This is a genomic window from Actinopolymorpha sp. B9G3 (genome assembly GCF_040120725.1).
In the GTDB taxonomy this organism is placed as follows: domain Bacteria; phylum Actinomycetota; class Actinomycetes; order Propionibacteriales; family Actinopolymorphaceae; genus Thermasporomyces.
Window position 1 is genome coordinate 1 of record NZ_JBEEAB010000021.1, and the last position, 57,671, is coordinate 57,671.

Genomic DNA, 57,671 nt, shown 5'->3' on the forward strand with positions numbered 1-57,671 from the left:
AACGCCTACTCGCGCTCAACACCGCCATCTGGCACAACTGGATCATCGGCGCACCCGTAAAACGCTCCCTAATCGCCTACGACCACTGATCGCTGACCTGATCAAAATTTCCGATCAACGATCTAGGGGGTGTCCCCTGGATCTTGGCCGGGCTCGCGACCCTGATCCACGGGACACCCCCTAGTCGGCCGGGTTCCGCCCCCGTCGTGCTCGCGCGCCCTCGGGGGAATCCGAGCCGGGGCCCCACAGGACCGCGGATGGTCAGCGCTTGACCTTGAACGACGCCACCAAATGATCGCCGCCGTACCCGGGTCAATCTTCTTGAGTATTGACAGAATAGTGGTCCGCTCGTCAGACTCCAGCCATGCCAGAGCCGTCCTCGAGTGTGCTGCGCCTGCTCCGCGAGAGTCATGAGGAGCGACTGCTCGCGGCGCTCCGCGTCCATGGCGCGCTGAGCCGGGCAGAGCTCGGACGGCGTACCGGACTGTCCCGCGCCACGTTGTACGCGATCATCCAGCACCTGATCGCCACCGACCGGGTGGTCGAGCTTCCGGCCGTGGCTTCGCCGTCCCGCGGTCGGGGGCGGCCGGCCACGTTGGTGACGCTGAACCCGTCGGGTGGTCTGGCGCTCGGGCTCGACCTCGGCCACCGGCGCATCCACGCGGCTGTCGCCAACGTCGCCCACGAGGTGGTCGGCGCGGCGAGTGAGCGCTGCGGTGAACGGACTCCGTGGGCCACCCGGCTCGAGATCGCCCTCGGCCTGGTCGACCAGCTCGCCGAGGAGGCGCACATCTCGCTCGCGGCCCTCGACGGTGTCGGCGCCGGGGTGATCGGCCCGGTGTCCGAGCCAGCCGATGCGAAGCATCGGCGCAGTCGGGTCGAGCTGGTGCGGGACGGGCTGGCCGACAGGTACGGCGTGCCCGTCCTCATCGACAACAACACCCGCCTCGCCGCACTTGCCGAGTCCATCTGGGGCAGTGGTGCCGGCGTCCCGAACGTCCTCTACGTACGCCTGTCCTACGGAGTCGGCGGCGGCTTGGTGCTGGGCGGCCACCTCCACTCGGGCGCGGCCGGCGGCGCGGGCGAGTTCGGTCACGTCAGCGTCGATCCGGACGGACCCCCCTGTCACTGCGGCGGCCGCGGTTGCCTCGAGCGGTACGTCTCGATCGCGGCGATCCTCGAGCAGTGCGACGCACGACGACTCGACCACGTACTCGACCGGCTGCGTTCGGGAGACCGGCGGACGCGTGAGGTCATCACCGCGGCGGGCATCCGCCTCGGCAGGGTCATCGCAGCCGCGTGCAACGTCGTCAACCCCGAGGTCGTCGTCGTGGGCGGAGAACTCGCCGCCGCCGGCGACCTGCTGCTCGACCCGGCGCGGGAAGCACTCCACGCCTATGCCCACCGTCAGGTACGCCAGGGCCTCCAGCTCCATGGTGCGGAGCTGGGCGACGAGGCGGCCGCCCGCGGCGGCATCGCCCTGGTCCTGCGCAAGTCAGCCCTGCTGGCCGGATATCCCCCTGCGACGGCCGCTCCTGTGACCCGTGACGCAGACAGAGACGGTTGGGGCACGCTGGCCGTCGACCTCCACCGGGAGTAGGGAGACGATGTGACCGGAGGATCACGATCCAACGTCCTGCTGCTCATGACCGACCAGCACCGGCTCGACACACTGGGCTGCTACGGCAACGACGTCTGCGAGACGCCGGCGCTCGACGGGCTCGCGGCGTCCGGGACGCGGTTCGAGCACTGCTACACGCCGACCGCGATCTGTACGCCCGCGCGGGCCACCCTGCTCACCGGCGTCCTGCCGTTCCGGCACACGCTTCTTGCCAACTACGAACGCAATGTCGGCTATCGCGAGGAACTCGGCGGCCGGTTCCCTCCGTTCTCGGAGGCACTGGCGGACGCCGGCTACCGGCTCGGCCATGTCGGCAAGTGGCATGTCGGTAAGGAGAACGGGCCGCGGGAGTTCGGTTTCGACGGCGAGCACTACCCAGGCTGGGGGAATCCGGTCCGCCATCCGGACTACCTGCGGTATCTCGCCGACCGCGGCCTGCCGGAGTTCCGGCTGCGCTCGGAGGTGCGCGGCTCGTTCCCCAACGGGCAGCCCGGCAACCTTCTCGCCGGGGTGCTCGAGCAGCCGGTCGAGGCGACATTCGAGTACTTCCTCGCCGAGCGGACGATCGAACGGCTCCGAAGCTACGCCGGGCACCGCCGCACCGACGGCAGGCCGTTCTTCCTTGCCTGTCACTGGTTCGGGCCACACCTGCCGTACTGCCTGCCGGAGTCGTACTACCACCGCTACGACCCGGCGGCGGTCGAACTGCCGGCCTCGATGGCGGAGACGTTCGACGGGAAGCCACGGGTCCAGCGGCACTACTCCGCGCACTGGACGTTCGACAGTTTCTCCCCCGACGACTGGCGGCAGCTGATCGCGGCGTACTGGGGCTACGTCAGCCTCATCGACAGCCAGGTCGGGCGGATCCTGCGGGCGCTGGAGGAGTTGGGCCTGACCGACGACACCGCCGTGCTCTTCACCGCCGACCACGGCGAGTTCACCGGATCGCATCGCCTGCACGACAAGGGCCCGGCGATGTACGACGACATCTACCGCATCCCGCTACTCGCCCGGGTGCCCGGCAGTGCTGCATCCGCGGCCGGCGCCGCGTGGCCGGGAGGCCGCGTCGACGACTCGTTCGTCACCCTCGCCGACCTCACGCCGACGTTCCTCGACCTGGCGGGACTACCGGCACCCGCATACTTCGACGGCGCCAGCCTGCTCCCCCTCCTCCGCGAGGGGCGTCGCCCCGATCGGGCGGATCACGTGGTCGCGGAGTTCCATGGCCACCACTTCCCTTATCCGCAACGGATGATTCGCACCCGTACGCACAAGCTCGTGGTCAGTCCCGCCGACGACAACGAGCTGTACGACCTCACCGCCGACCCGCACGAGCTGCGCAACCGCTACCACGACCAGGCGTTCGCGGACGTACGCCGCGAGTTGCTCGGCACGCTCTACCGCGTCCTGCGCGAGCGGGGCGACAACTTCTACCACTGGATGACGTCGATGTACGACGTGGGCGAGAAGACCTACGACGCCGCGCTCAGCCACGTCGACGACCACGCAGGAAAGGGTTCTGAGTGAACCACGTCGAGGCGAGGATCGAGATCGACCGCGACCGCGAGATCGGCCGGATCGAGGAGAACATCTACGGCCACTTCCTGGAGTCCAGCTTCTTCGGCAACATCGAAGGCGGCGTCTTCGACGAGGGTTCTCCGCACTCCTATGCGGGCGACGGACCGCGGGCGGGGCTGCGCCGCGACGTCATCGAGGCCTGCCAGGACCTGGGGCTGACGGTGGTGCGCTGGCCGGGCGGGAACGTCGCCTCGCCGTACCACTGGGAGGACGGCATCGGCCCGCGCGGCGACCGCCCACGCAGGCTCGAACTCGCCTGGGGCTCGGAGGAGACCAACCGGTTCGGCACCGACGAGTTCCTGGCCTGGTGCGCCGAAGTCGGCACCCAGCCGTACCTCGTGCACAGTTGCCGCGACGTCGACGAGGCGGTCCGGTGGGTGGAGTACACCAACCACACCGGTGACACGGACTACACCAGGCGCCGGGCCGCGGGTGGGCATCCTGATGCCTACGGCGTGCGCTACTGGGGACTCGGCAATGAGGTCTACGGTCAGTGGCAGATGGGCCACCGGTCGCCCGAGGAGTACGCCGCCGCGGCCCGCGACCACGCCCAGTTCATGCGCAAGGTGGACCCGTCGATCCGCCTCGTCGCGGTCGGCACTCCCAGTGAGCGCTGGACCCGCCCGGTGCTGGAGCGGGTCGGCAGTCTCGTCGACTACGTCTCCCTGCACCTCTACGGTGCCTCCACGCACCTCTACACCGCCGACAGTGGTGACGACGACTACGACGCGGTGGTCGCCCAGCCGCTCTACTTCGAACGCCAGATCCACGAGTACGCCCACCTCGTCGCGAACCTTGCCGCGGCGGCCGGGGTGGAGCGGCCACTCGCACTGGCTCTGGACGAGTGGAACATCCGCCACCTCGAACCCGTCGACTGGCCCGAGCCCCAGCCCTCCCCCGACGGTGTCGTCGTCAGCCGCGACACCGAGCGGGTGAACGGTCGGCCTGCTCGGCTCCGCGTCAACCGGTGGAGTCCGCGCACTCTCGCCGACGCGCTGTTCTATGCGGGCGTCTTCCATGCTCTGCACCGCGCGAGTGGCCTCACCGTGCCGCCGACCATGGCCAACACGGTCAACCTGGTCAACGCCAACGGGCTGCTCGCCGTACGACCGGGCGGTGTCGTACGGTCCGCGTCGTACCACGTGTGGAACCTCTACCAGAACCACACCGGCACCATCGCCATCCACGCGGACGTGTACGGACCGGCGCGCACCGGTGCCGTCCGTCAGGGCGACAGCCGCGACGGCAGCGGGGGCTTCGCGACCCGGCCTGGGTCGGTGCCGATGCTCGACGCCTCCGCCACCCTCACCGACGACCGCCGCCTTCGCCTCGCCGTCATCAACCGGTCGCGCACCGACGGCATTCGTACCCGGATCATCCTCGACGGACGGGCGGCATTACCTCCCGGCACCGTCCACGACCTCGGAGCGGATGAATCCGACACCATGGCCACCAACACTCTCGACAGTCCGAACCGCATCCGACTCAGTGACCGCGGGCACGTCACACTCGACGGCGGGACCTACACCTTCCCGCCCCACTCCGTCACCCTGCTGTCCTTCACCTGAGGCGAACCGCGCGGTCGGACCAGGCTCGTCGAAACCGTAAGCCCCTTTGACGACAGGCTGCGTACCCGGGAGTCTGTGCCGGTGGACGAGATACGGGAACGCGCGGTGACACTCGACGATGGCGCCCAACTGTGGACGATGAGTTCCGGACCCACCAGCGGATCGCCTGTCGTCCTGTGCCATGGCGGGCCGGGCCTGTGGGACGACCTCAGCTCGATTGCCACCATGCTGGATTCGACCCATCGCGTCCATCGGTACGACCAGCGGGGCTGTGGCCGATCGACCGGACCTGATGACTACCGGGTAGACCGGGCACTCGCCGACCTCGATGGGCTGCGCCGACACTGGGGCTATGACCGGTGGACGGTCTTCGGCCACTCGTGGGGAGCGACCCTCGCCCTCGCGTACGCATGGACCTACCCCGAACACGCGCAGGCCGTGATCTACTGCAGCGGGGTCGGACCAGGGACGGAGTGGCGGGAGCCGTACTACGCAGAGTCCGCCAGGCGGCTCACGCCCCGGCAGCAGGAGCGGCGGGATGAGCTGGAACAGCAGGAGGAGCGGAGCTGGGACGAGGAAGTCGAGTACCGCATGCTGTGCTGGCTACCGGGCTATGCCGATCCTTCGAGGGCTGAAGCCTGGGCAAGGGAGGCTGCCGCCGTCCCATTCGACATCAACTGGCGGGCCAACCGAGGCCTTTGGACCGACCGACCTGACGAGATCACACTCGCCACGAAGGTGACCGCTCCGACTCTGATCATCCATGGTGAGCAGGACCCGCGTCCACTGGCCAACGTCCGAAGACTTCTCGACCTGCTGCCGAGCGCCACGCTTGCTGCCATCCCCAAGGCAGGACACTCCCCGTGGCTCGAGGACCCCGCAGCCGTATCGGCCCGACTACGCGCCTTCCTTTCCGCGCACGGATAGCGTGCCACCTGCGCGAGGGAACCATAAAGGACCAGACCCGCAACCTCGTCGGCGTCCTGGCCCCAGGCCACCGCGCGACCGATCATCTCCTCATGAGAGGCATTCATGTCCGCCGAGCCTAGGCCTTACCCCCTCGAGGATCGCGGCCACAGATCCTCGGGCCAGGTCTCAGTGGCTGCCGGTGAGCTCACCGGAGAGCTTGTCGTGGATCTTGGCGCTCTGTCGGTTCAGGCCGACAATCTCAACGGTCTTGCCGCGCTGTTCGTACTTTGTCGTCACCGCGTCCAGGGCCGCGACTGAGGAGGCGTCCCAGATGTGGGCGTCGGTGAGGTCGATGACGATGCTGTCGGGATCGTTCGCGTAGTCGAACTGGTACACGAGGTCGTTGCTGGACGCGAAGAACAGCTCGCCGGTGACGCAGTACACGACTCCGTTCCCGTCGGGGTCGGTGACGGCGGTGACGTTGACCAGGTGGGCGACGCGGCGGGCGAAGATGACCAGGCCGGTGAACGACCCGACCACGACGCCGATCGCGAGGTTGTGGGTGGCAACCACCGCGGCGACGGTGACCACCATGACGGTGATCTCGCCGGCCGGCATCCGTTTGAGGGTCTTGGGAGCGATGGAGTGCCAGTCGAACGTGCTGAACGCCACCAACACCATCACCGCGACCAAAGCGGCCATCGGGATGTCGGACACGACCGGCCCGCACACGATGCACAGGACCATCAGGAACAGTCCCGCCAGGAAGGTGGACAGGCGGGTGCGGGCACCGTTCTTCACGTTGATCATGGTCTGGCCGATCATCGCGCAGCCACCCATGCCGCCGAAGAAGCCCGTCACAAGGTTGGCGACACCTTGGCCGATGGACTCACGGGTCTTGTTCGAGTGGGTGTCGGTGATGTCGTCGACGAGCTTCGCCGTCATGAGTGACTCCATCAGACCCACCAGCGCCAACGCGAGCGCGTACGGGGCGATGGTCACCAGGGTCTCGGCCGTGAACGGTACGTCTGGCAGGCCCGGCACGGGCAGGAAGCTGGGTAACGCGCCCTTGTCTCCGACGGTGGGGACCGCGATGCCGGCAGCGAGGGTGATCGCGGTCAGGATGATGATGGAGACCAGGGGCGCCGGGACCGCCCGGGTGATTCTTGGGAAGGCCACGATCAGGGCCAGTCCGCCGATGACAAGCGGGTACACCGCCCACGGCACGTCCAACAGTTCGGGCACCTGGGCGAGGAAGATCAAGATGGCGAGCGCGTTGACGAAGCCGACCATGACCGACCGCGGTACGAACCGCATCAGCCTGGCCACGCCGAGGGCACCGAGGATCACCTGCAGGAGGCCGCCGAGGATCACGGCAGCCACCAGGTAGCCCAGGCCGTGTTCACGGTTGAGTGGAGCGATGACCAGTGCGACCGCACCCGTCGCCGCCGAGATCATCGCCGGACGCCCACCCACCAGGGCGATCGTGACTGCCATGGTGAACGACGCGAACAGGCCGACACGGGGGTCGACGCCGGCGATGATCGAGAACGAGATCGCCTCCGGGATCAGCGCGAGCGCAACGACCAGCCCGGACAACACCTCGGTGCGGAAGACCTTCGGCGAGAGCCAGGAGGGGCGAAAACCGCGCAGCCGTGAGGGCGACAGCAGGAAACTCGGCACGATGGGAACCCGTCAAGCTCGGGCGCGTCGGTGACTCAGCACGCGCGAAGGAAACAGTGGTCGTGTACATGGCCGGCCGCTGACTGTTTCGAGGGCGCGCCGGGCTGGTCCATTCCGGCGAACCGAAGTCCGGCTCACCAGGGAGAACTCAGGGCGGGCAGGAAGCGCGACGGGACATCAGGGCACGACGATGCCAAACTCCTGACGTCTGCGACCGTGCCGGAGGCTTCATCGGCCCGGCGGTGAACTCAACTGGGCGCCGGTACCGGGTTGCCACCGTCCTTCGCCCAAGCTTGCCTTACATCCTATCGTCCGGCCCGGGCGCGGCCTCCAGGGCGGGCGTTCGTTCGCGGCGTCCGTGCGGCTTGTTCCGGTCGCCGGAGGCTGAAACACTGTCGGCGAGATGCGCGAGCGAGACGTCGGGGCGCATCCACTGGGCAGGATGCCGGCCAGCGTCCAGTCTGCGGACCAGATAGTCGAGGAAACGTCAGAGGAAACGATGCTACTGAGTGACCTGCTATCTGATCTGGACTGGTCTCTGGTCTCCGGTAATGCGCAGCAGCCGATTACAGATATCACTGCTCATTCGGATGATGTGAAAGATGGAAGTCTCTTCGTCTGTCTCAAGGGCGGGCGCGTCGATGGGCACTCCTACATCCCGGAGTGTGGCCTGCGTGGCGCCAAAGCGTTCCTCGTCGAGGACATCCATGCCGCTGCGATGGCGGCGCCCGGCTCGACGGTTGTGCAAGTGCCGAGCACTCGGGCTGCCGCAGGACGAGTGGCGAGCCGGTTCTTCCGGCAGCCCACCAGGGACATGACGGTCATAGCCGTTACCGGAACTGATGGAAAATCCTCGGTGACCAACATGGTCGGTGGAGCCCTTACGAGGCTCGGCCGGCCCACGGGAACGGTCGGCACTACCGGTGTATCGCTCGACGGCAGCCCGGTCGCCCATCCCAGATCTACCCCCACGACGCCAGAGGCGATTGACCTGCAGAGGATCTTCGCTGGTCTGCGAGAACGCGGGGCGACAAGTGTTGTTCTGGAGGCCTCGTCGATCGCGTTGGCTGCCGAGAGGCTTGCCGGATCGAGAGTAGACATCGGCGTCCTCACCAATCTCACGAGTGATCACCTGGACGCGCACGGGTCGATGGAAGGGTATCGTCAAGCGAAACTCAGACTGTTCGAGATGTGCGCTCGTGCCATAGTGAACGGCGATGACAACTTCTCGAACGTCATTAGTCGGGAGACCCGTGGCCCTGTTCTGACGTACGGAATTGAAGGGCGAGCCCACGCGTTCATGGCCAGCGATATTCAGGTCGATGGAACAGGCGCGACGTTCGTCATATCCCATGGCGGGCACAATGTGCGAGCGGCGTCCGAGACTCCAGGGATCTTCGCGGTGTACAACTGTCTGGCTGCTACGGCGGTCTGCGTCGAATTGGGCTACGGACTTGCGGAGGCTGTGGAAGCCACGTCGCAGTCGAGTTCGGTGCCTGGGAGATTCCAGGTCCTACGGTCAACAGACGGACTGAGAGTCATCGTCGACTACGCGCACACCGCAGTTGGCCTCCGGAGTCTCCTCAAGACTGTGAGGGCGCTCTCGAAGGGGCGAGTTATCACAGTCTTCGGATGTGGTGGCGATAGGGATAAGACGAAGCGAGAGCCGATGGGGATTGTCGCCGGATCTGGTTCCGACGTTTGCGTTCTTACCAGCGACAACCCGAGAAGCGAAGATCCTGAGGACATCATGAGGCAGGTGGAGGGTGGCCTGAAGCAGACAGCCTGTCGATATGTGAAGCTCTCCAACCGTGAGGACGCCATTCAGTGGGCAATCGACGAGGCGCTCCGTCATGACGTGGTAGTGGTCGCCGGCAAAGGGGACGAGAAGTACCAGATCGTGGGGGACGAGGTGGTCGAGTTCAGCGATGCAGCGGCAGTTGATCGTTGCCTGGCAAGGTCTCGGGGCACCTGCGATCGGTGATGCCTGCCGGTCACCAGTGAGTGAGTTCATGCGCGAATACGACCCAGTGGACACCGACGGTATACGTGTTCGGCGGTGTGGACGGTCCACGAAATTCGGTTGGGCGGGGCAGACGCGTCTCCTACCGTGGTCGAAATGATCAGCGACCGTGGGCGTGGACCTACCGAGCCGGAGGTGCGATGTGCGACGGGACTTTGGTGATGGACTGGTCCTTCGCTGGTCCACGGCGAGGGACACCGAGGACATCGCCGAGTTGAACAGCCTGGTGTTCCGGGGCAGCGAGGACGACGAACCAAACCTTGGCCTGGCGAACACTGTGCGACGGCACATGCGAGGTGACTACCCATTCATGGGGCCCGAGGATGTCGTCGTCGTCGAGGACACCCGCAAGGAGGGCAACCGGATCGTCGCCAGTGCCTTCTACCTGCAGGAGGACTGGGAGTTCGAGGGGATCGTTGTTCCGGTGGCCCGTCCGGACATCGTGGCGACCGAGCCGGGTTACCGGAACAGAGGCTTGATTCGCACTGCCCTCGATGTCATGCACGAGCGGTCCGCGCGTGAAGGTAGGCCGGTGCAGGCGATTACGGGCATCCCGTTCTTCTATCGCCAGTTCGGCTACGAGTATGCGGTCGACGAGCGTGGTCGGGTCACGGTCGCACTTGGACTGCTGCCCGACGAGCCGTCAGGAAGCGGTGAGCAGTACCGGCTGCGGCAAGCGCGGGACGAGGACATCCCTTCCATTGCCGCATGCCACCGGCGCCAGCAGTCCACGTACCTGGTATCGCGTCGCCTACCTGACTCGTTCTGGAAGTACCACATCGACGCGGAGCACGAGAAAGGGCCAGCATGGAGTGATGCTCGCGTGCGGGTCATCGAAAGGGCCGATGGTGACTTCTGTGGCTTCGTCTTCACGCCTTATCGTCGGTCGGCAGATGTCTTCCTGACCTCCATGATCGGATCCACGCCAGGGACCAACCTTTATGACCTGGCCCCCGCGCTGCTGCGTGAACTCAAGCGCCTGGGTGAAGAGGAACCTACGAAGGGCGGGCCGGACAGGCCGCTGCAGCGGCTCATCCTCGAACTGGGTCGGGACCATCCTCTCTACGACGCCCTCCGGCCGGAGTGGCTGCCACACCGCGAGCCGCCCGCCGCCTGGTACGTACGGGTGCCTGACCTGCCAGGCTTCCTGCGCCTGATCGCGCCGATCCTCGAAAGACGGCTCGTGAACTCGACGTTCACGGGCTACAGCGGCGAGCTCACCCTCGACTTCTACCGCGCTGGCCTGCGGATGTGCTTCGAGAACGGCAAGCTGACGAATGTCCAGGACTGCCGGTTCCGAACGTACGAGGCGATGGGCGGCTTTCCGCCGCTGATCTTCCTACGCCTGGTGTTCGGACACAGCTCGCTACGCGAGCTGCGCGCCCCGTATCCCGACATCTGGGTGAACAGTGAGGCCGAGGCGCTACTGGAGGCCCTCTTCCCCAAGCGCAGGTCCCGCCTGGTCGACTAAAGGTGTCCCGTGGATCTTTGCCAGGCTCGCGACATCCCGCATCCCGCCTGGCTGCCGTCGGCCACGGCGCCGGGTATGACGCGGGGCGACAGGCCGTATCGCTATCGTCAACGGTTCAAGAGCGCTGTGGGACCAGCTGCTGGAAAGCGGCGTGACGGAGGGTAACCGTTGTGGCTGAGGAGATGTCGGCGATCGGCAGGAACGTCGGCAGGTATGACGGATGAAAGCGATCCTCTTCGGTGGTGTCGTATCGCTCGTCCTGTCCCTCGCGCTGACTCCCTTGGTGGCCCGGTTCTTCGTACGGAAGGGCCTCGGCCAACCCATCCACGACGACATGCCGATGCACCAGGTCAAGCAGGGGATCCCCACCATGGGTGGGACGGCGGTCATCGCCGCCGCCGTCATCGGGTACCTGGTTGCACACCTTGTCGCCGGCGCCGGGCCGTCGGCGTCTGGCATGCTCGTCCTGCTCCTGCTGGTCGGCCTCGGTGCGGTCGGCTTCCTCGACGACTACCTGAAGGTCACTCGCGAACGGAACCTCGGCCTACGCGGCCGCACGAAGCTGGTCGGCCAAACCCTGGTAGCCGTCGTGTTCGCCATCCTCGCCATCCAGCTTCCCGACGCCGACGGGCTCACCCCCGCGTCGACCTTCGTCTCCTTCATGCGCGACCTCCCCGGCCTGCAACTCGGAGCCGTGATCTTCGTCTTGTGGGCACTGTTCATGGTGTCCGCCACGTCTAACGGCGTGAACCTGATCGACGGCATGGACGGACTCGCCGCGGGCACCTGCGTCCCCGTCTTCGCCGGCTACACGATCGTCTGCGTCTGGCAGTTCAACCAGTCATGCGCGGCAGCCGACGTGCCCGGCTGCTACCAGGTACGCGACCCGTACGACCTCGCGATCATCGCGTTCTCCTTGGCCGCCGCCTGCGGCGGATTCCTGTGGTGGAACGCCAACCCGGCCCGGATCATCATGGGCGACACCGGTGCGCTCGGGCTCGGCGGCGCCATCGCCGGCCTCGCCATCACGACCCGGACCGAACTGCTGCTCATCGTCATCGGCGGACTGTACGTCGCGGCCAACGCCTCGGTGATCCTGCAGCGTGGTTACTTCAAGTTGACCAGACGCCTCACCGGCACCCCCCGCCGGATCTTCCTGAATTCCCCCATTCAGCACCACTACGAGCACAAGGGCTGGCCAGAGATCACCATCGTGATCCGCTTCTGGATCATCTGCGGCATCCTCGTCGCCTCGGGACTCGGCATGTTCTACGCCGAGTGGCTCACCCATTCCTGATCTCGTCTGGTCGCGCCGTGTCGGGACGGAGGACGAGAGTGGGCTCTGCGGCAGCCCTGCTGACGCTGCTCAGTGCGGCTTCGGCGCTCCTGGGCTTCGGACGCGACGTGGTCATCGCGGCGGTGTTCGGTGCCGGAGCTGTGCTCGACGCCTACCTGGTGAGTCAGGGGTTGATGAACCTCATCCTGGGCCTGGTCGCAGGCGCGATGGCCAAGGCGCTGGTTCCGGTGGTCGCGCGTGCGACGGCCACCGAGGAGACCGCACAGCGTGCCAACCACAGTGCGACGGTTGTCCTCTCGGTCACCGTGCTGGTCCTGGGTGTGGCGTCAGTGATGCTGTGGCTGCTCACCCGTCCGGTGGTCAGAGTGCTGGCGCCGGGGTTCGATGCCGCGCAGTCCGAGCTGGCGGTGACGTCGACCCGGATCATCCTGGTCGCCGTCGTCTTCGTCGCCGGCACGAACCTGCTCGCTGCGGTCGCCCAGGCGCGCCGACGGTTCTTCTGGGCGGGTGTGCAGGGGGTGCCGTTCAACCTGGTCATGATCGGTACGGTCGCGGCGTTCGGTCCGCGCTACGGCGTGGCGGCGCTGGCTGCGGGATTCGTTCTCGGTTCGGCTGCCCGGCTGGTGTGTCAGCTGGTCCCGCTGCGGGCGATCGGGCTGCGGCTTCGGATCAGTTTCGACCTGCGTGATCCGGGGTTCCGATCCGTCGCCCGGCTGGCACCACCGCTCCTGGTCGGCAGCGCCATCGTCAACGTCAACACCCTCGTCGACCGGGCAGTCGGCTCGTTCCTGGGTGAGGGCGTCATCTCCGCACTGTCGTACGGCTGGAGGCTGGTCACGCTGCCGGAGATGCTCGTGGTCGTGTCACTGGTGACGGTGCTCTACCCTGCCTTCGGTGCCGCGGCCGACGACCGAGGCGAGCTGCGCCGGCTGGTCGGCCAGGGCCTGAGCACCGTGATGGTCGTCATCGCGCCGATGAGCGCGGCGCTGCTGGTGTGCGCGCCGTTCGTTGTCCAGATCGTCTACCAGCGAGGCAGTTTTGACGCCGAGGCCGGGGAGGCGACCTCCACGGCGGTGATGTGGTACGCGCCGGCGTTGCTTGCCCTCGCCTGGCGGGAGGTCGTCACCAGAGCGTCGTACGCCGTCGGTGACACCGTGACCCCCGTCCTGGTGGCGCTTGTGGCGATGGCGGTGAACATCGTCGGCGATGTCACGCTCGGTCCTGTCTTCGGGGTGCCCGGGCTGGCCGGGACGACGGTGCTGTCCGTCGGATGCGCCGCGCTTCTCAACACCTGGCTCCTGCGACGCCGGCATGGGGCCGTACGCCTCCGGCACGTCGCCGGACTGTTGGCACGGACCGGCTGCGCCGCGGTCCTCTCCGTGCCCGCCGGTCTGCTGTGCGTCCACCTCGTCGCCGACCGAATCGGTGACGGAGCCATGGGTGCGGCCGTCACTGCCGCCCTCTCCAGCATGAGCATCGCTGCGGTCTTCCTCGCCGTCCTCGCAGCGATCCGCGCACCCGAGTTGAGCGTCCTCACCGCGGCCGTACGAATCGTGCTCCGCCGCGGCTGAACGGCGGAAGGCGCTATGCCGAGGGAACGGTGTTCGACATGATCGAGACCACCGCCTGCGTCCAACCCGGCGACAGCGGCGGCTCGCTCTACCAGGGAAGCACCGCGATCGGGATCACGTCTGGCGGCACCGTCGGCAGTTGCGGCGCCGGGTTCCAGTCGTTCTTCCAGCCAGTCGGCGAGGCGCTGGCGGCGGGCGGGCTCAGCCTGCTCTGATCCGTCGACCCGCAGGACACCCCGTGGCGAGCATGGTCGCCACGGGGTGTTCTGATGTCGAGGCCGGGCTCGTCGGTGAGGTCCGGGGGTCCGAGGTGTGACACTGAACGGCATGTCCACGAGCGAGCTTCCCCCGTCGGCCGCCGGTCCGACGGCCGGTGGCGTGGCCCGCCCGGATCCGCTCCGCGTCCTGTCCCGGCTGGCGGCGGCGGGCGACCGGGCGGAGCGGATCGTGCACGTAGAGTCGACACCAGGCCGCCCCGGACGGACGGCGCCGTGGCCGGACTGGGTGCCCCGCGAGGTCGTACGCCGGCTCAGGGCGCGGGGGATCGAGCGCCCTTGGACCCACCAGGTCGAGACCGCCGAGTCGATGCGGGCGGGTCGAGATGTCGTCGTCGCGACCGGCACGGCGTCGGGCAAGTCGCTCGGCTACCTCCTGCCCCTGCTCGCCGACGTGCTCACCCCGCAGGCACGTGCCGGTCGAGGCGGAAGACGGCGGGTGTCACGCCGGCCCCGGGAGCCGCTGCCGGGCCAGCTCACCCTGGACTTCGACATCGCCGGCATGTTCAGGATCGACGAGCCGAACGGACGCCGCGCCGGCCCCGGCCGCGGGCGTACCGCTCTGTACCTCGCACCGACCAAGGCCCTCGCCGCCGACCAGCTCCGGGCCGTGACCGCGCTCGGCGGGCCGGACCTGCCGGCCGTGACCTACGACGGCGACAGCTCGCGGGACTACCGCGACTGGGCTCGCAACCACGCGGCGTACCTCCTGACCAACCCCGACATGCTGCACCGTTCGTTGCTACCGGGGCACGAGCGGTGGGCACGGTTCTTCGGCTCGCTTGCCTACGTCGTGATCGACGAGTGCCACCACTACCGCGGCGTGTTCGGCTCCCACGTCGCCCAGGTGCTGCGGCGACTCCAGCGGATCCTCGAACATCACGGCGCCGATCCCGTCTTCGTGCTGGCGTCGGCGACGGTGCGTGCGCCCGCCGAGTCGGCCGAACGACTGATCGGGCGCCCGACGGCGGAGGTGACGGAGGACGGCTCGCCGCACGGCGGGCTGTCGTTCGCGCTGTGGGAGCCGCCGGTCACCTCCCTGCGGGGTGAGCACGGGATGCCGCTGCGCCGGAGCGCGACGTCCGAGGCCGCCGACCTGCTGGCCCTTCTGGTCGCCGACGGTGTGCGGTCGGTGGCGTTCGTACGCTCCCGGCGGGGTGCCGAGCTGGTCTCGACCCTGGCCCGGGAACACCTTTCCAAGCTCGACCCCGCGCTGGAGAGCAGGGTCGCGGCCTACCGTGGCGGTTACCTCCCCGAGGAACGCCGCGAGCTCGAACGCGCACTGCAGGACGGCAGCCTGCTCGCGGTCGCGACGACGAGCGCGTTGGAGCTGGGCATCGACATCGCGGGGCTCGACGCCGTGCTCCTCGCCGGCTATCCAGGGACCAGGGCCGCCGTCTGGCAGCGAGCCGGTCGCGCCGGGCGTGACGGGCACGGCGCACTCGCCGTCTTCATCCCGCGGAACGATCCGCTGGACGCCTATCTCGTACGGCACCCCGAGGCATTGTTCGGCCCGCCTGTGGAGGCGACAGTCTTCGATCCGGACAATCCTTACGTCGTACGACCGCACCTGGCGGCCGCGGCCGCCGAACTGCCCGTGACGGACGCGGATCTGAAGCGGTTCGGGCCGGCGGCTTCGGAGGCGTTGGCAGCCCTCGAGGCGGAGGGCAAGCTCCGGCGGCGGGCGTCCGGTTGGTTCTGGGTCCTCCGTGACCGCGCAAGCGACCTCACCGACATCCGGTCGGGCGGCGGGCTCCAGGTCAGGCTGATCGAGGCGTCGACCGGCCGGCTGCTGGGCACGGTCGACGCCGCCGCCTCGCACGCCGCGGTGCACGACGGCGCCGTCTATGTCCACCAGGGCGACACCTACGTCGTCGATCGTCTGGACCTCGACGCCGGTGTCGCCGTCGTTTCGGCTGCGGGCAGCGATCACGACCACTCCACGGTCGTCCGCGAGACCAGCGACGTGCGGGTGCTGGCGAGCGACCGGCGGGTGGACTGGGGTGAGGCGTCGCTGGAACTCGGATCGGTCGAGGTCACGAGCCAGGTCGTGTCCTACCTCAAGATCTCGCTCTCCGGCGAGCCGCTGGGTGAGCATCCGCTGACGCTGCCGCCGCGCACCCTGCGGACCCGCGCGGTCTGGTGGACGCTCCCTGACCACCTGCTGACCGCTGCCGGGCTCACCGAGGCGGACATTCCAGGCGCTGCCCATGCCGCGGAGCACGCGTCCATCGGCCTGCTCCCCCTGTTCGCGACCTGTGACCGTTGGGACATCGGCGGCGTCTCCACCGGACGTCACGCCGACACGGGACGGCCGACGGTGTTCGTGTACGACGGGCATCCGGGCGGTGCGGGCTTTGCCGAACGCGGGTTCGGGGCGGCGCACGAGTGGCTGGGGGCGACCCGTGCCGCCATCGCCGGCTGCGGATGCGACGACGGGTGCCCCGCATGCGTACAGTCACCGAAGTGCGGTAACGGCAACCATCCACTCGACAAGGCGGGCGCCGTCGGACTCCTCGACGTCCTACTCGCGAACGCACCCGACCAGCAGTGACCGCCGAGGGCCGCAGCGACGGGGCGTCGAACGCTTCTGCGATACCCCAGGACTTGGCAGAGCGGTAGGTGACTGCGTAACTTTGGCCCAGACGAGTTCCGGCTTGAACTCAGCGCACCTTAGCCGTCGGAAAAGGCGTCTGGAACGGCGGCAAGGCCGGATTTTTTATATGACCTGGGCAAGTGACCCCCGAATTCGGGCTTACCTCACCGTCGCCGCGCAGATTGTCGGCGTCGCTGTTGCCTATCACGGTGCCACCAGACTCGGGATGATGGGCTCATCGATCGGAAACATGAGTCCGTTCTGGCCGGCTTCGGGTGTCGCTCTCGTTGCATTGATGGTGTTTGGGTTACGCGTCGCTCCCGGAATCATGCTCGGCTCCCTGCCGCTCGAGCTCGCGCTGGCACCGACGATCGTTCCGGCAGTGGGAGCCTCGGTGGGGGACACGCTCGGACCCTTGTGCGGCTGCCTACTGCTGCGGTGGGTGGGCTTCCGACCAGAGCTGGACCGGTTCAAAGACGCTGTCGCACTGGTCGTTCTCGGTGCTTTTGTGGCGACGTTGGTGAACGCATTCTTCGGTCCTACCATCCTTCTGCTGACCGACCAGATTCCGGAGCGCCTCTTCGGGCCGACCCTGCTCATCTTCTGGACCGGCGACGTCATCGGCGTCCTGGCCGCCGCACCGCTGCTCTTCTCCCTGCGCAGATTTCCTCAGCTTCGAACCATGGGGTGGCGCGCCTGGGCAGAGATCGGGTTGTTGGCCGCAGTCTCCTTTGTCGTTCCTTTTGTCGAGCTTCGTGAAGTCGGCCTGTTCTTTCTGGCGTTCCCCATCATCGCGTGGGCGGCTTTGCGGTACCAGCTGATAGCGGTCACGCCGTGCACGTTCATCATTGCCGTCGTGGTGGTCGACGCGGCGACGCGCGGTGTCGGCCCGTTCGCCGGCGACGACGTGATGCGCCGGATGGTCGAGCTGCAACTCCTCAACGGTTCGTTGGTGCTCGGCGGGTTGTTCTTCGCGGTGGTGATCAGTCAGCGCGATCGCGCACGGCTCGACATCGAGCGGGCGTGTACCCGGCTCACCGAGGTCATCGAACACATCGAGGATCACGAGAGCCTCCTCCAGGCGGGAAAGTTGCCCTATGTGAAGGCCGCGAGCGAACTGCCTCGCCCACCCGACCCTCAGGAGTCGCCGCAGGGTGAGCGATCACCGAACTCCGGGTGACACCGCGCCGAGCGTCTGGTCCATCGGCTCCCAGCACGATGGGCCGACGGACGTCCCACGTAGGACGTGGGCGTTCAACTCGTCTCCTGAGGATTCCGGTACGCCAGCTGCTCCATCCCGGTCGTCGCGGTGAACTGGAGTCGATAGCTGAGGACCGCTTCTTCGCGGACGTTCATCAGGTCGGCATTGACGATCAGTGGCGTGAACGGCGTGGACACGGTGCCGATCATCCACACATTCTCGTCGTGCGCGGCAAGGATCTGTCGACCAAGCTCCTTGCGTGCCTCGTCGTCGATCTCTGTCACCATCTGGTCGTACAACCGCTGCAGCTCACGGAACTGTTCCGGTGGCTCCACTCCCGCCTCACCACCGGTCTCGTACCACTGACCGTAGGCGGGAGCCCAGTAGGTGAAGGCCGAGGTAGGCACGTACCACACCGGGTCGACGTCCCACAGGATTCCCGCAACCGTGTAGCCAGGGATATCCACCAGGTTTCCCGTGACACGCTCTGACCACAGGGTCCGGTCGATCCTCTCGAACTGCGCCTTGATCCCCACCTCTCGCCAGTGCTGCTTGACGAGTTCGTACGCGTCGGTGGCGTTGGCCGATCCACCGTACTCGTAGGTGAAGGTGGTGATGAGAAGCTCGAGGGTCTCGCCGTCGGGCCGGAGGCGGAAACCCTGGCCGTCCCGTGCTTCCAGTCCGGCCTTGTCGAGCAGGGCGTTTGCCTTGTCCACGTCGTACTCGGTGAACCGCTCGCCCGTACCCTCGACGAAGTAGTCGTCCTGAGGAACGGCGCACGGTTGCCGCGTACCGCCAGCGCCGCCGTAGAGGATCTTGTTGAGCTCGTCCCGGTTGAGGGCGTGGGACAGTCCGGCGCGGAAGTCGATGTTCTGCATCAGTGCGCGGAGCGCCGGATCCTTGGTGCTCTGGTTCATGTACATCGCGATCCATGGCGCGTCACTTGCCCACCGCAACACCCGGTAGCCGCCCTTGTCCGCCGACTCCGCCAGCAAGGGCATGTCACCGATGGGGACGCTTTCGAACTGCAGGTCGAGGTCGCCGTTGATCGCCCGAAGCGTGATGACCTCTGGATCCAGCAGTTCCTCGACGAGGCGATCGACGTACGGCAGTTGGTTGCCGCTGGTGTCGACCTTCCAGTAGTAGGGATTGCGCTCGGCCACCGCTCTCGATGTGCTGCCGCTCTTGGTCTCGACCTTCCACGGCGCCATGACCGGACGGTCGGGATTGGTGGCCGGGCTGTTCCGGTCGACGAAGTAGTCGACCCAGGTGTCGAACTTGGCGTCCTTCGCCTTCGCCTCCAGCTCGTCCTTCGGTACGAAGTCGGGGTGGAACTGGCTGAGGTAGTGCTTCGGTGCCAGCATGCTCCCCTGGAAGGCGCCCCGGAAGGCCATCTGCCGCAGGAGAAGACCGTGTGGCGCCGGGAAGTTGAACGTGATCGTGTGGTCGTCGACCTTCTTGATCGTGCACGGCTTGCCACCGACGGCGAGCCACGTCGGGAACACCGGCGTGAGTTCCTTGTTGGACAGGATCGCGTCGTAGTAGAACATCACATCGTCAGCGGTGAAGGGCTTGCCGTCTGACCACCGGGCGCCCTCGCGGAGGTGGAAGGTGTAGACCTTCCCACCCTCACTCACCTCCCACGACTCCGCGAGCCCCGGTTCCACCTGCGTCTGTCCTGGTGCCCACTCCACCAGGCCTTCACGGGACACGATCATGAATCGAGATGAGGGTGCGAGTGTCGTGGCCATGCGGATCGTGCCGCCGTAGCGCCCGACTCCCTCCAGCGGTGACACGACCGCCGGCGATCTGGGCAGACGTTCGGTGACAGGTGGCAGCTTTCCCTCCTTGACGAGTTCCGCCAGCATGGGCGCTTCCTTGCCCTGGGCCTCACCGCGGCCGGAGCCTTCTCCGTCCCGCTTCGTCGGCTCGGTGGACAGCAGGTCGCAGCCGGTCACCAAATAGGTCCCGACGAGCGTGCCGCTCGTCCACTTCAGGAGCGCGCGCCGGTCCATCTCGGAGGCTCGTCTTCGTGTCATCGTCCGATCAACTCATCTCGAGCATGGAGGGGTGATGCAGGGCGAGAACTCAGAGCTCCGGACTTCCGGTCCTGACCGAACCTCAGTCGTACTTCTAGCAGCCAGCCCGAAGGTCGTCAAGGTCGCGCGGACGGACGAGGACCGGTCAAGTGCCGTCAACTGGATGGAAGGCTCGCCCGCTCGCGGACCCTCCCGTCACCTTCGAATGCCAGCAGCCGATGGGCCACCTTCTCGATGAAGTAGCGGTCGTGGCTGACCACGACGACAGCGCCCGGGAAATGGACGAGTGCCCTTTCCATCACCTGCGTACTGGTGAGGTCGAGATGGTTGGTGGGCTCGTCGAGGATGACCGCCGCAGCACCCGAGAGCAGGCACTGTGCGAGGGCGACCCTGGCCCGCTGCCCGCCCGACAGCGTGCGGATCTTCTGCTGAAGGTCGATCTCCGAGAACTGGAAGAGGGCGAGGAAGCGGTTGACCTTCCGGCGCGGTGCGTGAAACGCCATGCTGTCCGGCAGCGCATTGACGGCGTGGCTTACGGTGTCGTCCGGATCCAACTCCGCCAGCATCTGGTTGTAGTAGATGAATCGCGTTCCCTTGCTCCACCAGACGCGACCCGCGTCAGGTGGGGACACCCCCGCGAGTACGTCGATGAGCGTCGTCTTCCCGCAGCCGTTGGGACCTGTGATCGCGAAGCGGTCGCCGCGGTGGATCTCCAGGGAGAGGTCCTCGAAGACGACATGGGGTCCGTACGCCTTCGTGAGGTTCTCCACGCGGCAGAGGTCGTTGCTGACATAGAGGTTGTCGTAGATGCTGGTGATGACGTTGTCGACCGGTCGCGGTGTGGCGTCCTTCCTGATGTTCGCCAGTCGTCGTCGAAGGTGCGGGGTGGGGTTCCTGGCGGCGTCGCGCCGGTCGGCGATCGCCTCCTGCTCGTAGGCCAGTAGCTCCTCTTCATGGACGAACTGTCGCTCCAGCGTCTTGAGCCGCATCTGCTTCTTGCGTACGTAGTCGGTGTAGGTCCCTTCGTACTCCTGCAGGTGATGGTTCTCGATCTCCACGATGCGATTGGCCACCACGTCGAGGAAGTGGCGGTCGTGCGAAACGACGATCAGGGCACCTCGGAACCCCTGGAACCAGGACTCCAACCAACGCAAACCTTCCAGGTCGAGGTAGTTGGTCGGCTCGTCCATGAGAAGGACGTCGGGCGCCTGCAGGAGAATTCGCGCGAGCGCAGCCCGGTTCCGCCAGCCTCCGGAGAGCCGGTCGACCGGCAGGTCGCGATGGCTGGTGCTGAATCCCAGCGTGGTCAGAACAGTGTCGATCCGGTTCTGGTAGGTCCATCCGTCGAGCGCCTCCATCTGCTCGAAGAGTGCTGCCTGCCGTGCCAGGAGTCTGGTCATCGTGGGCTCGTCGGAGGCTTCGTCGAGGGAGACCTCGAGAACGGTGAGTTCCTTCTCGACGGCATGGATGTCCGCGAACAACCCCTCCAACTCCTCCACGATCGTCTGCGTTCCGCTGAGCTCGGAAAACTGCGAGAAGTATCCGATGGTGACGCCATCGGTGATGTCGACAGTGCCGGCATCAGCCTCTTCGCGGCCGAGAACGAGATCGAGGAGCGTCGTCTTCCCGACTCCGTTGCGGCCGATGAGTCCGATCTTGTCGCCTTCGCTCAGGCGAAGATGGACCTCGCGCAGGACGACGTTCCCGTCGAAGCTCTTGCTGACATCAGCCAGGCGTATCCAACTCACAACGACTCCTTTCGGTCGTGGAAAGCTGCGTGTGGGGTGGGCGTTTCGGGTGGGCTGCGTCCGGCTCGAGAACGAAAAAGCACCCGAAGCCACACCGGCCGAGGCGTACGAACCCGGCTGGAACATGGCTTCGGGTGCTCTGAGCAAAGCTTCCGTGAGCTAGCGCGCCAGTGCACTACCCGAGTACATCGACGCGTTCTCCCGAAGGGTGGTGATGAGGTTTCCTCGCACGCTAGCAGCAGCGGGCTCCGTCGGTACAACGGTTTTCCTCCGCCGCCGTGTGTGTGTCGGCGTGGCAGAACTCAGATAACGTTCACCTGTCTCATAGGAACGAGACACCACGCACCATGGAGAGATATCAGTGACCGGCAGGAAGCAACCTCCAACCTCACGCATCACGCAGCCGTACATCGTCGCGCCCGAGGAACAGGCCGCCGTGGAATTCTTCGGTCATGTCGCGCGCGTGCGGCTGGGTGGCGAGCACTCGGCTGGAGAACTGGCCATCATCGACAGCACCATGTCACGGGGCTCCGCGAGCCCTGTGCACCGTCACCTCCACGCCGCCGAGACCTTCCTCGTCCTCGAGGGCACCCTGCGTGTGCGCGTCGACCGGGAGGAATTCAGCGTCGGCGCGGGCTCGGCCGCGGTGCTGCCGAAACTGATCGACCACGCCTTCCTCGTGACCAGCGACCACGCGCGGCTCCTCTCGCTGCACACACCCGCGGGATTCGACGAGTTCGTCATGGGCGTCGGTCATCCGCCTGAGCTGACCGACGCCGCGATCGATTCCGAGGAGCTCGCGCGCATTGCCGCCAGGTGTGGCATCGAGCTGGTCGGTCCGCCGATGACGCTCTGAGACGCTGACGCTGACGCTGACCTGGTGACCTCACTCGGCGCGACACATCGCCACCGGGCGAGGGCAGCCTGCGACGCCGGTTCCCTGATGCGGCATCAGCTGGCCGGCGTACCCCGTAGATAGTGCGGCGACAGGCTGACGATCAGCCGGACATTCCCGACCACGGTCGAGTCGTCGGTGTCGACATGCGTACCGGCCCAGTCGACCGCCTGCGTGCGAAGGCCGTCGTCTCCGGCCAGCAGGACACCCGCGAGATCAGTGAACAGCCGCTTGCAGGCCTGGTCTCCTGGACCGTATACGCACAGTCCGTGCACGGCCCGCACCCGTTCCTCGCCGTCGTACTCGATGTTGACCCGGAGATCGTGCGCGGCCTTGCCACGTGGCGTGCAGCCCATGAGTGTCGACGCACCGCTGGACGGCTCGGTGCCGGTGTCGGAGACCTCGCACGTCCATGACCGCGTTCCGGCGAGCCAGTCCTCGGCCAGGCCGGAGACCGTAACGCCGCGCAGGTGCCGTTGCGAGGCATCGGGAAAGTCGGCCGTGACGGCGGGTGGACCGGTCGGACCCACCGGCCTCGAACCCACCCGGTGGCCGACCGCCACACCAGTAGAAGCACCGATCAGAAGGGCGATCACGCACGAGACGACCAATGCCATCCAACGGCGTCGACGGACTGGGTGAGCGGGCATGTGCGGGTACGCGGGGGGTTGCGAAGGAGACGGCTGCCCCGGCGGGACGAGTGGGCGCCGTTGTTCGGCGGGGACCTGCGGAGTCATCGCGGCACCACCGTTCTCACCTCGAAGTCGATGACCTGCTCGTCGTCGGCATCCACGCGGTAGCCGTAGCCGCCGACGGCGGCGTGCGTCGTGCCGCCCTTCTCGATCTGCCGGCCGACCCAGGTGCTGATCCGCTGCGCGAACGCCGGGTCATACGCATAGGGCAGCTGCGCCAACCAGGACAGGTACGCGATGGATGTCGTGCCTGGCGGGCCGTCGACCGATGTGCTGACGCGTGCCGAGTACCCGTGGACCTGTCCTCCGATCACCTGGAGCGACAAGGCGTACTCCGTGACACCGATCTGGAGCACGCAGCTCCACCTGTCGAGGGTCCGGTGGCACTCGTGGCCCTGCGTCCTCAACGTACGAATCACGCTCGCCGCCTCGAGTTCGGGTATGCACAGGTGCGCCGATCCCTTGCACGGCAGGGGGCCGAAGTCAGGAGTGTCGCCGTTCGCCACCGTGTACCCGCCGAGCCCGCCGGCCGCGCAGGCGAACATCGCGACTAGCAACGAGAGGAGTACGGCACGTGGCACGCTCATATCGCTCCTCCGCGTACGAACGCTGCCCACCGCTGGAGGAACGCCCGCCCTCGCACGCCCACCACGCGTCGGCAGATGCCGTCGAAGGTCGGGGTCTCAACCAACGAGGCTCCGCCGATCTCGCCGTGCTCGATGACGCTCGCGTAGAACTCGACCGCGGCGTTCTGTCCTTTCACCTTGTCGACGTAGGCGAACACCGAGGCGCCCAGGTCGTAGTTGAACGCGACGTTCTCGCCGTAGAACGCGTCCGACTCAGGTGGCTTCCCGGAGAACCGGCCGTCCAACACCGCGACGCGTACGACGAAGCGCAGATCAGCCATTCTGCTCGGGCTGCCCACCGTCTCCACCCATCGGGCGAAGCCCTCGATCGCCCACCTCGGCGCCGCGGTGACGAGCCCGCCGAAGCCGGCCTCGACGCTGGTCGCGCGGGCCGTGACCGCGTGCGCCAACTCGTGGCGCATCACGAGTTCGGGATCGCTCCACGGCCCGCTGCCCCGCAGGTTGACGACGATCCGTGCACCGGCGTACTGGCCGCTGTAGGCTTCGCCGTTCTTTCGTACGCCCTGCAAGGGAATCTGGGCGCCCTCGACCCTCGGGTCGAAGTTGTCGTAGGCACCGATGCTGTACCAGTTCTTGAAGTTCTGGGTGTTCTTCGTGAGAAACAGGATGTGTCCGGGAAACGTGAGACGGTCACCCCAGATGGCCTCGATGTCGCGGAGGTGTGTTCTCGCTGCGTCGGCGTACTGTTCGAGGTCGGTGACACTGCCGTCGCCCGCGATCCAGACCTTGCCCGCCCGGATGATGTGCAGTGGCGTGTAGTTCCACGGCGCGTCGGCCATCGGTCCGTTCACCCCCAGTTCCTCGGCCGTGTGGGCGTCCAGTCCCTTGATCTCGACGATGGCGAGCTTGTCGTGCCGGGGGACCAGCGTGTACTGGAATGTCTCGGCGGGCGCGAACCCGTCCGTCTGGACGTCAGTCACGAGCTGGGTGATCTGGATGACCGGATCGAAGCGGAGCAGCCTGCCCTCCTCGGCATGCGATGTCCGGTCGAGAACGTAGTCGAACCGGGTGAACTCGAGCTGGCGCAGGTTGGCGAAGACCATCTTCTGCTCGCTGATCAGCCGGCGGTTTCGATCGTCGATGTCGGCGAGGAAGGTCCGCTCGTCGTCGTTGCGCAGCGCTTTCACCCGGCGGTCGAGGATCTCGCGTAGGGCCTGGGTCTGGGGATCGGTGGAACTCTGGTGGCGAATGACCTTGATGGTGGGCCGTTCCGCCTGGCCACAACCCGCCGCCGCGAGTCCGGCCAACAACACCGCCCGCCTGGACACTGACACACCGCCATCGCGGCTTTGGGTGTCGAGGTCGAGGTGCGTTCTCATCCGGCACACCTCCTCGGAACGAATGGAGATTCCGCGCAGGCCATCCGTCCTTGGCCGCATCGTGAGCAGGGCAGGGGCTCCGAGCTCCTGAACGATGCGATGGTGGCCGGAAGTACGCCCACTGGCGCGCAGAAGCTACCACCGGCCGTGCCACCATCGGACCTGAATTCCGACGAGGTCCGGCAGCGGACACCGACCCGGGGGAACCTCACCCGAGGCGTACGTGGACGCAGAAAGAAGCCGGGTGGCCCGAACGACTCGGTTGTTCGGGCCACCCGGACTTCTCGGACAGGGGTTCGAGGGCGGAAGGTGCCTAGCGAGCGGGGTCTGATGCTTCGATGGCCGCCATGTCGACCAGCTGGTAACCATCCTTTGTCTCGACGTAGTAGAGCCGCTCGTCGCCCATCATCCGAAAACCGCCACCGTCCAGGGCCGCGACCCTGCCGGCCTTCCCGGTCTTGATGTCGTAGATGACGGACCTGGACCGGTCCTCGGCGAGAACGAAGCGATCCCGGGCCGGCTGGTTGCCGTACGTGACCGAGGTCATGACGCTCCCGACTTCGCGGCGGCCCGTGCCGTCGCGGCGCTGGACCGCCCCGCCGTCGTCCGTGGCGCCCACACACCACTGCACCCGACAGGTCCACAGACCGTCGCGTTCGGTGGCAATGCGTTCCTCCCCGGTCTGGAGGTTGCGCAGCGTCCGGTAGGTGATCTCGTCCGGCATGCTGCCGGACCAGGACTCGCGCGACCGGACCGGACTGCCGACCCACGGCCAGTCCACGAGGCCGAAGTCGTCGGTCCCCTCGATCAACTCTGCCTCTCCTCCGGCAGCCAACGGAGCCTGGTAGACGCCGCCGCCGGAGTGCGACCACATCACCTTGCCACCGGTGATCGCGATGTCACCCTCCACGCCGCCCTTGGCGTGGACGCGACCGACCAGATGCGCCTCGCCACCCGCGAGGGGCGCAGCCCACAGCTCGACGCTGGGCAGGCCCATGTCCGGATGGGCGATCCACCACACGACGTGTCCCTCGCCGATGGTGAAGTTCGAGGCGAAGATGGTCGCGTCCTTCGGCGTACGCACGGTTGTCACTTTGCGGGCGGTCCGGTCCTGGATGTCGTACAACCACAGCTCGCCGACGTTCTCGAAGCCGGCGTCGACCGAGACAAGGACCGTGCGGTCGTCGACCATGGTCTGAGGACGGAACTTCCGCCCGTCGGCCAGGCGGTCGGGGACGTCGTGGACGGCCGCGGGCCAGACCTTCTCGACGGGCTCGGCGGCCGGAGCCTCCCGTCGCACGGTGCCGGACCCGGCAGCGGGCGGGTCGGCCGGCGGGTCGGCGGGCGTGAGAGTCGTGTCCCCGCCGGACGCCCCGGGCGTGCCGAACAACGCCGCGGAACCTCCCGCCACCGCGAGGACGGCCCCGGTCGCGAGGAAAATCTGCCCCCGCTGCCTCCGGCGCCGGTACCGCCGTTCCAGCTGGTCGAGCAGCCCGGGTTCAGGTCTCGGTGCCCGGCCTGCCGCGCTTTCCAGCGTCGTCACCAGTTCGTGTTCGATGCGTCGTGTCATCGGAGCTTTCCCTCCTTTGCGCCAGCGTCGGCCGGCTCGGCAGGTTCCGGGAAGCGCGACCGCAACTTCTCCAAAGCGCGGGCTGCCTGACTGCGGACGGTCCCGCGGGAGATCTTCAGGATCGCGGCGATCTCCTCATCGGTGAGGCACTCGTAGTAGCGCAGCACCAGGACCGCCCGCTGTCGCCGCGGAAGTGCGGTCAACGCGTCCCACAGGCCGTCGCGAAGTTCGGCTAGGTCGAACGTGTGGTCGGTGTATGGCTCCTCGGGCATCGTTGCGACCAGCGTCTCGCGGCGGCGCCGTCGCCAGATGCTGACGTGCAGCCGGGCCATCGTGGTGCGGACGAAAGCCTCGGGTTCGCGCTTGTTGGCGACCCGATGCAAAGCCGTACGCAGGCGGACGAGTGCCTCCTGCATCAGGTCGGCGGCATCGTGCGGGTTCCCGGTCAGGACGTAGCCGTAACGAAGCAACGCCGGTGCCCGGCTCGCCACGAACACCTCGTAGTGCTCGATCTCGTCATTCACACATGGCCCCCTTTCCTGCCTCCGAGACGCGGCACCCGCCGGAACTGTTGCATCACCCCGCCGATGCCCCTTCTGTCAAGATGGCGTCATGGCGCGTAAGAAGGCCACGGTGTACATCGAGGAGTCGCTGCTGCGGGCAGCCAAGATCGCCGCCGCGCGCTCAGACAAGCGCGAGTAACCTGTGCCCAACGGCCCGTTCGGGCGGCCTTCGACGCCGGCGGATTTGCCAGCGCATGACGGGTACGCCGGGAAGAGCGATGCGGTCACCGGTGTCGGATAGCGACGCGCCTCCGCTGGCCGGCTACCGGGTGGGCGGGGGTGGGCTCGTGGTGCGGTTCAGGCCGAAGGTGTCCTCGCCGCTGACCACGACGCACGCGTGGCCGGGGAAGAGTGGTGGCGCATCCTGGTCGAGGAGGGCGACGAACGGCACGGTGTACCTCGCCGACAGCCCCATCCGGCGCCGGTCGGAGGTGTTCTTGTGCGAGTGGTGCAGCAGGCGTTCGTTGAAGATGAAGAACTCGCCGGGACGCAGCACCATGTCGACGGCCGCGGACGTGTCGACGGCGGCGGGGTCGGCTTCCTGCCCGAACGCCATTCCTTCACGCGCCGGCAGATGTCGTACGACGGTGCGGTGTGAACCGGGGATGATCTGCACGCAGGAGTTCTCGGTCGTCACCTCGTCGACCGCCATCCAGATGGAGATGTTCAGCGGTGGCTCGATCGGCCAGAAGTTCGCGTCCTGGTGCCAGGGGATCTCCTTGCCACCAGGGTCCTTGGTGAAGAAGTAGCTCGCCCAGACCACGATGTCCGCACCGATCATGCCGCGGAGCCTGCCGACGATCTCCGGCGCCGCGATCACGTCGTGGAGGAACCGGTGGTCGAGGTGCCTGGCCTGGAGTGGGTTCTTCGGGTTGCGGCCGGGCGTCGGCAGCACCTCGTCCTCGATCCGCCGCCGGAGGTCGGTCATCCGGTCCACCGGCATCGCGGTGTACGGGCCCAGGTAGCCGAGTTCGTGGAACTGCCGTACCTCGTCGCGGCTCAGCGTGGCGGCGGCGTGCTCGGTGGCGTGCCCCGCGGCCGGCGTCGTGGTCGTCGTCATAGGCCGATCGTCCCGCGTGGGTGGCACGGGCTCCATGCCCCGGTTCGTCGGAACTTTTGCACTGGGTCGGTGTGTGAGAATCGGCCGCGTGGTGTCGCGCTGGCAGCAGGACTGGCTCGATCTGATGCGGACCGAGGGCGACCAGGTGGTCGGCACGCTCTTCGGTTACGACCGGCTGCCAGGCACCTGGGCGCTCGATTTCCCGTGTGGCCTGCCCGAACACCTCGTCTACCTTGTCGTGGCGGGATCGGCGGGCGGCGAGGTAGCGGGCACGGGGGTGTCCTTGGCCGCGGGGTCGTTCTTCTGGGTGACTCCGGCGACGCCTTTCCAGTTGCATGCAGCCGGGGATGCCGGCCTCACGTTGTACCGCCTCCGGGTGGCGAGCGACACCGCCGGCTGCCCGGGTGGACACCTGGTGGTGCCGGGCGCCTGGCAGGTGCGTACGACGTTCGATGCCCTGGTCGTCGAGCTTTCCGGTGCCCTCGCGTTCCGTGCGGAGCGGCTGCGGGCGTTGCTGGTCGTCCTCTTCTCCGACGTCTTCCGGGCGGCGGCGCGGCACCGGCGTACGCCCCCGCTCGACGATGAGGACCGTGCGGCGGTGGAGTCCTACGTCGATGCCCGTCCGGCGGAGCGCCTGAGCGCGGAGGACCTCGCGGCCGTGGTCGGGCTCAGCGAGGACTACTTCGTCCGCCGGTTTCGCCAGACGTTCGGGCTCGCGCCGCGGTCGTGGCTGGTCAGGCGTCGGATCCAGGCCGCGATGCTGCGCCTGGACGAGTCGAGTGACCCGGTCGGGATGGTCGCGCGGGAGCTGGGCTACCCGGACGTGTTCCTGTTCAGCCGCCAGTTCAAGGACGTGACAGGCATGTCGCCGCGCGCATGGCGGGCGAGGGGTTCGGTGCTTCGCTGACCCGATCCACAGCTGGACTGCCGGTGCTGGCCACTTCCCGCCTGGTGACCAGCACCGCCAGGACGTGCATGCTGTGACGCGAGTATGCGTATAGCGGGTAAGCAACTCCACGATCTCGACAGGCGGCCACGAGTGCCGGGCGCTCGACCAGGAGGACCAGATGAGACCGGACGGCAACAACCCTGGTGCCTCCACGAGGCGGCGTTTCCTGACGACAACCGCCTTCGTGACGCTGGCCGCCGCGTCCCTGCCCGGCTGCGACCTGCTCTCCACGGACCCCGGTGGGGGACGGGACGCCGGTCGCAACCGCGGTCGGCCCGGCGCCAAGGAGTCGCCGATGCTGGCTGACCTGGTCAAGGCCGGGAAGCTCCCGAAGCTGGCCGAACGGCTTCCGAAGGTGCCGCTCACGGTCACGCCCGTCGACGAGGTGGGGACGTACGGCGGCGAGTTGCACAGCGCGATTCTGGGGGCCGCCGAGGCGATCCAGCTCAACCGGGTCGTGGGATATGACTACCTGATGCGGTGGAGCCCGGACTGGGAACCGGAGCCGATCCCCAACATCGCCGAGTCGGTCGACGTCACGCCCGACGCGAAGCAGTTCACCTTCCACCTACGGGCCGGAATGCGCTGGTCCAACGGCGATCCGTTCACCGCCGAGGACATCGCCTTCGCGCAGAACGACATCTTCAACAACCGGGACCTGTTTCCCGCCGCAGCGGCGAACCCGGTGACGGCGGAGGCGCTCGACCCGCAGACGGTCCGGTTCAGCTTCGACAACCCGCACGGGCTGTTCCTGCAGGAACACGCCTCGACGGTGGGCCAGCAGTTCGTCACCAAGCCGGCACGCTATCTCAAGCAGTTCCACAAGAAGTACAACCCGGATGCGGAATCCCTGGCGAAGAAGGAGAAGTTCGCGAGCTGGACGGAACTGTTCTTCGCGAAGACCGACATCTGGGTGAACGCCGATCTGCCGACACTCTTCGCCTGGAAGATCAGCAACGGTGTCGGCGACGGCGCGCGCGTCATCCTGGAGCGGAATCCGTACTACTGGAAGACCGATCCCGACGGGCGGCAGTTGCCGTACATCGACAAGGTTGTCTACGCGGTCATCTCCGATCCGGAGGTCATCCTCACGCAGGTCCTCGCCGGTTACAACGACTTCCAGCTCCGTCCGAGCAACACACTGGCCAACAAGCCCGTGCTGGCCAAAAGAAGAGAACAGGGCGACTTCCGCTTCGCCCAGGCCGTTCCGTCCAACATGAACACCATGGTGGTGTGCCTGAACCTCACCCACAAGGATCCGGTCCTGCGCGAGATCTTCCGGAACAAGGACTTCCGGATCGGACTCTCCCATGCGATCAACCGCCAGGAGATCATCGATGCGGCGTACCAGAAGCAGGGTGAGCCGTACCAGGCGGCACCGCGGCCGGAGTCGGAGTTCTACGACGAGGAGCATGCCAAGCAGTACACGGAGTACGACACGGGTCTCGCCGCCGAACATCTCGACCGCGTCCTGGCGGAGAAGGACTCCGAGGGATTCCGGCTGCGTCCCGACGGAAAGCGCCTCAGCATCACGATCGAGTTCGCGACGGCGATCTGGCCCGAATTCCCCAGTGTGCTGGAACTCATCAGAGGCCACGCCAAAGAAGTGGGCCTCGACATCAGGATCAAAGGCGAGGACCGCGCCCTCTTCGACGTACGCACCGGAGAGGCGCAGCAACACGAGGCTGCGGTGTGGCAGGGTGCCGGTGGCTGGAACGACATCTACCTCAACCCCTACTACTACCTGCCGGTCAGCGCGGGTGCGACGTACTTCGGCCGCGCCTGGTGGGACTGGTATCTCAGCGGTGGCGAGAACGGCGAAGAACCACCGGCGGCGACGAAGCGGCAGTTGGAGCTCTGGGACCAGCTGCGGGCGGAGGCCGACGGCGGGAAGCGCACCTCGCTCATGAAGGAGATCCTCGCCATCACCCGGGACGAGTTCTACACGATCGGGATCAACCTCCAGCCCGAGGAGTACGCGACCGTCGCGAACCGGGTCCGAAACGTTCCCGAGGAGATGCCGAACTCGTGGGTCTATCCCAGCCCCGGCCCCACGAACCCGGAGCAGTACTTCATTGCCTGACACCGCATTGCCTGACACCCGCGACCTGATCGGAGTGATCACCGCATGCGTCACGAAGAATTCTCCGCGGACCTGACCGTCATCGGCGGCGGCCTTGCCGGTTGCTGTGCGGCGATCGCGGCCGCCCGCCAGGGCGCCAGTGTGGCCCTCGTCCAGAACCGTCCCGTACTCGGTGGAAACTCCTCCAGCGAGGTGCGGGTCTGGGTCTGCGGCGCCACCGGTCACGGCTCGCACCGCTACGCCCGCGAGACCGGCATCATCGGCGAGATGTTCGTGGAGAACCAGTTCCGCAACCTCGACGGGAATCCGTACTACTGGGATCTGGTCGTCCTCGAAGCGGTCCGCGACGAACCGAACATCACGCTCTTTCTCAACACCGACGTGCGCTCGGTCGAGTCCGACGGTCCCGACGACACACGGGTCATCCGTGCGGTCACCGGCTGGATGATGGGGTCGGAACGGGAGATCCGGTTCACGAGTCCGACCTTCATCGACTGCACAGGCGACGGTTTCGTCGGGTTCCTGGCCGGCGCGTGGTACCGCACGGGGTGCGAGTCCCGCAGTGAGTACGACGAGTCGTGGGCCCCCGAGGACGCGGACGACTCCACGTTGGGCAGCACGATTCTCTTCTACACCAAGGATGTCGGGCAGCCGGTGAAGTACGTACCGCCGAAGTTCGCCCGTGACATCACCACGACGTCGATCCCGGAGCGGCGCATCATTCGGACCGACCTCAACGGGTGTGCCTACTGGTGGATCGAATGGGGTGGGGAAAAGGACGTCGTCCACGACAACGAGGAGATCCGCGACGAGTTGCAGGCGGCGATCTACGGCATCTGGGACCACATCAAGAACTCCGGCAAGTTCGACGCCGACACTCTCACGCTGGAATGGATCGGTGCGGTCCCAGGAAAGCGGGAGTACCGCAGGTTCGTCGGCGACCACACGATGACACAGCACGACGTGTTGGGCCAGGAGTTCTTTCCCGACCGCGTGGCATTCGGTGGTTGGTCGATCGACCTGCATCCTCCCGGCGGGATGTACGCGACCGAACGGGGATCGCGCCACTGGCACGCGGACGGCAATTACCACATTCCCCTACGGACCCTGTATTCGCGCAACGTCACGAACATGTGGATGGCCGGCCGCAACATCAGCTGTAGCCACGTGGCCTTCGGCAGCACCCGGGTGATGGCGACGTGTGCGGTCGTCGGCGAGGCGGCCGGGACGGCGGCGGCCCTGGCCACGCAGCGTGGCACCTCGCCGCGGGAGCTGGCGACCCAGCAGATCGCCTTGGTGCACAGGGCGATGGTGAGATCGGACGCCTCCCTGCTCGGCGTGGAGAACACCGACCCCGCGGACCTCGCGTTGGCCGCCCGCGCCAGTGCGTCGTCGACGCTGCGGAACCTGGCGGTCGAGACTTCGGCCAGCACGCTCGCTCTCGACACCCATGTCGGCATGGTGCTGCCGGCGGATCCTGGCCTCGGCTCGCTCGAGCTGCTGGTCGACGCCGACTCCGACACGGAGCTGACCCTCGAGGTGCACCACACCGGCAATCCGCAGAACTACATTCCCACCGAACTTGTGGAGACGGCGACCACGTCCGTGCCGGCGGGCCAGAAACAGTGGGTGACACTCACGTTCGACTGGACACCTGGCCACCCGCAGAACGCCTTCGTGGTGGTGCGGGAGAATCGCCACGTCGCCTTGCACTGCAGCGATTCGGCCGAGCCTGGGACGTTGTTCTTCCGCCACCGCACGCCTCCGCCGGGCGAGATCTACACCGAGCAGTGGCGGGAGTGGAAGCACATCCTGCACCGGGCGAGCGTGTGCTACCGCCTCGGCAGGGCGACGGACGCGTTCGACGCGCGGCACGTGATCGGCGGGTATGCGCGACCGTACGGCGGCCCGCAGATGTGGGCGTCGGAACCACTGGCATGGGACGAGCAGCCGTGGGTGGAGCTCGCCTGGGACGCCCCGGCGACGTTCCGCGAGGTCGCGCTGATCCTCGACGACGAGGTGGAGGAGGATCTCATCAACCTTCACCACCATCGCACGCCCTACGACGTCATGCCCGGGTTGGTACGCAATTACCAGATCCAGGCCGAGGTCGACGGGGATTGGACCACGCTCGTCGACGTGCAGGACAACCGCCGCCGGCACCGGGTGCACCAGCTCGACACGGCCGTCACGGCGCGGCGGCTGCGGGTCGTGATCGAGTCCACCAACGGCGCGCCCCGGGCGCACGTGGTTGCCGTCCGGGTCTACGCCGAACCACGTTGAGCCGGCCGCTGGCCTTGGCATTGGATGAGGGTGCCTCTCCTCCAGCGCGGCATTGGACGAGGGTGCCCTTCCTCCAAGAGCCGGGACGGCAAGGGCATGCACGTGACGAGTACTAAGCTCTGGGTATGCGTGAGGAGGTCACCGGCTCGTCGCAGAACCAGGCCCTGGCGCGCGGGCTCGAGGTGCTGCGGGTGCTGGTCGACGAGAGCGAGCCGGTGACGGGCACCGAGATCGCCCGCCGGCTCGGCCTCCATCAGAGCTCGATCTCCCGCATCCTCGCCACCCTGACCGAGGTGGGGTACGTACGCAAGACCGCCAAGGGTTTCGCCCCCGACTTCGGCGTCCTCTCGCTGGCCTCGGCGACGTCGCAGTTTCCGCTCATCCGGAAGCCGCGTGCGGCGATGAAGCAGATCGCCGCCAGCTGCGGAGGGCTCAGCCCGTCGCTCGGCATGCTGTGGCGGGGCCAGATGATCTACTTCCTGCGGACGACTGAACACGGGGACACCATCGACTTCTGGTGGTCGGACTACCCGATCCACCTCTCGGCACCGGGACTCCGGCTCCTCGTGGACCTCCCCCGCGAGGAAGCGCTCGCGATCCTGCGCGGATCGCGACAGCGGTACGGCTGGGACGGGGAGAAGGGTGTCGTGCCGGCGACCGAGGAGGAGGTGCTCGACCTCGCCGCGAAGAACGTCGCGCACGACGTGATCGTGCTCACCGGGTGGTTCCGGCGCGGATGGATGGGCGCGGCCATACCCGTCGAGGTCGAAGGGGAGCACCGGGTCGCCCTCGCGTTGGCCGGCCCGTCCGACGTGACCGACCTCGCGACACTTCAGCTGTGGTTGCACGACGCGCGTCGTACGGTGGAGGCCGCCCTCCGCCAGCCCACGACCGGCCGGTGACCGCGCACCCTCGGCAGACGGTCGCGGTGGTCTGCGCGACCAAGGTCGGCGTACGTCCCCGACCAGCCGGGTGACGACCTGGACGGAAGCGGCCACCGCCACATTCTTGACCACGGAAATTAATCGGCCAGGATGCGAGGCGTGACCTACCGGATGAGGCGCGTGATGACGGCCGGCAGCACCCTTGCCGCGGCCGCGACCCTGTTGGCCGGAGGAGTGTTCGGCGTACCGACCACTGAGGACTCCACGACCGACACCACCCGCAGGCAGCCGCGCGGTGACGAGGCGACGCCCACCCGGGAGATCGTCACTGCGCCGACGGGAGCCGCCGTGGTCGAACCGCCGTACCGCGGCTGGTCCAGTTGGAGCATGCAGTCCAGCAACTATCCCGGCCTCAACCCGCGCGGCCCGGCGAGCTGGCTGCACGAGGAGAACGTCCTCACCCAGGCGCGCGCGATGGCGAAACACCTGAAGCCGTACGGCTATGAGTACGTCAACATCGACTCCGGCTGGACGGCGACCTGGGACTGGCAGGGCGGCTTCGACGCACACGGCCGGCAGACGCCCAACCCCGAGAGGTTCCCGCACGGGATGAAGTACGTCGCCGACGAGATCCACAAGCTGGGCCTCAAGGCGGGAATCTATCTCGCGGTGGGGTTGGAGAAAGGCTCGTACGACAAGGGCGATCTGCCGATCGCCGGTGCGCCGGAGTGCAGTACGCACGACATCGTCTACCCCGACCTGCGCACGACGAACGGCTGGGACTCCTCCTACAAGATCGACTTCGGCCAGCCATGTGCACAGGCCTACGTCGACTCCCAGGCGGCCATGATCGCCGACTGGGGCTACGCCCTGCTGAAGATCGACGGTGTGGGACCGGGTTCGTTCAAGTCCGGGCCCAACTACGACAACCGGCCCGACATCAGGGCATGGCACCACGCGATCGCCGCAACCGGCAGGGACATCCAGCTCGAACTCTCGTGGTCACTGGACCGGGCGGCGATCAAGGACTGGCAGTCCTACGCCGACGGCTGGCGGATCGACACCGACGTCGAGTGTTACTGCGACACGCTCGTCACGTGGAACAACTCCGTCGACAACCGGTTCTACGACGTGCCTGCGTGGGTGCAGCATGCCGGGCCGGAGGGCTGGAACAACCTCGACACCGTCAACGTCGGCAACGGTGAGATGGACGGACTGAGCGACGCGGAGCGGTACTCGTACATGACGCTGTGGGCGATCTCGGCCGCACCGCTCTACACCGGCGACGACATGACGAAGCTCGACGCGCTCGGCAGGAAGCTCCTGACAAACCGCGAGGTGCTCGCCATCAACGCGGCGGGACGGCCCGCGAGCCCGGTGGTTCCGGACGCACTGCAGCAGGTGTGGAGGGTCCAGAACACCGACGGGAGCTACACGGTCGCGCTGTTCAACCTGGACCGCAAGCCGGCGGTGGTCGGTGCGCGGTGGTCCGACGTCGGCTTCGCTGGCCCGGCTGCCGTACGGGACGTGTGGGCCGACAAGGGCCTCGGGCAGCAGGCCGACGGATACGTCGCGATGCTGCCGGGCCATGGGAGTCGACTCCTGCGGGTGACACCGAACGTGCCGGCGCTGTCGGTCGAGGCGGAGGCGGCCGGCAACGAGCTGGCGGGTACGGCGAAGATCAACGAGTGCGACGGATGCGCGGGCGGGCTCAAGGTCGGCGACCTCGGCGAGGGCGCTTCGGTGACTGTCAAGGGAATCTTGACAGAGCGTGCTGGTGCCTACGACGTCACGGTTTCCTACGTCGACGGTTCGAGCGGTCGGGCGGTCGGCGTGGCGGTGAACGGCGGCCCCGTGCAGGAGGTCATGCTCGGTGGGGCGGACGACGACCGGTGGGATCGACCGCAGGGTGAGACGCTCCGGCTGTCCCTGGCACGCGGACAGAACACTCTCACCTTCAGCAATGTCGGCGGCTATGGCCCGGACATCGACCGGATCACCGTGCAGGCGCGGTGACCCTGAGGCCACCGGTCGCCGACGGGTGTCCTCAGAGGCCCTCAGAGGCCCTCAGGTGTCGATGTAGTACTGCTCCGGATTTGTCCATCCCGGCGAGGGGAAAGTCGTCGACCACGGCACGGACGACGGCACGTTGTGCAGAGTGTTCTTGACGACGCTGTAACCGCCGACCGGCAACGCCGTGCCGATGATGACGAACTCCTCGCGCGCGATGCTGAGGATCTGCTGGAACAACTCGTCCTGCCGATCGGAGTCCGAGGTCGCCTTCACCTGGTCGTAGAGCTCCATCTGGCGGCGGATCTGGGCCGGCGGTTCCTCGCCCTCCTTGCCGCGTGAGGCGTACCAGGTCCCCCACGGGATCGCCCACTGGCAGCCGGCGTGGGAGGGGAAGTACCACGTCGGGTCGAGTTGGACGTCATCGAGGCCGGGATAGCCGTCGTCCATGACGGCGTCGTGCTGGTTGGCCTCCACCCGGCCGATGACGAGCTCACTCGCGCCGGTCTGCACGCGGGCTTCGACGCCGACACGTTCCCAGTAGCGCTTGGCGAGTTCGGCGATGTCGACCCACGTGGAGATCGTGCCCAGGCGTACCTGCAGGGTAAACGCCAGCCGCTCACCGTCCGGGCGCAGCCGGAATCCCTCGTTGTCCCGCTCGGTGTATCCGGCCCGGTCGAGGTGGTCGTTCGCCTTCCCCACGTCGTACGCGGTGTACTGCTTGGCGAGGCCTTCGTCGTAGAACTTCGAACCGCGCAGCGGCGATGTCTGCCAGGGATCGCCTTGGCGTTGCAGGACGGTGTCGATGATCTCCCGACGGTTCAGTGCGTACGACAGGCCGATCCGGAAGTCCTTGTTCCCGAAGACCTTCCGCAGGTTCGGGTCCTTGTGCGCGAGGTTGAAGACGAACGTCGCTGCGTTCATGTTCGACTGCGGGACGTCGATGAAGTGGTAGCCGCCCTTCTTCCGGCTGACCGCGATCACCGGCTTGTCCCGCACCACGGCGAACTCGTCCGGGACCAGGCTGTACCGCCCTTCCGTCGTCTGCAGCACGGCGACCTCGGGATCGGCGACGACGTGGACGACCACCTTGTCGATGTAGGGAAGTTGGCTGTCCTGTGGATCGGTCTTCCAGTAGTACGGGTTGCGCTCCGCGACCAGCCGGAGGTTTCCCGCCAACGGCTCGGTGGCCTTCCACGCGGCGATCGTGGGAATGTCGGGGTTCTGCCACCAGGCGATGTCGGTCATCCCGCCGCCACCCTTCGCCATGAACAGATCGCTCCAGCGGGGATGCCCTTCCTGCTTGGCGATCGCGTCGGCGTCGGAGGCGTAGTCCTTGTGGAACTGCTCGAAGTAGTGCTTCGGGAACGCGGTGAGCACGTTGCCCGCCGAGGAGGCGAGATGCTTCAGGAACACGCCGTTGGGTTGGGTGAACGTGAAACGCACGGTGCGATCGTCCACCTTCTCGACCCGTGCTGGCCGTCCGCCCGCGGTGAGCCACTCCGGGAACGCCGGAAAGAGCGCGGCATTGCCGATGACGTCGTTGTAGGCGAAGTCGATGTCGTCAGCGGTGCAGGGTTCGCCGTCGGACCATCTCGTACCAGGCTTGAGATGGAAGGTGTACTCCCGTCCGTCCTTTCCTGCGTCCCATTCGGCGAGGTTCGGAATCACTTCCGTCCACCCGCGGTTCCATCGCACCAGGCCGTCATAGCCGATGGCCGTGTAGATGAAGCTCGCGTCGGGGTTTCCCATGCAGGTGTTCCACGTACCGCCGTAGCTGCCTGCACGCTCGGTCGGTTCGACCACGAGCGGGCTCGCCGGCATCCGGTCCTTCCTCGGCGGGAGCTTGCCCGCCTTCACCTGCTCGGTCAGGCTCGGCGCCTCCGGCAGCCGTGGACCGGAGGAGTCAGAGTCAGCCTTGCTCCTGTCGTTCGATGAAGGATCGGTGGAGAGCAGGTCGCAGCCCGTGGCCGAGAGCCCGAGGAGAGTTCCGGCGCCAGCGGAGCGAAGTACTCCTCGCCTGCTGAGCTGTGGGTGGGGAGATTCCATCGACTCATCCCATCCGCGCGTGTGAGAACTGGACAGTGCCGTCGATCATCGAGCCAGCCAGCAAATCACGGACGGGGAACGTGTGCGGCAGATCCTGGCCGCTACCGGCCGTCGTGTCCGTACCGGACAGCACGGGCAGCACGTGTATCACGTGGTGGACCAGTCGTGGATGAGTTGAAGGAGTCGGCGGGTGAGGCGGTCTCGCTCCTCCTGGGTGAGAGAGGCGGCGAAGTGTGGCCAAGCGAATAGCAGAATCTCGATCTCTGCTGCGACCAGTGCGCGGTGAAACAGAGCGGGATCGACTTCGCGATGTGCGACGTACTCGCGCAGCATGGCCTCGTACGGCAACTCGGCGCCATCGGCATTGGCGCGTGACCAAAGGAACGCCAGCTCGCTGGCAGGACATCCGACTCCTGCTACCTGCCAGTCGGCCCACACGATCTGCTCGCCTTCGCGCAGGAGGTTGTCGACGTGGCAGTCGCCGTGGCCGAAGCAGTCCGGTATGGCCCGGAGGGCTTCCACGAGCTGGTCTGGTTCGTCGAGAAGCGGTCGTACGCTGTCGGCGGCGCCCGTGGTGGGCCAGTAGGCCTCAGCAACGTCGATGGGTGGTAGGTAGGGAAGCTTCCGGTGCACCGGTGGATCGATCCAGGGATCCTCGCCGGGCGGCGGGATCGAGTGAATGGCCGCTAGTTGCCGTGCAACCTCTAGCCATGCTGGCCGGTCCCACTCCGGTGCAGGTCGCGCAGAACCGTGAGCAGACAGCAGCAGGGCGGTGAAGTGATCGTTGTCGGCGTACCGGAGCAGGCTGGGTGTCGTGACAGGTACCTGGTCGGCCAGCGTCTGATAGAAGGTGAGTTCTCGCCGGGCATTGTTCTGCCATTCGCCGGCGGCGGTCACCTTCAGCACCGCAGCGTCTCCGTCGATCTGCACGCGATACACCCCGGAGCCGGACGCGCCGCCCGCCAGGTCAATGCGCTTGGCACCCAGCTCCAATCCCACAGATCGCATGACGCGGGCAAGCTCATCGTCGAGCATTCCACACTCCCATCGGTGCCAGTCAGCTACAGCGCCGCCATTGGTGACGACTACTCACGCGTTGTCAGGCCGGTGGTGTCTCGGTGGACCTCGTACCTGAGCCAGATCACCACAGGTCCACAGCTGAACGGGACCTGGCCCCATCTCGATCCACTCCCTCTCAACCGCCGATGACCTCGACACGGCGGCAGACGCGACGCCGGCGACGGGCCGTGCTTACTCGCCCTTGGCTACTGGCGTGTGCATACGGATGGGACGACCTCGCGCAGGGCGGCTGGCAGGGGAGTCGCATGGATGACATGCAGGCTGGTGACCGCACGGGTGAGGACGACGTACAGCCGATGAAGGCCGCGCGGCTCCGCCTCGACGATCCGCGACGGTTCGGCCACCACCACGGTGTCGAACTCCAATCCCTTGGCGAGCGGGGCGGGGACGCACACCAGCCGTGACATCTCCATGGCATCCTCGGTCGCTCCGAGGAGAGCGGGCGCGAGCCCGGCGGCGAGGAGTCCTTCGTACAGTGTCACGACGTCGGCGTCCGCGGCGATCACCGCGACCGACCCCTCGCCGTCGAGCGCCTTGTGGCTCGTCGCCACGAGCGTGTCGAGGAAGTCGTGGTCGTCGGTCTCGACGATGTGGAGTGCGCCCGGAAGCTCACGGACGCCTCTCGGCTGGCCGAGTGTCGGCGCGATGAGGGGGAGCAGTCGGGCGGCGAAGTCGATGATCTGTGCCGGCACCCGGAAGCCGCGGTCGAGTTCGGTCAGTCGGGCGTCCGGCATGTCGAGGTGCTGGAAGACCTGTGGCCACGAGCCGACCGCCCAAGGTGTCGTGGCCTGGGCGAGATCGCCGAGCACGGTGGCCGACCCTGACCGGCACCGCCGGCGGAGTGCACGAAGCTGCATCGCCGACAGGTCCTGCGCTTCGTCGACGACGAGGTGACTGAGGGAGCCGGTACGCCGTTCGATGAGGTCGGCGAGCTCGTCCAGGAGCACGGCGTCGGCATCGGACCACCTGGCCGACTTCCACGAGCGTGCGGGCTTGGGCCAGAGGAGGGTGGCCTGCTCGTCCGGTGTGAGATCGTTTCCAGCGGCCGAGGCCAGGAAGTCGGCGTCGGAGAGCAGCCGGAACAACACCTGCTCCGGAACGACCCTCGGCCAGATCTCGTCGATGAGCTGCTTGACCGGCTTCGACCTGGCGACGGCGTTCTGCACCCGGTCGTCGGGCGACTCACCGCGCTGCTCCATCCGGACCAGGACGGCGTGCGCGATTCGCTGGGCGAGCGCATTCCTGGCGAAGGCGTAGCGGGTCGAGCCACGCAGCGCGGCCACGATCTCCTGGACCTCGAAGTCGGGTACCCGGTAGCGGCGGGAACCCTTGGCGTACAGGATTCCCTCCGTCGGCGTACCGACCTGTGACCACAACGCCCGGTGCAGCACGGTCGCCATCCGGGCATCGGCCTTGATCGCCGCGACGCGCGAGTCGTCTCGTGCGACATCGTCTGCCAGCCCGAGCACCTCGTCGACCGTGGCCTGTTTGACGTCGACCTCGCCGAGCGCGGGAAGCACCTTGCGGATGTAGGAGAGGAACGAGCGGTTCGGCCCGACGATGAGGACACCGCCGCCGTGGGCGAGGCGTTCCCTTTCGGTGTAGAGAAGGTACGCGATGCGGTGCAGGCCGACCGCGGTCTTGCCGGTGCCCGGAGCGCCTTGTACGCAAAGGGAAGGCTGCAACGGCGCCCGGACGAGATCGTCCTGCTCGGGCTGGATGGTGGCCACGATGTCGCGCATCGGCCCGGTGCGTGGTCGTTCGATCTCGGCACGCAGGAACGCATCGGTGGGGGTGACCGCCACCGCCTCGTCGAGGAGCTCGTCGTCGAAGGCAGTCAGCTCCGCGGAGTCGGAGTAGCCGTAACGGCGCCGCCGCCGGACGAGTTGCCGGTCACTGCGGGTCGCCCGATAGAACGGAACGGAGACCGGTGCCCGCCAGTCGATGACGAGCGGCGTGCCGAGTTCGTCATGCACATGTCGGCGGCCGATGTAGACCTGCTCCATCTCCTCGACGGCGCCGGACTCGTAGTCCAGGCGGCCGAAGAACAACGGCACATCAGGCAGGTCGACAAGGGCCTGTACCCGGAGCCAGTGGGCCCGTTGGTTGGATTCGTTGGTGAAACGTTCGTCATTGTCCTCACCGCCGATCAGCGGTATTTCGCGGTGAAGGACGTCGTGATGCATGCGGGCGAGCGCGGCGCGTGCGGTGGCGAGAAAGGCGCGCTCGGTGTCGAGTTCTGGATCTTCGGCGTGATGGGACAGGGGTTCGACGGATTCGACCATGGGAAGAGTCGCCCTCGGCTCGTGAATCGGCGGGGAACATCGGATTGGCGGCAATCAGCAGGGTCCCGCCCCGGACGAGCGATCCGGTTCGTTGCGATCCTTTGAAGTGGTGCGTAGGAAAGCCACCCAAAAAACGGCCCAGGGAGAGTATCAAGATCGATAGTTGGCCGCCACCGAATTTCCCGGGCCTGCCTGTCGACCCGACTCTCGGGACGTTCTCACTTCTTCCGGAACACCTTCAGGGCGATCGCCGCCACGATCAGGATGGCGATGATCGCGATGATCAGCTGAGGGGTCTCCATTGTCGACCTCCAGGTCGGCGCTCGGCGGTGGGGGCCGGCTCATCGTGCGCCCGGCCCGGTGCGGACAGTTCGGTGCGGACAGCTCAGTGTGTTCGGCTCGGTGCGTTCGGCTTTGCGCGTACGGCCCTCCTCATGCCCGCCAGCCGGCCGCGTCTCACCCAGCGTGTCCGGCCGGGCCGCGTGATGGCCGTTTGTGGACCGGCGAAGCCGTGGCCACCGGCGGAAGAGAGGTTCTACGATGCGAAAACCCACTTCCACGGGATCGGCCCGTGATCGGCAGGAATGAGGACCATCCATGAGCTCCGCGACCGGTGGTGGCGACTCTTCATCCATCGCCATCGTTCTCGACCCGTCCGATCCGCTGGCGACCGAGCCGCCCGTGCGGTGGGCGGTCAGCCACCTGGCCGACGTCCTGGCCGGCGCGGGCGTCACCGTGCGTACCGACGCGGACTCCGAAGCCGACCTGGTGGTCAACGTCGCCGGCGCCGGTGACACCGGTCAGTCTGCGGGCCCGGAGGCCTTCGCGCTCAGTCGGCCGGACGGAGGCGAAGGCCGGGTGGGGGTGGCTGGTGCGGATGCGCGTGGCCTTGCGTACGGCGTGCTCGAACTCGCCGACCGTGCCCGTTTCACTGGCGACGTTCTCGGCGAACTCCGCGCCACGACGCCGGAATCCCAGCAGGCGGCGACGCCGGTCCGGAGCATTCTGCGCACCTTCACCAGTGACGTCGAGGACAAGCCCTGGTTCTACGACCGGGAATTCTGGACCGACTACCTCACCGAACTCGCCGTCAACCGGGTCAACCGGTTCCAGCTGGCGCTCGGCATGCAGTACAACTACGGCCACCATCCCGCGACCGACAACTACTTCTGCTTCCCGTATCCGTTCCTGCTCGACGTTCCCGGATTCGACGTACGCGCCGGCAACGTGCCCGACGACGAACGTGACCGCAATCTCGAGACGCTTCGGTTCATCAGTGACGAGACGAAACGCCGTGGAATGCACTTCCAGCTCGGGCTCTGGAACCATGCCTTTGACCACGGCGAAGGATCGGACCCGCTCTACCCGGTCACCGGAGTGACACCGCAGAACCACGCCACCTACAGCGCGGCGGCACTGAGCCAGTTGCTGAACGAATGTCCGTCCATCGACGGCCTGACCATGCGGGTCCACTACGAAGGGGGAATCCCCGAGCCGAACCACGAGGAGTTCTGGCAGACCGTCATGACTGCCGTCGGCGAGGTCGGACGTCCGATCGAGCTCGACATGCACGCGAAGGGTGTGGACCAGGCGCTCGTCGACATCGCGCAGGGAACGGGCCTTCCGGTGATCGTGTCCGCGAAGTACTGGGCCGAACACCAGGGGCTTCCCTATCACCAGACGACAATTCGCGAACGCGAACGGGCCACCAAGGAAGCCGGCAGTGGGCTGATGGCCATCACCGCGTTCCAGCGGCGCTTCACCCGGTACGGATATGGCGACTTCCTCCGCGAGGGCAGCGATCTCGGGTTGTTGTTCAGGATCTGGCCCGGCACCCAGAAGGTGTTGTTGTGGGGCGATCCTGAGTTGGCCGCCGGTTATGGGCGGCTCGGCACGTTCGCCGGCGCGCGAGGCATCGAGCTGTGTGAACCACTGACCTTCAAAGGGCGCAAGAACACCGGGGAGGAGGGTGGGCGGGATCCGTACGCCGACGGAAGTCTGCGCATGGGCCGGGACGTGTGGAAGAAGTACCTCTACACCTACCGCCTGTGGGGACGGCTGCTCTACAACCCCGACGCCCAGCCGGACGAATGGCGCCGGTTCCTTCGTGCGGAGTACGGAAACGCGGCCGGCGCGGTCGAGCAGGCACTCGCACCAGCCAGCCGGGTGCTCCCGCTCGTCACAGTCGTCCACGGCCTCGGTGCCTCCAACAACGGTTACTGGCCGGAGATCTATCTCAACATGCCGATCGCCGGCGGACCGAATGCCGACCACTACGAGCGGGACACGGCGAAACCGCCGACATTCGGTGGTGTCAGTGCGTTCGACCCGAGCATGTTCTACCGGGTGGACGAGTACGCCGACGACGCGATCGCCGGCCGGCGGGACGGACGCTACACACCGCTCGACGTCGCTGAGTGGCTGGACGGCCTCGCCGACGAGGCCGAACGGAATCTCGCCACGGCGACCGGTCAGGCCGCGGATCCGGACGCGCCGGTATTCCGCCGGCTGGCGGTCGACGTGAAGGTGCAGGCCGGGCTCGGCCGGTTCTTCGCCGGAAAGTCCCGAGCGGGTGTGGCCTACTCCCTCTACGAACGCACCCGAGATGCGCAGCACCTAGGGGACGCGGTGGCCGCCTACCGTCAGGCGCGCGACGTCTGGGCGGGCATCGTCGAGGAGACGCGCGAGGTCTACCGGCCGGACCTCACCTTCGGCGACCTGCGGTCAGAACACGGCCACTGGGCCGACCGGCTGCCGGCCATCGAGGAGGACCTCGCCAACCTCGAGCGGCTTCACGAAACCGCCAGGGCCGAGAAGAACACGCCTGTCAAGGCGAACCTGACGGTGCCGCGAAGTGCCCGACCGCGCTTCACCCACCCGGCACCGGCCGGGTTCTCCCGTGGCGAGGACATCGCGATCGATCTCGTCCCGAGTGAGGCGTCGTTCGACGGCCACGTGGTCTGCCATTACCGCCATGTCAACCAGGGCGAGGACTTCGAGACCGCGGAGATGCGCTGGAACGGTGCGCGCTATCAGGTAACCGTCCCAGGTTCCTACACCGACTCCGACTTCGCGCTCATGTACTACTTCACCATCCACGACGCGGGCGGTGACGCCTGGATCTCCCCGGGTCTCGAGGATTCGCTGGCCAGGCAGCCCTATCACCTGCTGCGACAGAGGATCCACTGAGATGCCCAACGAACGAGCCGACGTCGCTCACGTCCTCGACGATCCACCGCCGCTGCACCGCAAGCTGCTGGACTACGGTGAACGCCCCTACTGGTCGGCCGATGGAACCAGGATCGCCTTCATCGAGACCAACTACGGAGACGTCTGCGAACTCGACGTCGACTCGGGGCAGGTACGAAACCTCACCAAGGGTCTTGGTGAGCATCACGCCTTCCTCCGCGTCCTGATCCTGTCCAACGGGGACTATCTGCTGATCGGCCCACGGCAGTTCACAGATCGCGACACCAGTCGGCATGTCGAGTCCGAGCTGTGGGTGCTGGACAAGAACGCGAGTCGGCCGCCGAAGCCGCTCGGTCGCCGCATCTTCGAAGGCTGCGGCGTCTCGACGAACAGTCCGCTGATCACCTACGCCGTCACCGGGAGGAACGATCCCGGCCTGGGTGATCCGGACGTCTCCGAGTGTCACGTCACCGAGATCGCCTACGGCGACGACGGTCCGGAGCTCGGCGAGGACCGGGTGTTCTACCGGACCAGGCGCGGGCTGCGCCCGGAACCACAGGACTTCCGCCACGATGACACCGAGGTGGTGTTCGCCGAGTACGTCAGAGTCGCCGGCGATGTGCGCCCGCGCTGCGTGGTCAAGGGCTGCCGGCTCGACACCGGCGAGTTCACCACCTACATCGACGAGCCGATGGTGCACAACGAGTGCGAGGGAATCTTTCCCGACCACGAGTACATCTGTCTCGAGTCCTCCTGCGACACCGACTGGCCGATGTTCCCACCGAGAGACCTGTGGAAGCTCAAGCTCGACGGTTCCCAACAGCGGGTACGGATGACCTCCATGCCCGGCGACCACACGTGGAAGGCGACGAACTCCAACGTGAGCCCGGACGGCAGGTGGCTCGCGTTCATGGTGGGCCTTCGTGCGGACGAGGCGGGGTTCGGCCGTGGTCTCGGCCTGTTGGATCTGGACGCCTGGGAACGCACGCCGGACGCCGAGCGGTGGGAGACGCCGGCGGACCGGGCGCGGGAGAACGCGGCGAAGTTGCTGAACTCCACCTCCGGCAAGCCCTGAATCCGATCAACGTCTTCGGAGTGTGTCTCCCGACGAGCAAGGAGTTTCGCATGCCTTCCCACGCGGCCACGTCAGTCACCGGTCCCTCGGTTCCCCGCAGTGAGGAGGTGCTGACCCCGGAGGCGCTGGCGTTCGTCGGCGCTCTCCAGCAGCGTTTCGGTGCGCGCCGGGAAGAACTTCTCGCGCGCCGCAGGCAACGCCGGGACGAGGTGGCAAAGACCGGGACTCTCGACTTTCTCCCGGACACGAAGGAGATCCGCGACGATCCGGCCTGGCAGGTGGCGCCCGCGCCGAAGGACCTGCGCGACCGCCGGGTCGAGATCACCGGGCCGACGGAACGCAAGATGACCATCAACGCGCTCAATGCCGGCGCGCAGGTGTGGCTCGCGGATCTGGAGGACTCGAACACCCCGCACTGGTCCAACGTGGTGAGCGGGCAGGTCAATCTCGCCGATGCGGTCCGGCGACGCATCGCGTTCGAGGGACCCGACGGGAGACAGTACGCATTACGCGAGGACGGCGAGCTCGCGACCATCGTCGTACGACCGCGTGGCTGGCATCTTGACGAGCGGCACCTCACCTTCGACGGTCAGCCGGCGACGGGTGCGCTGGTGGACTTCGGGCTGTACTTCTTCCACAACGCGCACGAGTTGCTGGCGCGAGACAGCGGACCGTACTTCTATCTGCCCAAGCTGGAGAGCCACCTCGAAGCCCGGTTGTGGGCCGACGTGTTCGCCGTCGCGGAGGAACTGCTGGGAATCGAGCACGGCACCATCCGGGCGACGGTGTTGATAGAGACGATTCCCGCGGCGTTCGAGATGGAGGAGATCCTCTATGAGCTCCGACACTACGCGTCCGGGTTGAACGCCGGTCGGTGGGACTATCTGTTCAGCCTCATCAAGTATTTCCGTGACGCCGGGCAAGAGTTCGTTCTCCCCGACCGGAACGCGGTGACGATGACGACTCCGTTCATGCGTGCGTACACCGAGTTGCTGGTGGCGACCTGCCACCGGCGTGGTGCGTTCGCCATGGGAGGAATGGCAGCTTTCATCCCCAACCGGCGCGATCCGGAAATCAACGAACAGGCCCTGGGCAAGGTCCGCGCGGACAAGGAGCGAGAAGCCGATGACGGCTTCGACGGATCCTGGGTGGCGCATCCGGACCTGGTGCCGATATGTAAGGACGTGTTCGACCGGCAGTTGGGGAGTCGGGAAAACCAACTCGACCGGCGTCGTGACGACGTGGAGGTAGCGGCGGCGGACCTCCTCGATGTGGGGTCGACGCCCGGGACCCCCACTGAGGCAGGGCTTGCGAACAATGTCGCCGTGGCGCTGCGGTATCTCGCCTCGTGGTTGGGCGGCAACGGAGCCGTCGCCATCTTCAACCTGATGGAGGACGCCGCGACGGCCGAGATCTCCCGCTCCCAGATCTGGCAGTGGATCCACCACGCGACACCACTGGACAATGGGCAGGTCGTCACGGCCGAGCTCGTCCGGCGGGTGGCAGACGACGAGTGTGCCCACCTACGCGAAGAGATAGGCGAAGAGAATTTCCATCGCAGTAATTTCTCGCCTGCCCGCGAGCTCTTCGAAAAGGTCGCTCTGGCGCCGAGCTACGCCGACTTCCTGACGATTCCGGCGTACGAACTCATTGACGAATCCCGTCCCTAGGGCGACTGTTGGTCAAGCCGTTCGGGGGCCCGAATCCGGCCAGAAAAAGTCCCCCTGTGTTCATTGACCTCACGATTTCCGACTCGTACCCTCAGCGGTACCCCAGTTCCGCAATACGGAGCATCTCTTCCACTGAGAAGAGTGGCCATCGAGAAGGGATGGACCATTCAGGAGTGGTGGCCATGCTCATCCACCGCTCCGCCTTCGTCCGGCGACGCCGATCGCGTGGCCGCCCCGTCGAGTCACCTCGACCATCCCACCCCCACCCCGAGTCCCACGGTGTAAGGGACCTACGCAACACCCCGAAGCAGGAGAGATGAGCAGCATGAGACGGGCCATATCACGCAAGCAGTTCCTGACACTAGGTGCATCGGTTGTGGGCGCGAGCTTCCTTTCCAGTTGCAGCGCGCTGTCGATGGACCCCGATACCAAGGACGGGAACGGTCAGGGCGGGGGCAAGGGCGGGGGAACGAAGGGCAAGGAGGCGCCGAGCCTGGCGGCCAAGGTCAAGGCAGGCGACCTGCCGCCGGTCGCCGAACGGTTGCCGAAGACTCCGCGGGTCATCGAACCCCTCGACCAGATCGGCACCTACGGTGGCACCTGGCGTACGGTCGACGCCAGCACCGACCCCAGTTGGCCGTGGATGACGGTGTGCCACGACCACCTCATCACCTGGGACCCGACCTGGAGTGAGATCATCCCGAACGTCGCCGAGTCCTTCGAGGTCAACGGTGGCGGCGCGGAGTACATCTTCAAGCTGCGCGAGGGGATGAAGTGGTCCGACGGTGAGCCCTTCACCGCCGACGATCTGGTCTTCTGGTACGAACACATCTTCTCCAACGAGAAGATCACGCCTGTGCCGCCGTCGCAGCTCGCCATCAACGGAAAGCCACTCGTGGTGGAGAAGCAGGATGACGTCACGGTGGCGTTCACCTTCGCGCAGCCCAACGCCTTGTTTCTCGACAACCTCGCGATCCACGGCCCGCCGTTCCGGTTGCTGCCCCAGCACTACCTCGAGCAGTTCCACCCGGAGTTCACCTCCGGCCTGCCCGACAACTGGAACGAGACGTTCCTGGAGCGGATCGACGAGCTCAACAACATCGACCTTCCGGTACTTACCGGATGGATTCCGAAGAACCCCCATGGCGACGGCGATCGGCAGGCGTGGGAGCGCAACCCGTACTACTGGAAGGTTGATCCCGACGGAAGCCAGCTGCCGTACCTCGACAGCGTGGTCTTCACCTTCTTCCAGGACCAGGGCCCGTTGATCCTGCAGGCGGCCAATGGTGACGTCGACCTCTACCAGCGGTCGGAGGTGACGACTCCGAAGAACCGACCCGTGCTGGCGCGCGGCCAGGAGGCCGGCGACTACCGACTGGTCGACATCAACGATGGCAACCAGAACACCATGGGAATCTGCCTGAACCTCACCCACGAGAATCCGGCCAAGCGGCGGATGTACCAGAACAAGGACTTCCGCATCGGGCTGTCGCACGCCATCAACCGCCAGCAGATCATCGACCTGGTGCACCTGGAGCAGGGCGAGCCGTGGCAGACGGCGCCGCGCCCGGAGCTGCCGTTCTACGACGCCAAGGAGATGGGCAAGCAGTACACCGAGTTCGATCTGGCCCGCGCGAGACAGCACCTGGAGAAGGCAGGCGTCGGTGAGGTCGACGGCCAGGGTCGGCGGCTCGGCCTGGACGGGCGACCGATCATCATCACGGTGCTGAACCAGAGCAGATATCCGCTGATGGTCGACGCGTTGGAGTTCATCAAGCCCACCTGGGAAGAGGTCGGTATCGAACTCCGCATCGACAACGTCGCAGCGGAGCTGGTCAGCACCCGGCTGGAGGCCAACCAGTACGACTGCACTCCCGACTCCGGCGAGCTCGGCTATCTCGACCTGGTGGCAGATCCGCGTTGGTTCTTCGCCACCGGCGGATCGTCCTATGCGCGCCTCTGGTCACAGTGGTACGAGGGTGGAAGCCCCAAGGAGGCGCCACCACCGGCGATGCAACGGCAGGCCAAGATCTATCGGGAGCAGGTCGTCGGGAACGCCGATCGCGAGGCGCAGTACGAAGGCATGCGGCAGGTCATCGAGATCGCCAAGGAGGAGTTCTGGACCATGGGGATCAGCCTTCCGCCCAAGGCGTACGCGGTGGTCACCAACCGCCTGAAGAACGTGCCGGGTGACGACAAGATGTGGCTCGCCTTCAAGTGCCCGTATCCCGCCGTGACGAATCCCAGTCAGTACTACATCGACGAAGGCTGACCAGGAGATGCTCAGTTTCATCGTACGCCGGGTGGCGTACATGATTCCGACGGTGTTCCTCATCTCCGTCGTCGCCTTTCTCATCATCTCGTTGCCACCAGGGGACTACCTCACGACCCTGGTGGCACAGATGCGGGCGCAGGGAATCGAGATGGACCAGGGTCAGCTGGCAGCCCTGCAACAGCGTTACGGCCTGGGCGAACCGATCTACGTGCAGTACTTCAAGTGGATATCGGCGATCCTCACCGATCTCGACTTCGGCCAGTCGTTCCAGTACAACCGGCCGGTCGCCGACCTGCTGGCACAGCGCCTCCCGCTGACCATCGTGATGGCTGGGACGACGCTGATGTTCACCTGGATCATCGCCTTCCCGGTGGGGCTGTACTCCGCGGTCCGGCAGTACTCGATCGGCGACTACCTCTTCACCACGATCGGGTTTCTCGGACTCGCGGTGCCGAACTTCCTCATCGCTTTGGTGTTGATGTACATGGGATACCGGTTCTTCGGCCTCAGCGTCGGTGGGCTGTTCTCGCCGACGTACGCGGATGCGGGGTGGAACCTCGGCAAGGTCGTGGACCTGCTCGGCCATCTGTGGGTGCCGATCGTCGTCCTCGGAACCGCCGGGACGGCGGGGCTGATTCGCATTCTCCGCAACAACCTGCTCGACGAGCTTCGCAAGCCGTACGTCGTCGCGGCGCGGGCGCGCGGAATTCCTGAGCGGAAGGTGATCCTCAAGTATCCGCTGCGGATCGCGATGAACCCGTTCATCTCCACGATCGGCTGGATCCTGCCGGTCCTCGTATCCGGTGAGGTGATCGTTGCCCAGGTGCTGTCCCTGCCGACGACCGGCCCGTTGTTGCTGAGCTCGCTGCTCAGCCAGGACATGTACCTTGCCGGGTCACTCATCCTGATCGTGAGTGTGCTCACCGTCATCGGCACGTTGTTGTCCGATATCGCTCTGGCGTGGCTCGATCCCCGAGTCCGGCTGCGCGGAATGTAGCGGCGGGAAGGCGAAGCATGGCAGGGGTGACGGGACAGGTGCCGACCAGGCAGGTCGCCACGCCCGATGGTACGTCCGGTCCGAGCGCCGGCACTGACCGCGCGCGAGAGGAGGACTACTCGGCGAGCCAGGCGAAACTCGTCTGGCGTGCGTTCAAACGCCACAAGCTGGCGATGATCGGTGCCGTGGCGGCGATCATCCTGTACCTCGTCGCACTCTTCGCAGAGTTCGTCGCGCCGTACTCCACCGGAAAGTTCCACGAGGAGTATCCCTTCGCGCCGCCGCAGATGCTGCACGTGCTAGACACGAGCGGCGACGGCTGGGACTTCGGACTTTATGTCCACGGCTATACGTCTTCGCGGGACCCCGAGACGTTCGAGAACGTCTACACGATCGACGAGTCGAAGAAGATTCCCGTCCGGCTGTTCGACACCTCGACCGACGAGTATCGGATGTGGGGGCTGATCCCGACCAACCTGCACCTGATCGGTCCGGTGGACGACAAGCAACCGATGTACCTTCTCGGCTCGGACCGTAGTGGCCGGGACCTGTTGTCCCGTCTGGTCCATGGCACGAGGGTGTCGATGACGATCGGGCTCATCGGCGTCACCATGGCGTTCCTGCTCGGCGTCGTGCTCGGCGGGATCTCCGGCTATTTCGGCGGCAAGACCGACACGTTGATCCAACGCATGGTGGAGTTCTTCATGTCGATTCCCACGCTGCCGCTGTGGCTGGGGCTTGCCGCGGCGGTGCCTGGCGGCTGGGGACCACTGAAGCGGTACTTCGCGATCACGGTGATCCTCGCGACGTTCGCCTGGACCGACCTCGCCCGCGTCACCCGAGGCAGGTTCATGTCCTTGCGGGTCGAGGAGTTCATCACGTCGGCCCATCTGGACGGCAATCGCCCACGCCGGTTGATCTTCCGGCACATGTTGCCGTCGTTCACCAGCCACCTGATCGCGTCGTTGACCCTCTCGATTCCGGGCATGATTCTTGCCGAGACGGCCCTGTCGTTCCTGGGCCTGGGTCTGCAGGCGCCCGTCGTCAGCTGGGGTGTCCTCCTGCAGGACGCGCAGAACGTCCAGGTGATCGCCAACGCGCCATGGTTGATGCTGCCGGGCGTGGCCGTGGTGATCGCGGTGCTCTCGCTCAACTTCGTCGGCGACGGTCTGCGTGATGCAGCAGACCCGTACAGTCAGTAGGAGATCGATGCCACGTTCAGACGGTCTACTCGTGATCGAGGGACTGAAGACGCACTTCTTCACCGACGACGGTGTGGTCCGTGCTGTCGATGGTGTCGACCTCAACCTGCCTGAGGGCAAGACGGTGTGCGTGGTCGGGGAGTCCGGCTGCGGAAAGAGCATCACTGCCCGGTCGATCCTCGGTCTGGTGGAGTCGCCCGGCCGGGTGGTCGATGGCCACGTCTGGTGGCGTACGGACGGTGCCGGAACGAACGGCGCCGCGGCCGCCGGTGAGGATCGCGTCGACCTGGCGGCCTACGACATCCGTGGCGAAAGGATGCGGAAGATTCGCGGCAACGAGATCTCGATGGTCTTCCAGGAGCCGATGGCGTCCCTGTCGCCTGTCTACACCGTGGCGAACCAGCTCGTCGAGGCGATCCAGGTACATCTGCCGTTGAGCAAGGAGGATGCCTGGAAACGCGGCATCGGCCTGTTGGAACGCGTCGGCATTCCCCGACCTGAACGGACGATGGGCAGTTATCCCTTCCAGCTCTCTGGTGGCATGTGCCAGCGGGTGATGATCGCCATCGCGTTGGCCTGCGAGCCGAGACTGCTCATCGCCGACGAGCCGACGACGGCGCTCGACGTCACGACCCAGGCGCGCATCATCGACCTGCTGATCGACATCCAGCGCGACACCGGGATGGCGATGATGTTCATCACGCACGACCTGGGTGTGGTCGCCGAGATCGCCGACGAGGTGATCGTGATGTACCTCGGAACCGTGGTGGAGCAAGGCGGCGTTGACGAGATCTTCCATGACCCGAAGCATCCCTACACTCGGGCACTGCTGGACTCCATCCCCACCATGGGTCGCGGGGTGCGGCAACGACTGTCGTCGATCCGCGGGCAGGTGCCTCATCCGCTCGACCGGCCGAGGGGCTGTCCGTTCCAGCCGCGCTGCGACCACGAGGTCCCGGGCCTGTGCGACATGGTCGAACCGCCGACGGTCACGCTCGCCGACGAGCGCCGCGTCCGCTGCGTTCTGCACGATCCTGACCTGCTCCGAAAGCACGAGCTGCGCCAGGGCACGGGAGTCCGGGTGGACGGAGGGGAGGGAGCATGACGACAGCGGCGGAAACCACCGACTCCGTACGTACGGACGACACCGGAGCGTTGCTGCGGGTCGAGAACCTCTCGATGCGCTTTCCCATCAGAGGTCGCGGGCTCTTCGCGCGGACGACGGGCCATGTCCAGGCGGTCAATGACGTCAGCTTCGCGATCCGTCCTGGCGAGGTTCTCGGCCTGGTGGGTGAGTCCGGCTGCGGGAAGACGACGCTGGGAAGGTGCATCGTCCGCAGCTGCCAACCCACCGACGGTCACCTGTACTACCGCAACGATGATGGCAGTGCGGTCGACCTGGCGCCGATGGGCATCCGGCAGCTCCGTGCGTACCAACGAAGGATCCGGGTGATCTTCCAGGACCCGTTCTCCTCGCTCAATCCGCGCATGACGATCCTGCAGATCGTGGGTGATCCGCTCACGGCCAGCGGGGTCGCGCGGGGCTCTGAGGTGGAGGACCGGGTGGCCGAGATCCTGCGCAAGGTCGGCTTGTCACCGTCGCACATGCGCCGTTATCCGCATGCGTTCTCCGGTGGTGAACGTCAGCGGGTCAACATCGCCCGCGCGCTCATCGTCAATCCCCAACTCGTCATCGCCGACGAGGCGGTGTCCGCGCTGGACGTCTCGGTCCGGGCGCAGATCCTCAACCTGCTACGCGATCTGCAGGACGAGTTCGATCTCACGTACCTGTTCATCTCCCACGACATGTCCGTCGTCGAGAGCATCTGCAACCGCGTGGCGGTGATGTACCTCGGAAGGATCGTCGAGGTCGCCACGACCGAGGAGTTGTACGACGATCCGCAGCACCCCTACACCGAGGCTCTGCTGTCGGCGGTGCCGCGCCCGGACCCGCGGCTGCGGGGCAGCGGACGCCGGATCCGGCTGTCGGACAACTTCCCCGACCCCGCCAACCCGCCGAGCGGATGCTTCTTCCACACCCGGTGCCGGTACGCCGACGAGGAACGGTGTACGACGGAGCGACCGGAACTCCGGGTGATCGACGGCCACCACCTCGCGGCCTGCCACCACGCGGAGAAGCTGTCCCTCGCAAGTGCGACGATCCCCGCCGAGGACGCATGACACCCGGCCCGCGCCGCCTGCGTCCCCGAGGCACTCATCGGCGTCCGGTCTCACCTCTGCCCGGAGACATTCTCGCTTGACGCCGCGGTGTGCTTCCTGGTCTGCTTACCCGGCCCGATCAACGACTGGCGTGACGCCACCGAGACTGAAAGGAGACGAGTCATGTTTGTCCGGTTTCGTACCCTCGCTCCGAAAGGTCTCTCAGGTTGGCATTCGCACGTTCGTTCCGGTGCGCGCACTGCGGGGTAGACGTCTCGCTCGACGCGCCCGGCACCTCCCATCGCAATCACTGTCCGAGTTGTCTGTGGTCCCGGCACCTTGATCGCAACGTGCCGGGTGACCGGAAGACCGACTGCGCCGGCGGGATGGAACCCATCGCGGTCACCGTGCGCGGCAAGGGTCGGTGGGTCCTCATCCACCGCTGTACGAACTGCGGGCGGCTCCGGCTCAACAAGACCGCCGGCGATGACAATCCGCTGCTCCTCGTCCGACTGGCCGCATTGCCGTTGACGATGCCGCCGTTCCCGTTCCAGCGACTGCAGGACGAGTAGAGCGGCGACGGGTAGCTGGCCTCAGGGCGAGTGGTGAACAGGGGCGGGAGCTCCGGCGCTGGTCGGAAAACGGCTGGCGGCGTACCCCTGCCCGGCTTGTACCGTGCGGGGGTGGCAGAAGACGGCGAGATCCTCCAGGACCGCTCCGACCGGCCGGTGGTCCGGGTCGGCTCGACTGTCCGCCATCCCCTGCAGCCATGGACTCCCGCCGTCCATGCGCTGCTCGGCTACCTGTGTGACGCCGGGTTTGCGTACGCCCCGCACGTGGTCGGCATCGAAGGCGACGTGGACATCCTCACCTACATCGAGGGCGAGTCGGGCCCGGACGGCTGGGCGAAGGTCGTCGACGAGGGCGGTCTGCGGGCGGCGGCGCGGCTGCTTCGGGAGTACCACGACGTCGTGGCGGCATGGCGGCCGGACGTCGAGCCGGTCTGGTTCACCGGGCAGCGGGGGACCGGCGGGCCGGGCGAGGTGGTCTGCCACGGGGACTTCGGGCCGTGGAACATCGTCTGGCAGGGAGTCCAGCCGGTTGGCCTGCTCGACTGGGAGTACGCCAACCTCGCGTCGCCCCGGCAGGACGTCGCGTACGCGCTGGAGTACATGGTTCCGTTCCGCGACGACGCCGAATGCCTGCGGTGGTTGCGCTATCCGGAGCCTCCGGACCGGCTGCGGCGCCTCGAGATCTTCGCCGAGGCGTACGGACTGGCATCGACCGAGGGCCTGGTCGATGAGGTGATCGCGGTGCAGCAGGCTGGGCTGGGCACCGTCCAGAGACTCGCGGACGAGGGACACGAGCGCCAGCGGGAGCTGGTGGCCGCCGGCTATCTGGACGAACTGCGGGACCGCATCCGGTGGAGTGAGCAGAATCGCCGCCTCTTTGCGCCCTGACTGTTCGGCTGGCGGCATCTCAGGACCACTCCAGGATGGATGAGGGGTGCCCCTGCTGCGAACCAGCCCGCACCGGCACCTCAGGTGAGGTCGTAGTCAGCGCGCCTGGCGCGACGGGCGCGTGCCCAGTACTCGAAGGAGAAGCCGGGCCAGATCGTCCGGTTGACACCGTCCTCGTCCAGATACCAGCTTCGGCATCCGCCCACACTCCACACCGCCTTGCGGAGTCGCCGGTGCAGGCGTTCGTTCGAACGACGTTGGGCGGACGGCCTGACCTCGATCACGTCCGCCCGGTGCCGCAGCAACAGCCGCAGGCAGCTCATGATGTGCTGGACCTGCGCCTCGATCATGAACACGACCGACGTGTGGCCGAGGCCGGTGTTCGGGCCGAGAAGCATGAAGAAGTTGGGGAATCCGGCGACCGAGATGCCATGGTGCGCCTCGATGCCGCCGGCCCAGGCGTCCTGGATCTTCACGCCGTTCCGGCCGACGATCTGGCGTTCCATCAGGGCAGAGGTGACCTTGAAGCCGGTACCGTAGATGATCGCGTCGACGTCGTACGAATCTCCTTCGTGCGTACGGATTCCCCGCTCGTCGATCTCGGCGATTCCGTCGGTCACGAGATCGGCGTGCGGCCGCGCGAGCGCTGGATAGTAGTCCGACGACAGCAGGATCCGTTTGCAGCCGATCGTGTAGTCGGGCGTGAGTTTCGCCCGCAGGTCCGGGTCGGCGACCTGGCGTTCGAGATGCCGCCGCCCGAGCGCCTCCAGCGGTTCCATCAGCTTGGGGTTCACCGCGAATCCGAGAGCGCGGAGTTCGAGCCCGCCGTAGATCGCCGTACGAAACGCCCGCATCGCCGGCGGAATGCGCCGGAAGAGCGCGCGTCGCTTCGCGGGAATCTCGGTGTCCGGCCGGGGATGGATCCACGGCGGCGTTCGCTGGAAGACGTGCAGCCGGGAAACCTTCTCGGCGATTCGGGGAACGAACTGGACTGCGCTTGCACCGGTCCCGATCACCGCGACCCGCTTGCCGGTCAGGTCGTACGAATCGTCCCAGGCCGACGAGTGGAAGCTCACGCCGCCGAACCGTTCCGCGCCAGGGATGTCGGGATAGGACGGCACGTGCAGCGACCCGACCCCGGACACGACCGCCCTCGGTGTCAGAACCTCGCCGGTCGCGGTCGTGACATGCCAGCGGCGCGTGTCGTCCTGCCATTCCATCGACTCGACATGTACGCCGTAACGAATGTGCGGCGCCACCGCGTACTTCTCCACGCAGCGACGCAGATAGTCCCAGATCTCCTCCCGTGGTGAGAACATCCGCGACCAGTCCGGATTGAGTTCGTAGGAGTACGAATAGAGGTGCGACGGCACGTCGCAGGCACAGCCGGGATAGCCGTTGGCGCGCCAGGTGCCGCCGAGGTCGTCGTCCTTCTCGAGGATGACGAAGCTGTGGATTCCGGCCTTCTTCAGCTGGATCGCCATGCCGATGCCGCCGAACCCGGCACCGATGACCACGATCGCCGGCTGTGTGGTCGATGCGCCGTCGGTCATGGCCTGCGTCCCTTGACGGTGTGTCCGATGGTGGTGGCGACCAGGACGGGATCGTCGCTCATCGGTACGTGGCCACAGCCCGGAAGGTCGACGTGACGGGCCTCGGGGAAGCGCTGTCTGGCGCGGTCGGCCTGCACGTAC

General features: G+C 66.7%; 41 protein-coding genes (1 of these 41 running past the window's edge). 27 read left to right on the forward strand and 14 right to left on the reverse strand.

Annotated features, from left to right (window positions below; genetic code table 11):
- Positions 1-364: 364 nt before the first annotated feature.
- The 4 genes from ABNF93_RS27610 (at position 365) to ABNF93_RS27625 (ending at position 5,694) form a co-directional block, all read left to right on the forward strand.
- Positions 365-1,600, forward strand: coding sequence for an ROK family transcriptional regulator (locus ABNF93_RS27610; RefSeq protein WP_349331125.1), 1,236 nt, complete (start codon positions 365-367; stop codon positions 1,598-1,600).
- A gap of 9 nt (positions 1,601-1,609) precedes the next feature.
- Positions 1,610-3,148, forward strand: a complete 1,539-nt coding sequence (locus ABNF93_RS27615) for a sulfatase family protein (RefSeq protein WP_349331126.1) — start codon at positions 1,610-1,612, stop codon at positions 3,146-3,148.
- The gene (locus ABNF93_RS27620; protein WP_349331127.1) at positions 3,145-4,767 is read left to right on the forward strand and encodes an alpha-L-arabinofuranosidase family protein; all 1,623 of its coding nucleotides are present in this window, start codon (positions 3,145-3,147) and stop codon (positions 4,765-4,767) included. The genes ABNF93_RS27615 and ABNF93_RS27620 overlap by 4 nt, the downstream gene beginning before the upstream one ends.
- Positions 4,768-4,848: 81 nt before the next feature.
- Complete coding sequence (locus tag ABNF93_RS27625) at positions 4,849-5,694, forward strand: alpha/beta fold hydrolase (RefSeq protein WP_349331128.1); 846 nt, start codon at positions 4,849-4,851, stop codon at positions 5,692-5,694.
- Between the two features lie 168 nt (positions 5,695-5,862).
- On the opposite strand, the gene ABNF93_RS27630 is transcribed toward ABNF93_RS27625, so the two are convergent.
- Positions 5,863-7,359, reverse strand: coding sequence for a SulP family inorganic anion transporter (locus ABNF93_RS27630; RefSeq protein ID WP_502877634.1), 1,497 nt, complete (start codon positions 7,357-7,359; stop codon positions 5,863-5,865).
- 403 nt (positions 7,360-7,762) lie between these two features.
- Here ABNF93_RS27630 and ABNF93_RS27635 point away from each other — a divergent pair, with 403 nt between their 5' ends.
- From ABNF93_RS27635 to ABNF93_RS27665, 7 genes are all read left to right on the forward strand, one after another.
- The gene (locus ABNF93_RS27635) at positions 7,763-9,343 is read left to right on the forward strand and encodes a UDP-N-acetylmuramoyl-L-alanyl-D-glutamate--2,6-diaminopimelate ligase (protein ID WP_349331129.1); all 1,581 of its coding nucleotides are present in this window, start codon (positions 7,763-7,765) and stop codon (positions 9,341-9,343) included.
- Between the two features lie 181 nt (positions 9,344-9,524).
- Entirely contained in the window at positions 9,525-10,853 is a 1,329-nt protein-coding gene (locus tag ABNF93_RS27640; RefSeq protein WP_349331130.1) for a GNAT family N-acetyltransferase, read from the forward strand.
- A 220-nt stretch (positions 10,854-11,073) separates the two neighbouring features.
- Positions 11,074-12,150, forward strand: a complete 1,077-nt coding sequence (gene mraY, locus ABNF93_RS27645; RefSeq protein ID WP_349331131.1) for a phospho-N-acetylmuramoyl-pentapeptide-transferase — start codon at positions 11,074-11,076, stop codon at positions 12,148-12,150.
- Positions 12,151-12,188: 38 nt separating this feature from the next.
- Positions 12,189-13,721, forward strand: coding sequence for a murein biosynthesis integral membrane protein MurJ (murJ, locus tag ABNF93_RS27650; RefSeq protein ID WP_349331132.1), 1,533 nt, complete (start codon positions 12,189-12,191; stop codon positions 13,719-13,721).
- A 38-nt stretch (positions 13,722-13,759) separates the two neighbouring features.
- A complete protein-coding gene (locus ABNF93_RS27655) occupies positions 13,760-13,936 on the forward strand; it encodes a trypsin-like serine protease (protein ID WP_349331133.1) in 177 nt (58 codons plus the stop codon).
- 112 nt (positions 13,937-14,048) lie between these two features.
- Positions 14,049-16,550, forward strand: coding sequence for a DEAD/DEAH box helicase (locus tag ABNF93_RS27660; protein WP_349331134.1), 2,502 nt, complete (start codon positions 14,049-14,051; stop codon positions 16,548-16,550).
- A 103-nt stretch (positions 16,551-16,653) separates the two neighbouring features.
- A complete protein-coding gene (locus tag ABNF93_RS27665; protein ID WP_349331135.1) occupies positions 16,654-17,772 on the forward strand; it encodes an MASE1 domain-containing protein in 1,119 nt (372 codons plus the stop codon).
- Between the two features lie 74 nt (positions 17,773-17,846).
- On the opposite strand, the gene ABNF93_RS27670 is transcribed toward ABNF93_RS27665, so the two are convergent.
- Both ABNF93_RS27670 and ABNF93_RS27675 read right to left on the reverse strand, forming a co-directional pair.
- Positions 17,847-19,832, reverse strand: a complete 1,986-nt coding sequence (locus ABNF93_RS27670; RefSeq protein WP_349331136.1) for an ABC transporter substrate-binding protein — start codon at positions 19,830-19,832, stop codon at positions 17,847-17,849.
- Between the two features lie 155 nt (positions 19,833-19,987).
- The gene (locus ABNF93_RS27675; protein ID WP_349331137.1) at positions 19,988-21,580 is read right to left on the reverse strand and encodes an ABC-F family ATP-binding cassette domain-containing protein; all 1,593 of its coding nucleotides are present in this window, start codon (positions 21,578-21,580) and stop codon (positions 19,988-19,990) included.
- Positions 21,581-21,941: 361 nt separating this feature from the next.
- Here ABNF93_RS27675 and ABNF93_RS27680 point away from each other — a divergent pair, with 361 nt between their 5' ends.
- Positions 21,942-22,436: a cupin domain-containing protein gene (locus ABNF93_RS27680; RefSeq protein ID WP_349331138.1), complete on the forward strand. Its 495-nt coding sequence runs from the start codon at positions 21,942-21,944 to the stop codon at positions 22,434-22,436.
- Positions 22,437-22,531: 95 nt separating this feature from the next.
- Here ABNF93_RS27680 and ABNF93_RS27685 read toward each other — a convergent pair whose 3' ends face one another.
- The 6 genes from ABNF93_RS27685 to ABNF93_RS27710 all read right to left on the reverse strand — a co-directional run bounded on the left by ABNF93_RS27685 (position 22,532) and on the right by ABNF93_RS27710 (position 28,326).
- Complete coding sequence (locus ABNF93_RS27685; protein ID WP_349331139.1) at positions 22,532-23,071, reverse strand: hypothetical protein; 540 nt, start codon at positions 23,069-23,071, stop codon at positions 22,532-22,534.
- 137 nt (positions 23,072-23,208) lie between these two features.
- Positions 23,209-23,754, reverse strand: a complete 546-nt coding sequence (locus tag ABNF93_RS27690) for a hypothetical protein (protein WP_349331140.1) — start codon at positions 23,752-23,754, stop codon at positions 23,209-23,211.
- Entirely contained in the window at positions 23,751-25,133 is a 1,383-nt protein-coding gene (locus ABNF93_RS27695) for a hypothetical protein (protein ID WP_349331141.1), read from the reverse strand. The genes ABNF93_RS27690 and ABNF93_RS27695 overlap by 4 nt, the downstream gene beginning before the upstream one ends.
- A gap of 313 nt (positions 25,134-25,446) precedes the next feature.
- On the reverse strand, positions 25,447-26,703 hold the full coding sequence (locus ABNF93_RS27700; protein ID WP_349331142.1) for a hypothetical protein: 1,257 nt from the start codon (positions 26,701-26,703) through the stop codon (positions 25,447-25,449).
- Positions 26,700-27,227, reverse strand: coding sequence for a SigE family RNA polymerase sigma factor (locus tag ABNF93_RS27705; RefSeq protein ID WP_349331143.1), 528 nt, complete (start codon positions 27,225-27,227; stop codon positions 26,700-26,702). Before ABNF93_RS27705 ends, ABNF93_RS27700 begins: the two co-directional genes overlap by 4 nt.
- 301 nt (positions 27,228-27,528) lie before the next feature.
- Positions 27,529-28,326 (reverse strand): phytanoyl-CoA dioxygenase family protein, encoded by a 798-nt coding sequence (locus tag ABNF93_RS27710; protein WP_349331144.1) that lies wholly within the window; start codon positions 28,324-28,326, stop codon positions 27,529-27,531.
- A gap of 88 nt (positions 28,327-28,414) precedes the next feature.
- Between ABNF93_RS27710 and ABNF93_RS27715 the strand changes: the two genes are divergently transcribed.
- The 5 genes from ABNF93_RS27715 (at position 28,415) to ABNF93_RS27735 (ending at position 36,541) form a co-directional block, all read left to right on the forward strand.
- On the forward strand, positions 28,415-29,233 hold the full coding sequence (locus tag ABNF93_RS27715; protein WP_349331145.1) for a helix-turn-helix domain-containing protein: 819 nt from the start codon (positions 28,415-28,417) through the stop codon (positions 29,231-29,233).
- Positions 29,234-29,393: 160 nt separating this feature from the next.
- A complete protein-coding gene (locus tag ABNF93_RS27720) occupies positions 29,394-31,358 on the forward strand; it encodes an ABC transporter substrate-binding protein (RefSeq protein ID WP_349331146.1) in 1,965 nt (654 codons plus the stop codon).
- A 45-nt stretch (positions 31,359-31,403) separates the two neighbouring features.
- The gene (locus tag ABNF93_RS27725) at positions 31,404-33,641 is read left to right on the forward strand and encodes an FAD-dependent oxidoreductase (RefSeq protein WP_349331147.1); all 2,238 of its coding nucleotides are present in this window, start codon (positions 31,404-31,406) and stop codon (positions 33,639-33,641) included.
- Positions 33,642-33,766: 125 nt separating this feature from the next.
- On the forward strand, positions 33,767-34,543 hold the full coding sequence (locus ABNF93_RS27730) for an IclR family transcriptional regulator (RefSeq protein WP_349331148.1): 777 nt from the start codon (positions 33,767-33,769) through the stop codon (positions 34,541-34,543).
- A 141-nt stretch (positions 34,544-34,684) separates the two neighbouring features.
- Entirely contained in the window at positions 34,685-36,541 is a 1,857-nt protein-coding gene (locus ABNF93_RS27735; RefSeq protein ID WP_349331149.1) for an alpha-galactosidase D, read from the forward strand.
- Positions 36,542-36,592: 51 nt separating this feature from the next.
- Here ABNF93_RS27735 and ABNF93_RS27740 read toward each other — a convergent pair whose 3' ends face one another.
- The 3 genes from ABNF93_RS27740 to ABNF93_RS27750 all read right to left on the reverse strand — a co-directional run bounded on the left by ABNF93_RS27740 (position 36,593) and on the right by ABNF93_RS27750 (position 41,949).
- The gene (locus ABNF93_RS27740) at positions 36,593-38,584 is read right to left on the reverse strand and encodes an ABC transporter substrate-binding protein (RefSeq protein ID WP_349331150.1); all 1,992 of its coding nucleotides are present in this window, start codon (positions 38,582-38,584) and stop codon (positions 36,593-36,595) included.
- A gap of 147 nt (positions 38,585-38,731) precedes the next feature.
- A complete protein-coding gene (locus ABNF93_RS27745) occupies positions 38,732-39,619 on the reverse strand; it encodes an aminoglycoside phosphotransferase family protein (protein ID WP_349331151.1) in 888 nt (295 codons plus the stop codon).
- A gap of 230 nt (positions 39,620-39,849) precedes the next feature.
- Positions 39,850-41,949, reverse strand: coding sequence for a HelD family protein (locus ABNF93_RS27750; protein WP_349331152.1), 2,100 nt, complete (start codon positions 41,947-41,949; stop codon positions 39,850-39,852).
- Positions 41,950-42,546: 597 nt separating this feature from the next.
- Here ABNF93_RS27750 and ABNF93_RS27755 point away from each other — a divergent pair.
- From ABNF93_RS27755 to ABNF93_RS27800, 10 genes are all read left to right on the forward strand, one after another.
- Positions 42,547-45,138, forward strand: a complete 2,592-nt coding sequence (locus ABNF93_RS27755; protein WP_349331153.1) for a hypothetical protein — start codon at positions 42,547-42,549, stop codon at positions 45,136-45,138.
- Between the two features lies 1 nt (position 45,139).
- Positions 45,140-46,213, forward strand: a complete 1,074-nt coding sequence (locus ABNF93_RS27760) for a TolB-like translocation protein (protein WP_349331154.1) — start codon at positions 45,140-45,142, stop codon at positions 46,211-46,213.
- 50 nt (positions 46,214-46,263) lie between these two features.
- On the forward strand, positions 46,264-47,883 hold the full coding sequence (aceB, locus tag ABNF93_RS27765) for a malate synthase A (RefSeq protein WP_349331155.1): 1,620 nt from the start codon (positions 46,264-46,266) through the stop codon (positions 47,881-47,883).
- A 415-nt stretch (positions 47,884-48,298) separates the two neighbouring features.
- The gene (locus ABNF93_RS27770; protein ID WP_349331156.1) at positions 48,299-50,155 is read left to right on the forward strand and encodes an ABC transporter substrate-binding protein; all 1,857 of its coding nucleotides are present in this window, start codon (positions 48,299-48,301) and stop codon (positions 50,153-50,155) included.
- 7 nt (positions 50,156-50,162) lie between these two features.
- Complete coding sequence (locus ABNF93_RS27775) at positions 50,163-51,155, forward strand: ABC transporter permease (protein WP_349331157.1); 993 nt, start codon at positions 50,163-50,165, stop codon at positions 51,153-51,155.
- A 26-nt stretch (positions 51,156-51,181) separates the two neighbouring features.
- Positions 51,182-52,357, forward strand: coding sequence for an ABC transporter permease (locus tag ABNF93_RS27780; RefSeq protein WP_349331158.1), 1,176 nt, complete (start codon positions 51,182-51,184; stop codon positions 52,355-52,357).
- A gap of 7 nt (positions 52,358-52,364) precedes the next feature.
- Entirely contained in the window at positions 52,365-53,462 is a 1,098-nt protein-coding gene (locus tag ABNF93_RS27785) for an ABC transporter ATP-binding protein (RefSeq protein WP_349331159.1), read from the forward strand.
- Entirely contained in the window at positions 53,459-54,538 is a 1,080-nt protein-coding gene (locus ABNF93_RS27790; RefSeq protein ID WP_349331160.1) for an ABC transporter ATP-binding protein, read from the forward strand. Before ABNF93_RS27785 ends, ABNF93_RS27790 begins: the two co-directional genes overlap by 4 nt.
- 206 nt (positions 54,539-54,744) lie before the next feature.
- Positions 54,745-55,089: an RNHCP domain-containing protein gene (locus tag ABNF93_RS27795; protein WP_349331161.1), complete on the forward strand. Its 345-nt coding sequence runs from the start codon at positions 54,745-54,747 to the stop codon at positions 55,087-55,089.
- Positions 55,090-55,200: 111 nt separating this feature from the next.
- Complete coding sequence (locus ABNF93_RS27800; protein ID WP_349331162.1) at positions 55,201-55,977, forward strand: aminoglycoside phosphotransferase family protein; 777 nt, start codon at positions 55,201-55,203, stop codon at positions 55,975-55,977.
- An 80-nt stretch (positions 55,978-56,057) separates the two neighbouring features.
- Here the strand turns inward: ABNF93_RS27800 and ABNF93_RS27805 are convergent, their stop codons facing one another.
- Together ABNF93_RS27805 and ABNF93_RS27810 are read right to left on the reverse strand one after the other, a co-directional pair.
- Positions 56,058-57,530, reverse strand: coding sequence for a flavin-containing monooxygenase (locus ABNF93_RS27805; protein WP_349331163.1), 1,473 nt, complete (start codon positions 57,528-57,530; stop codon positions 56,058-56,060).
- On the reverse strand, positions 57,527-57,671 hold the end of the coding sequence (locus ABNF93_RS27810; RefSeq protein ID WP_349331164.1) for an alpha/beta fold hydrolase. It continues 698 nt past the right edge of the window; 145 of the gene's 843 nt are visible here — the last part of the coding sequence; the start codon falls outside the window, past its right edge — the gene reads right to left on this strand; its stop codon occupies positions 57,527-57,529. The genes ABNF93_RS27805 and ABNF93_RS27810 overlap by 4 nt, the downstream gene beginning before the upstream one ends.

What these genes read in the sequence shown, in the direction of transcription:
- ABNF93_RS27690 (WP_349331140.1), bottom strand. Translation starts at nt 23,754, where the DNA reads ATGAGCGTGCCACGTGCCGTACTCCTCTCGTTGCTAGTCGCGATGTTC.
- ABNF93_RS27770 (WP_349331156.1), top strand. Translation starts at nt 48,299, where the DNA reads ATGGACCCCGATACCAAGGACGGGAACGGTCAGGGCGGGGGCAAGGGC.
- ABNF93_RS27785 (WP_349331159.1), top strand. Translation starts at nt 52,365, where the DNA reads ATGCCACGTTCAGACGGTCTACTCGTGATCGAGGGACTGAAGACGCAC.
- ABNF93_RS27740 (WP_349331150.1), bottom strand. Translation starts at nt 38,584, where the DNA reads ATGGAATCTCCCCACCCACAGCTCAGCAGGCGAGGAGTACTTCGCTCC.
- ABNF93_RS27775 (WP_349331157.1), top strand. Translation starts at nt 50,163, where the DNA reads ATGCTCAGTTTCATCGTACGCCGGGTGGCGTACATGATTCCGACGGTG.
- ABNF93_RS27760 (WP_349331154.1), top strand. Translation starts at nt 45,140, where the DNA reads ATGCCCAACGAACGAGCCGACGTCGCTCACGTCCTCGACGATCCACCG.
- aceB (WP_349331155.1), top strand. Translation starts at nt 46,264, where the DNA reads ATGCCTTCCCACGCGGCCACGTCAGTCACCGGTCCCTCGGTTCCCCGC.
- ABNF93_RS27805 (WP_349331163.1), bottom strand. Translation starts at nt 57,530, where the DNA reads ATGACCGACGGCGCATCGACCACACAGCCGGCGATCGTGGTCATCGGT.
- ABNF93_RS27730 (WP_349331148.1), top strand. Translation starts at nt 33,767, where the DNA reads ATGCGTGAGGAGGTCACCGGCTCGTCGCAGAACCAGGCCCTGGCGCGC.
- ABNF93_RS27695 (WP_349331141.1), bottom strand. Translation starts at nt 25,133, where the DNA reads ATGAGAACGCACCTCGACCTCGACACCCAAAGCCGCGATGGCGGTGTG.
- ABNF93_RS27660 (WP_349331134.1), top strand. Translation starts at nt 14,049, where the DNA reads ATGTCCACGAGCGAGCTTCCCCCGTCGGCCGCCGGTCCGACGGCCGGT.
- ABNF93_RS27700 (WP_349331142.1), bottom strand. Translation starts at nt 26,703, where the DNA reads ATGACACGACGCATCGAACACGAACTGGTGACGACGCTGGAAAGCGCG.
- ABNF93_RS27610 (WP_349331125.1), top strand. Translation starts at nt 365, where the DNA reads ATGCCAGAGCCGTCCTCGAGTGTGCTGCGCCTGCTCCGCGAGAGTCAT.
- ABNF93_RS27670 (WP_349331136.1), bottom strand. Translation starts at nt 19,832, where the DNA reads ATGACACGAAGACGAGCCTCCGAGATGGACCGGCGCGCGCTCCTGAAG.
- ABNF93_RS27720 (WP_349331146.1), top strand. Translation starts at nt 29,394, where the DNA reads ATGAGACCGGACGGCAACAACCCTGGTGCCTCCACGAGGCGGCGTTTC.
- mraY (WP_349331131.1), top strand. Translation starts at nt 11,074, where the DNA reads ATGAAAGCGATCCTCTTCGGTGGTGTCGTATCGCTCGTCCTGTCCCTC.
- ABNF93_RS27745 (WP_349331151.1), bottom strand. Translation starts at nt 39,619, where the DNA reads ATGCTCGACGATGAGCTTGCCCGCGTCATGCGATCTGTGGGATTGGAG.
- ABNF93_RS27655 (WP_349331133.1), top strand. Translation starts at nt 13,760, where the DNA reads ATGATCGAGACCACCGCCTGCGTCCAACCCGGCGACAGCGGCGGCTCG.
- ABNF93_RS27635 (WP_349331129.1), top strand. Translation starts at nt 7,763, where the DNA reads ATGCGCGAGCGAGACGTCGGGGCGCATCCACTGGGCAGGATGCCGGCC.
- ABNF93_RS27710 (WP_349331144.1), bottom strand. Translation starts at nt 28,326, where the DNA reads ATGACGACGACCACGACGCCGGCCGCGGGGCACGCCACCGAGCACGCC.
- ABNF93_RS27755 (WP_349331153.1), top strand. Translation starts at nt 42,547, where the DNA reads ATGAGCTCCGCGACCGGTGGTGGCGACTCTTCATCCATCGCCATCGTT.
- ABNF93_RS27750 (WP_349331152.1), bottom strand. Translation starts at nt 41,949, where the DNA reads ATGGTCGAATCCGTCGAACCCCTGTCCCATCACGCCGAAGATCCAGAA.
- ABNF93_RS27790 (WP_349331160.1), top strand. Translation starts at nt 53,459, where the DNA reads ATGACGACAGCGGCGGAAACCACCGACTCCGTACGTACGGACGACACC.
- ABNF93_RS27725 (WP_349331147.1), top strand. Translation starts at nt 31,404, where the DNA reads ATGCGTCACGAAGAATTCTCCGCGGACCTGACCGTCATCGGCGGCGGC.